Origin of the sequence: Paenibacillus sp. HGF5, assembly GCF_000204455.1 — a bacterium.
Taxonomy (GTDB): domain Bacteria; phylum Bacillota; class Bacilli; order Paenibacillales; family Paenibacillaceae; genus Paenibacillus_AQ; species Paenibacillus_AQ lautus_A.
This window is the reverse complement of sequence record NZ_AEXS01000119.1, coordinates 57,672-115,342: the sequence shown is the minus strand read 5'-3', so window position 1 is coordinate 115,342 and position 57,671 is coordinate 57,672. Positions and strand designations below refer to the sequence as shown.

Below are 57,671 nucleotides of genomic sequence, written 5' to 3'. Positions count from 1 at the left end.
TTTCCAAGATCCGAACGGCGATCTGGGCGTATCCGAGGAGGGCTGGAATGAAATTCAGCAATTGTATGACAACGGAGTCAGCGCAGTCGAGGGCGAAGACTTCTATGCCAATTTGGCCAGTAGTAAAACGCCGCTAGGAGCGCTCGTCTCCGGAACCCTGCAGCAGAAGGAAGAGCAATATAGCGTGAAAGCAGGCATTGTCAGCCCGGAAATCGGCGTACCAATGGTCGTGGAGCATGCGGCGATCGTAAACGGAACGAAGAAGCAGGCAACGGCGGAGCGGTTCGTGGAATGGCTCGGATCCAGCGAAGTCCAAGGGGAATTTGCGGCTGAGTTCAATGCCATGCCGGCAAATACGAAAGCGGTCGAGCAAGCCAATGAGTCTGTCAAGGAGCTGTTTACTTCGTTAAAACCTCAAGATTTCGATTGGGCCTTTATTGCCGAAAACATGGATCTGTGGGCGGAGAAAATCGAATTGGAGATTATGCAATAAATATGATTACATTCCAGAACGTTGACATTAAATTCGGAGAATTTCATGCGGTCAAAAACCTTAATTTGCATATTCGGGAAGGGGAATTCTTCACGTTCCTCGGTCCCTCCGGTTGTGGGAAGACGACGACCCTCCGCAGTCTGGTCGGGTTTATTATGCCTACGAGCGGACAGATCCTGCTGAAAGACGCCGACATTACCCGTTTGCCGATCGAAAAAAGAGAGATCGGGATGGTATTTCAAAGCTATGCATTGTTTCCAACGATGAATGTGTATGAGAATATCGCTTTCGGCTTGCGAGTCAAGAAGTTTTCCAAGGCGGAAGTGGACCAGAAGGTAAAGGACATTGCCCGGAAGGTTGATTTGAAAGATGATCAGCTGTTCAAGAAGGTATCGGAGCTATCCGGAGGACAGCAGCAACGCGTCGCGATTGCCAGGGCGCTGGTTTTGAAGCCGAGCATCTTGGTATTGGACGAACCTTTATCCAACTTGGACGCCAAGCTGCGGGTGCAGCTGCGCAACGAGCTGAAACAACTGCAGAAGAAATTCGGGATCACAACGATTTATGTCACGCACGACCAGGAAGAAGCATTAACGCTGTCCGACCGGATTGGAGTATTCAATCATGGGGTCCTGGAGCAAGTGGGAACGCCCTTGGAAGTTTACAATCAATCGCAAACGGAGTTTGTATGCAATTTCATAGGAGATATTAATCGGATCGATCCGCGGATGGTGGAGAACAGCCGGTTGAACGATGTTGTTCAGCCAGGGAATATCGCCTATATCCGCAATGAAAAGGTAAGCCTGCTGCCCCTGCAGGGGATCGATACGGTCGAACTGAAAGGCAAGATCGCGGACCGGGAGTTTTACGGTTTATACAGCAAGTACGTATTGGAGATTGCCGGCGGCGGACGGCTAAAGACCATCGAAATCGAAAGCCGGCTCGTCCATCATGAGGTCGGCGACGATGTGGACATCTACCTCCCGGTCCGCGATATTTTGCAATACCCGATGAAGGAGGGGGAAGCATGAATGCCCGGAACCTGAGCGCCCGGCTGGCTTCCGTAAACCCTGTTTCGATCCTTTTATACGGGTTGATTGCCTGGTTTGTCATTGCCTTCCTGATTTATCCGAACTTGAATATTTACGGCGAAATTTTCTTTAAGGACGGCAAATTTACGCTCGAAGCGGCAGAGAAGCTGTTTTCTTCCGAGCGCGCGATGAGAAGTTTATATAACAGCTTTATTCTCGCCTTTTCCCTTGTCGTTACGGTAAATGTGGTGGGTATAACGCTGGTTTTGATTTCGGAATATTTCGATATCAAAGGCGCGAGATTTTTGCGGCTGGGTTATTTTACGACCTTGATTTACAGCGGAGTCGTGCTGGTGTCCGGCTATAAATTCGTTTATGGCGAAGAAGGGTTTATGACCAAGCTCCTGGCTCAATGGTTCCCTTCTTTTAATACGACATGGTTTCATGGCTACTGGGCGGTTTTATTCGTCATGACGTTCGCATGCACGTCGAACCACTTCCTGTTCCTGAGCAATGCGATTCGCAAAATCGACTTCCAAACGGTGGAAGCCGCGAGAAATATGGGGGCGTCTACTTGGTATATCTTAAGGCGGGTCGTACTTCCGGTCCTGAAGCCTACGATCTATGCGTTGACGATCCTGACTTTTCTCACTGGCCTGGCTGCGACGTCCGCGCCGCTTATTCTCGGGGGGAAGGAATTCCAGACGATTACGCCGATGATTCTGACGTTCTCGAAAAGCATGACGTCAAGAGATTTGGCTGCACTGCTGGCGCTTATTCTCGGAGTAGCCACGCTGGTGTTGTTGACCGTGATGATCCGGTTCGAACGAAAAGGCAACTTCATGTCGGTCTCCAAAGTCAAATCGGAGCTGGTCAAACAAAAAATCCGCAGCAAATCCGGTAACATAGCCGCTCATATTCTGGCTTACAGCCTGTTTGTCCTCTACATCGTTCCGGTTGTGCTGATCATCATCTTTTCGTTCACCGATGCGGCAAGTATCTCTACCGCCACGTTGAATTTAAACAGCTTCACGTTGGATAATTACATTCAAGTGTTTTCATCCATGTCGGCATTCAAGCCTTATCTTGTGAGTATTCTATATGCCGCGGCAGCCTCGGTCATTGTCGTCGCATTGGCGCTGGCCGCGTCAAGGATATTGCATAAATATAAGAACAAGTGGGCGCTTGCCCTGGAATACGCATTGCTGATTCCGTGGATTCTGCCGTCGACGCTGATTGCGATCGGACTGATCGTGACCTTTAACACGCCGAAGCTGATGATCGGGAATACGGTGTTGGTTGGCACGATCTGGATGCTTCTGATTGCCTATGTCATCATCCATATTCCTTTCACCCTGCGAATGGTCAAGGCCTCCTTCTTCAGCTTGGACAGCAATCTGGAAGATGCTGCAAGGAATTTGGGTGCTAAACCGTTCTATACGTTCAGAAAAGTATTGCTGCCGATCATTCTACCGTCGACGCTAGCTGTGCTTGCCTTGAATTTCAACGGAATTTTGGCCGATTATGACGTTACCGTGTTCCTCTATCATCCTTTGTACCAGCCGTTAGGAATCGTCATCAAGAACAGCACGGATGCGCAGGCGCTCGCGGATACCAAAGCGTTGACCTTGGTTTATTCGGTGATACTGATGATCATGTCGTCCATTACGTTATATTTCGTTTATGGAAGAAACAGCAGATCTTGAAGGCACGAGGCTACGTGCCGCATAGGTTTTCATTCCCTGAACACGGGCTTTTGGTGAAGAATTCAAACACAAAGAAAAACTTAAGGCGGACCTGGATGACTTTTGTCCAATCCGCCTTTTTGATTTGACTCCAAGCGATGCCTAATTGCTTAATCCTGGCCAAGTTCGAAGTATACCCGTATCGTAACGGGTTATGAACCTGGCGGGAATGCATAACCGTGTCCAAAATCAACATAATAAGGAAAAACATCCAGTGAGGAAGGGAGCCTAACATGATGAAGGAACATTCTGCCAACCATGAGCAAGAGGAACAAATTACTCCGTGTCTAACCGAGTCCATAGGCAGAATCCAAGACATGTTCACGGATACTCCCGACCTGATCGTACGAAAACTAACCATTAAACAAACCGGGGAAAAAGCGGCAATCGTGTATATGGAGGAATTGACCGATAAGACATGCCTCAATCACGATATTCTTGCTCCGCTTCAGCTTGAGTCCGGGAACCCGTCCGATGACTTTATTACAAATGTAGGATATGTTAAGCCTGAATCCTTATGGACTAAACTGAGGCTGAGCCTTATGCTCGGTAACAGCGTGTTGTTCATCGAAGGTCGCGGCGTCGCGTATATACTGGACACCAAAGGACTGCCTACACGCGCGATCGAAGATCCGCAGCAGGAGCCCTCACTCAAAGGGGCGCATCAAGGATTCATTGAAATCGGCTCACAAAATATTGCCATGATCCGTCGTTATATCCCAGACAAGGAGTTGAAGTTAAGGCGCTACATCGTTGGAAGAAGGGGACAAACGGCGGTTACGTTAATTTATTTGGAAGATGTCGCTCAACCGGAAATTATTAAGGTATTCGAGGAACGCATTCAATCCATCGATGTCGATGCCATTATTAATACCGGTGAGCTAGCCGAATTCATTGAAGACCAGCCTCTTGCGCTGCTTCCGCAGATCCTGACGACCGAAAGGCCGGATACGGCCGCATCACATATTTTGCAAGGACGCTGCGTCGTTGTTGTGGACGGTTCGCCCAGTGTTTTGGTGGCGCCTGCAACTTTTATGTCTTTTTTTCAGACGGTGGATGATTACAGCTCTCGTTGGTCCATATCGTCGTTCCTTCGAATTTTGCGAATCTTTGCATTTTTTATCGCTATTTTTTTACCTGGTTTTTTCATTTCGGTCATCTCTTATCACTTTGAAATCATCCCCATGAAACTGCTGCTAACACTTGGCGAATCACGGGGGCAAGTTCCGTTTCCCCCATTCGTGGAAGCGATCATTATGGAAATCACGCTTGAGATGCTGAGGGAAGCGGGGGTTCGGCTTCCTGCGCCTATTGGGCAGACGGTGGGGATCGTCGGCGGTATCGTGATCGGACAGGCTGTGGTGCAAGCAGGACTGATCAGCAATGTCATGGTGATCGTAGTTGCTTTCACGGCTATCTCTTCTTTCATTATTCCTAATCAAGATATGTTGGCTGCCGTCCGTCTCATGCGATTCATGATCATGGTTCTTGCGACTTGGTTCGGCTTCATTGGCCTGATTGTGGGCATGATGACGATCATGGGGAGACTCATCACGCTTAACTCGCTTAATACCTCCTACAGTACGCCGATTGCTCCGTTTAAAGCTGCAGACTGGAAGGACACCCTTCTGCGCCTTCCGCTATGGCTGATGAGCAACCGTCCCACAAGTACAAGAGCAATACAAGCAAAACGGCAAGGAAGGACCCGAGGCTGGAAGGAGAAACAATAACAGATGAAGACCATTCGTCAGGTATCCATGCTTCAATTTACGCTGATGGTTTCGGCTTTTCAAATCAGCGTTGCATTTTTATCCCTTCCTAGAGAACTGGCCAGACAAGCGGGAACGGATGGTTGGATCGCGATTTTTTTTGGCTGGGGAATGGCAACATTGGCATCCGTAGCGCTCGTTAAGGTGATGAAAAATAGTCCAGACGGTTCGATACTAGAGTTGATACAGCGGTATATGGGAGTCTGGGCAGCTAAAATAGCTGCTTTCATATTTATGGCCTATTATTTGTTACTGGCTTATGACGGTTTTATGATTGCTTCACTTGTTATCAAGCTTTGGTTATTGCCCAGCACGTATATCTATGTTCTAGTGCTGCTGCTGCTCATTCCTACGTTTCAAATTGCGCAGCATGGGTTCCAAGCAATCGGCAGATATAGCGAAATCGTGGCGCTTATCTCCATATGGATTCCATTCGTTTATTTAACTACACTGCGCCATGCCCGCTGGCTTTATTTGCTGCCTGTCTTAAAAGAGGGCTGGTTTCCGGTGCTTTCAACCGTAAAAATCATGTTCTACCCGATGCTGGGTATCGGGCTCGCGTTCTTTATTTACCCTCATCTCGTTAAAAAAGAAAAAGCTTTGACGGCCATGGTGATTTCGAACACGCTCACCTGCCTGGTTTACCTGGGAATCACCCTTGTGTGTTATGTGTACTTCAGTCCTGATGAAATCGGCGAATTCAATGAACCGGTCATCAGCATCATGAAGTCGATCGAACTTCGGTTTATTGAGCGGATAGAAGTTCCCTTTATTGCATTCTATTTGTTTGTGTTCTCTTGCATATGGATCCCTTCCATGCATCTTGTCTCCATGAACTCGGCATGGCTATTGGGGAAAGACAAAGAAAGAGGTCACCTAGCCGTTTGGTGTTTCGCAGTTGCGGTTAGTTTTTTCATCTATAGGCCAAGCTTTATCGATGTCGCTCGAGTTAATAACTTCCTAAACCTCACGGGTTTTGTGATGGAATTTGCTTTGCCTGTATGCCTTCTTATGTATGTGGCCATGACCAAAAAGGTAAGAGGGGGGAGACGCTCATGAGATGGGTTAAACCATTCTCTGCTGCGGTTATGGGCTGCATGCTGCTGCTTGCCCTGATAGGCTGCAGTAATGACAAAACCAATCTTGAAGATGCAACCGTACCTTTAGCCCTCGGTCTGGATGTCAAAGACGGGAAGCTTCGTTATTATTTGTCCGCGCCGGTATTTAGCAGAGATATTAAGAAGAAAAGCCGTGAGGGGGAAGGAATAGCAGAAGGTTTAAGACAGGCAAGAAACCAGGAAGACGCCCAGTTTCCAGGAGCGGTTGCCGGCCGTAATTTTCAGGTGATCGTTGTGGGGAAGAAGCTGCTTCAATATAAGGATTGGTTTAAAGTGCTCGATGTTACGTTCCGCGACCCACGCAATACGACTACCAACCGCATCATTGCTTATGACGGTCCCGTTGCCGATGTCATTAATTTTCAAGCAATGGATCAGCCAACAACCTCCGTGTTTTTAAGAGCGCTGATCGATTCGGGAAGCAGGAGGTCAACAACGGTAAAGACGACGGCTCAAGAGATGCATAGACAATTTCATGACCGTGCAATAACCCCTGCTATCTCGGAGATCATGATCGAGAATGGAAAGATTTTGCTCAAGGGCACGACGCTGCTATCTCAAGAAGGACAGTACCGGGATTCCCTTAGCTATCAAGAAACTTCGCTTCTGCAAATTTTAAAAAAAGAAGCTAAACCAGGAGTCAGCCTCACTTTTCCTGTTGAGGGGGTGCGGGAACGATTGCCTTTTAACACCGATTTGGTGAGTTTTAGCATAGGGGACATCTCGGTGAAGGTTAAGTCTTCCCATGAAGATGGCAGGTTCCATTACTACATTAAGATAAACTCGTTTATCAGCATTACGGAAAAGTTTCTTGAATATGAGCTTCTGGAGAATTCCGAGGAAATGGCGAGTAATTTAAGCAAGGAAATGAAGAAAAGCATCGAGAAGCTCATCGATAAATTTCAGAAGCACAAAATTGACCCGGTAGGATTCGGCCTGTATGCAAGAGCATATCATTATCCGTTATACAAGGCCGCCCAGGATAACTGGGGCGAAGAGCTTGCCCGAGCTCAATTTCACGTAGAGGTTGACCTTCGGATCGGCGCGACGGGGGCTGTGGAGTAAACGATGGAGTTATGTAAGCAATAACAAGAAGGAGTAGGACGCAGTAGGAACATATGGTGTACCCTCACTCATATAAAAGAGACGAACTATAAAAGGCTGGTATGATCAGAATCGCTGATCATGCTAGTCTTTTTCCCTTTTCCTTTAGATTCGATCTGGCAGGCTCCTTAAATAAAAAGCCGCTCAACAATCGCACTCACGGAGGACAAGAATGAGCTCGTGCTGGCCGTAATACCCCGGGCTTGATAAAATACTACTAACTATTCGGTTTAAAGGATGTGGGTATCATTCGCAAAAAAAATATCTCGATTATTCTGGGTGCCAGTTTCCTCATTCTGTTGTTGGTAAGTACAGCTTACTTCATTGCTAGGATATTTCCTAGTGATGCAATTAATTCTGTCACCGAACAATCGGAAACTGATTCAATAGGGATCATGACTATGGGAGCAACGGGTGAAGCATCGGCAGGGGAATATTATGTCTCGCCGCAAGGTAAAGACGCTAATCCGGGGACGATGAATGCCCCGCTAGCCAGCATCCAGAAAGCAATCGAATTAGTCAAGCCGGGCGGTTCCGTCATCCTTCTTGAAGGAGTATATCACCAAACGGTGAGCATCGAAAAATCAGGATCGTCAGACCAGGGCTACATATCATTGCGCAGTGCAAAGGGACATATGGCAGTCATGGACGGCAAAGGCGTTCAACCCGTTGAAAATGGCGTCATCCATATTGACAATGCCAGCTATGTACGCGTGGAAGGGGTAGAAATACGCCATTACGATACAAGTTCCGCTGATGTCACTCCCATCGGCATTCATGTGAGCGGCAGCGGCAGAAATATTGAAATCATAGGGAACCGCGTTCACGATATGGGGACCCATGCGGGTCAGAAGGCAGGCGGCGGCAATGCCCATGGCATTGCTGTTTACGGCAACTCGGCAGCTCCGCTCAAGCAGATTGCTATAATCCAAAATGAGCTGTACAACCTGAAGCTGGGAGCCAGCGAGGCCATGGCGATTAATGGAAACGTAGACGGTTTTCGTGTTACGAAGAACCACGTCCACCATAACAACAATATCGGCGTCGACATCATAGGGTTTGAAGGTACCGGACCGAACCCCGTTTTAGATCAGGCGCGAAACGGTGTTATTCAGGGAAATCAGGTATACAGCAATTCCTCTCATGGCAATCCCGCATATGGAAACGACTATTCCGCCGCTGGTATCTATGTTGACGGTGGCAAAGATATCAAAATCATCGATAACGACATTCACGGCAATGATTTTGGAATTGAATTGGCAAGTGAGCATGCCGGAGGTTCAACTTCAAATGTAGAGGTGACACTTAACCGCATTTATAACAATAGCGCGGCAGGCATCACGCTTGGCGGCTATGACGAAGATCGCGGAAGGACGGAAAATTGTATCATTAAAGAGAATGAGTTCACTGAAAACAACACCAAGCATCTTGGTTACGGTGAAATCAATTTGGCCTTCGATACAAGGAACAATGAAATGCGCTATAACTCCATCAAAGCGAATGAGGATGGGCTAATGATCACCAACGAGTTCACCCAAAATGAAGGGAACATAGTGGACTTTAATCACTACAGCAGCAAAAATCAATCGCTTTGGATCTGGAAAGGCGAAGAATATGATGACTTCAGCGCTTATCGGACACAGACAGGGAATGATTTGCATTCGGATTTGAACTTAGAGAGGATTACTTCTTCGTTATAGGGTACATGCAGTATGTTAAGGCCTAGGCAAGTAAACGACGGTGTCGTATCCGTCAGCGCGCCGAATAGTACAAGCAGATAGGCAGCATTATGAAAAGGCAGTGGATTCCAGAGCACAATCCGGAATCCATTGTCTTTTTGGCGTTGCTCTAACCTTGGAACGGCTTGATCGTGTCGCGTATGATCAAGCTTGTAGGCAACATGACTTTCTTATTGCCGTAAGATGAGCCCTCGGTAATTTCGAACAGCAGTTTGGCACTTTCATAGCCGAGGACGTCGAAATATTGCTTCACGGTGCTCAAGGCCACCTTGGCGAACTTGGAGCTCTCGAAATCGTCAAAGCCCATGAGGGATAGTTGTTCGGGTATGCGTATGTCAAGTGTGGTGAGCTGTTCGATTATCTCCAGGGCCCGCTTGTCGTTCGCGCAGAACAGCGCGGTCAGCCCACCATTTTGGATAAGGCTCACAAGTGCAGCATAGTCTAGTTCCTTATCCAGGAACAAGAGCGAATCGGGTATCGGAATGGACGCATTCGACATGGCGTTGCAATAACCGTTATATCGGTCAACCTCCGGGCTTAGATGATAGTCGTAAGCGGCGAATCCGATTCGCCGATGTCCCTGCTGGATCAAGTATTCTACTGCTTCATAAGCACCGTCATGATTGTTACAGGTGACAACGTTCACCGGATAGCCCGAAGGGGAACGATCCAACATAACGAACGGAATCGATTTTTTTCGAATCTCTCCGAGATAGCCCTTTGCAGCTTCGGGATCGGAGGAATAGATGAGTAAGCCTCTTAGCTCCGTTTGAATGAGTCCCAGAATGAGCTCGCGTTCCTGTTCGAAGTCGTTCTCCACGAATTCGATGATGAGCTTGCAGCCATGCTGGCCTAGAAATGATTGAATGCCTCTCATGATCTGCATATACGAACTGTCGTACAGATCGACGCCGGAGATGACGAAGGCCACCAGATTGGAGGTGGAGGTCTTCTCCGAGGCGTCGGCTTGGCTGGCGACAAAGCTTCCTTTACCTCGGACGCGGTAGATCACGCCCTCGTTCACCAGCTCGGACAGCGCTTTACGCACCGTGATGGAGCTGACATCCAGCAGCTTGGAGAACTCCGACTCGCTAGGAATCCGATCGTCTTTCGTAAATTCCCGATTCTCGATCTGGGATAAGACATAGTCTTTTACCATCTGGTACTTTGGCAGAGCCAAGTCCTTCTTGTTCAAGTAAGTTCACCTCGTATAAACATTTCCTCAATTATAGCGCACATCTGTTTAAAAAGTATACGTGGTTGGAGTGTGAATCGGAAAAGATTTTGTCGAATAGGTGTGGAATTTTCAGGAATTAAGCAAAAAAGAAGCGAAATGATATAAAAAGTTTGAATTATGTGAAGCTCTGTATTACGATGGGGTCAAATAAAGTATGTGTTTTGATTAACTTATAATAATAACTATTGGAGGGACACCTTGCATAAAAATGAATGGATTTATACCAAGCCGCAACCAGATATAAAAATGAGCCGCCGGGGAATCCAGCAGCTCGATCATGGAATTACAACTATAAGAGGTTGTTCAAAAAGTCGTCTTTCCAGGACGAAGCAGATCAGGAAGCGGGTTCGACATCGAATCTTGAATTCAGCCGGGCCTTCCGTTGCTCACGTACCCGCTATGCACGCTCCGCTACTCAGTCCCTAGCTTTATCCAACCTTCTCGGTCCTGTAAACCCGATTTTTTGAACATGCATTATAAGGTTAAAATGGCGCCTTCCTTCTCGAACGGGTAGTCGATGACGATGCGAGCCGCTTCGGTATCGCCGATGCCGCTGTACAGATTGACCTTGCCGTCGGGACGCATTTCGATGCCGGCGGTGAACGCGCAGTCGGTCAGATGTGCCTTCTTGGCGGGGCCATCCGGATAACAAAGCCGGGTGCCGATGATTTTCAAATCCGAAAATTGATTCGTCCGCGGGTCCAGTACGAAAGCCATGTTCATGTAAGTCGACGTATCTCCCTGAGCGTAGCAGATATGGCCGATGACGCCGATCTTCCCGCTTTCGAGCAAGTAAGCCTGGTTGCAGCCGCCCCACTCATCCTTACTGAATAATCCTCGGATATAAGGGGCGTTCTCGATGACATCCGGTGACAGATCGTCAAGGCTGTCGATGATGGTGAATCCCACCAAGGACTCGCTGCCGAATTCCTTGCGGATCCCTTCGCCGCGCGGCCTGGAGAAGACGCCAATTCTCCCGTCCTGGAGCTCAACGAGCCGAATGTCCTTCATATAATCCGGACCTGTCGTGAAGTAGAGGAGATCGTGAAGATCGCTGCCTTTGTAGAAATAACCGTAGAACGTATCGAGCCGTCCCTGCTTGTAACGGACATGCGTGCCGCCCAATACGAGCTGTTTGTGGATCACGCTAATATAAGGGTCTTCAAGCTGATAAATCATCGTATCCGGCACGGCAGTCCACTCGTCCGGACCGCTCTGCTCGAACAAGCGAACCCATGACCTTGCCCACTCATGTCGTTTCTCCACGCGTCCGTAAATGTAACGCTTTCCGTTCCATGCGAACGGAATGGAAGGATTGTAGACATCGAAGCCTTCGACTCCTCGGAAGACAAGCTTGGCGCTTTCATAAATGCGTTTGTTTGCTTCGAATTGCTGACGTTGTTCCAATAAGTTCATTCGTGGCCAATCTCCTTTCAGTCTTCAATAACAACTCTATCCTAATCGATAGTGCTGCTTCCGATCTTGCTCTATTTTGGAATGCTTTATGGTGTTTTGACATCGGAAGAACAAGTCAGTATACAAACTAGGAGGGATATCGCCTATGTTAAAGCTTTATGCGGCGGACGGCATTGATCCTGAAATTCAGGCCCACTATCGGCTGATCGCTTCGGTGCGCGACACGATCGGCATGCATACGCACGACTTCTTTGAATTGTTTCTTATCCTGAAAGGAAGCGTTGTACATGTCATTAACGGCAAAAGACAGCTGCTGCAGGAAAATACACTCGTGTTCATACGGGATCGGGACGTTCATTATTATGAGCAAACGACGGACAGCGATTGCCAGTTCATCAATTTGTCGTTCCATCGCCAGGTCCTGGAAGACCTCATCGCTTTCTTGGGAGAAGGGTTTCCAAGCGAAAGACTGCTTGGACCGGCCATGCCGCCGTCGACCTTGCTGTCCAAAATGGAAAAGGAATATGTGCGGTACCGGCTGGACCAGCTCAGTCTGATCCCGCAGGAGAAGAAGCTGGCCGTCAAAGCGGAGGTAAGAGCCGTCATGACCGACCTGTTCTCTAGGTATATCAAGGCTGACGCGGATCCGATTGAACTTACTGGACAACCGGAATGGTTTAAGTCCCTATGCAGAGAGGCAAAAAAGAAAGAGCACTTCACGCGGGGAACGGCTGCGCTTGTCCAGTTGTCGGGCAAATCGCATGCCTACGTATGCAGAATGTTCAAGAAGCACCTCGGAATGTCCCCGACCCAGTACATTAACGAATTGAGAATGTCCTACGCCGAGAATTTGCTGATGAACACGGATATGGATATTGTGGACATCAGCCTTGAAATCGGACTTGATAATGTCAGCTACTTCTACGACTTATTTAAGCGGAGGCATAATGTAACGCCCCATCGGTATCGTCAGTTCGGCACGATTCGGAGATAGTATGCCAATTAACGAGGAATACACAAACATTTTTATCTGTTGACGACTTAAATAGTATGTGTTATTTTCTACTTAGCATAATAACCTGTGAGACAACATGATAATCATATCTATAGGGGACGGTAGACGAAAGCAAATGCGTTTTCGGCGAACGTTAGGATACAGTCTGGGGGTGAAAATGAATGCGCTTACATATAGAACGAACCAAATGGCCAGGCTCATACGACCAGGAGCATTAGCACCAGCTGTATCCGATCACAACATGTTAAGTTAATAGTGCGTGTTCAAAAAGCCAGACTTTCAGCACCGAAGCTTATGCTACCGATGTGCGTTTTTTCAAAACGCTTCAGTTGGATGAAGCAAGGGGCTGAGGAGCGGAGCGTACGTTTTGGGTACGTGAGCACCGGAAGGCCCGGCTGAATTCAAGATTCGATGTCGAATAAACTTTCAGTGCTGCTTCGTGATCAAAGCGGGACTTTTTGAACAACCTCTAACAGTCAGGAGGTGTTCCTTTGAAGACAACCAATAACAGGCTGGTGGCCAGGATCATCAAGCACCGCTATCTCTATCTTATGGTGCTTCCCGGCTTTCTGACGCTGTTAATCTTTCACTATTTTCCGATGTATGGAATATTAATCGCTTTCAAAGATTTCAATGCTTCCAAGGGGATTTGGGGAAGCGAGTGGGTAGGTATAAAATACTTCACTTCTTTTTTTAATGATCCGATGGCGTTCAGGGTATTAAAGAATACTTTGCTTCTTGGTTTGTATACTTTATTTTGGTCATTTCCGGCACCGATTATATTGGCTCTGTTGTTTAATGAATTGAAAAACAAGGGCTTTAAGAAGCTTGTACAGACGGTTTCTTATTTTCCGCATTTTATTTCGGTCGTCATTGTTGCGGGGATGCTTAAGGAATTTACGGCAAGAGACGGTTTGTTTAACCATATTGTCGGATTCTTCGGCGGAGACCCGATCATGTTTCTTCTCGAACCTGACTATTTCCGGACCATCTTCATTTCTTCCGGCATATGGCAGGGCGTCGGGTTCGGCACCATCATCTACCTTGCAGCATTAAGCGGAATTGATCCTACGCTGTATGACGTGGCCGATGTAGACGGCGCAGGCCGGTGGAAAAAAGTCTTGCACATCACATGGCCGTCGCTCAAGCCGACCACCATTATATTGCTGATTTTTGCCGTCGGAGGAATCCTCGGGAGCGATTTCCAGAAGATCATTCTGCTCTATTCGCCTGAGACTTACGAAGTAGCGGATGTCATCGGATCCTATGTTTATCGTCAAGGTATACTGGGCGCACAATACGAGTACACGACGGCCATCGGATTATTCATGTCGGTTATTTCCTTTACGATCCTTTACTTGACCAATTGGTTAAGCCGGAAAGTATCAGAGACGAGTTTGTTCTAGGTGGTGGGATGTTGAAAAAGGCTGGTTTGGGTTCCAGAGCTTTCGATGTATTCAATGTTGTTATCATGCTATTCATCCTGATTGTCGTGCTGTATCCGATTCTGAACATTATCGCGACATCGTTAAGCGGCACGCGTTACATCTCCTCGGGGAGCGTAACGATTTGGCCCAAGGGATTTAATCTGGAAGCGTACACGACGGTATTTCAGGATCCTTACATTTTCAAAGGATATCTGAACTCGATCATTTATGCGGCCGGCTCTACGGGCATCATGCTGCTGTTTACGGCACTGATGGCGTATCCGCTCACGATCCCGGGATTTGCGGGCAAGAAATTTCTGACCATTTTTCTCATGATTACGATGTTTTTCGGCGGCGGCTTAATTCCGACCTATCTGCTTATGCGCGGTTTGAACCTGTTGGATACGGTCTGGGTCATGATTCTCCCCGGTGCGATCAGTGCTTATAATGTGTTTCTGTTTCGGACCTTCTTCCTGAATATTCCTTCTGAACTGAAGGACTCCGCCTATATCGATGGGGCAAGTGACTTGGTGGTTCTCTTCAGGATCATACTGCCGTTGTCGAAAGCGCTGTTTGCAACCTTTGCTCTATTCGGTCTGGTCGGAAGCTGGAATAGTTGGTTCGAGGCTTTGATTTATCTGCGAGATCAGGACAAGTATCCCTTGCAGATGGTGCTCCGAAACTATCTGTTTACTTTGGATACGACTGCGATTCAAGGACGGGTAGGAGGCGGCGCGGTCGCCATCAATGCTCCGGGGGAAACGCTTGATCCCAAGGCGGTACGAATGAGCGTCATCATTATTACCATGTTTCCGATCATGTGTATTTACCCGATCTTCCAGAAGCATTTCACCAAAGGGATATTCGTCGGCTCCATCAAAGGCTAGAGAAGCGGATGCGGCGGTGCAAGCAAGCTAAGTGTGAAGTCATGCATGACCAGTAATAAATAGCAGATTTGAAGAAGAAGCGGTTCATTGTGCAAATTAGGGGGAAATGGAATGAACAAATTGGCAAAGATGCTTGTCCTCGGACTGGCTTTACTGATGGTTTTTTCCGGATGTTCGAATAATTCCAAAAAAACCGATACCCATGAAGAGAATCAAGAAGTCATGCGTTTTTCGGTCACCCTGCCTGCGAACGGTGTGGATAATCCGAACAGCCTGGTAGGCAAGGAATGGCATAAACGCATGGAAGCTTATATGGGCAAGAAGGTAGAAATTGAATATAACTATATTCCGTCTTCCGAATATGACGAGAAGGTCAAACTTATGATCGCAAGCGACGATCTGACGGATTTCTTCGTGACGCCTTTGTTCTATGATACGACCGAAATGGCCGAACAAGGCCAGCTTCTCGAGTTAGGCCAGTATCAAGATTTGATGCCGAACTATATGAACTACATTGGCAAGGTAAAAAACGGGATGAAGCGGGTAACGGATGCCGACGGCAACATGTACACCTTTAAAGAAACCTCTACGCCTAGATTCCCCGAGGATCGCGGGATGCTCATCCAGAATACGTCTGCCTACCGCTATGACGTGTTCGAAGCCAATAACATCAAAATTCCGGAAACGCTCGATGAATTTTATGGGGCTGCCAAAAAACTTAAAGAGCTCTACCCCGACAAATATCCCGTTGCGACCAAATGGAATAGCTTGAGATCGCTGTTCTCCGCGAACCATATCCGGGATGAAATTTTCTGGGACGGCGAGAAATACGTATACGGAGTTCTGGATGAAGGATATAAAGATGCGCTCCAATTTGCAAATAAGCTGTATGCGGAGAAGCTGTTAGATCCGGAGTATACGATTGATACAGACGATACGCTGAAAAGAAAAGCACTGAACGGCGACAACCTCATGTGGCTGACGCAGTGGTTTACGACGCCGGCCGAGTATACGAGAACAGCCGACGACGGGAAGATTTTCGCGGTTTCGTTGTATCCCGACAATCCGAAGTACGGGAAAGCCTGGCAGGAGGTTGTGAACGGCAATACCCCTGACTTGGGCTGGGGAGTCTACGGCGTAAGCTCAAAAGTTAAAAACCCTGAAGAATTGATTAAATTCATCGATTATCAATATTCGGATGAAATGATCCAGCTCATCACTTGGGGAATCGAGGGCACGACCTATACGATCGGAGAAGACGGCGTTCCGACCTTTGTCGACTCGCTGAAAACGGCCAAGGATCCCTGGTTGGAGGGGGATAAATACGGCATGCGCGCAAGCCGGAACCATAATCCCGGTCTGCAGATGGTAAGCGACGCAAGAGCGTTCGTGGATTTTGCCGCGACAGACTATACGGTATTCAACGGTAAATATGAAGAGGTGCCGATTGAGAAGGCGGAATTCCTGACGAGTCTGCCCATGCCCGAGAACGACTATGTTCCTTCTTGGTTGAGCGAGCCGTCGATTCAACTCACGAGCAGTGAAAGCCAGCGGATTTCGGAGATTATGAACCCGATCAAGACGTTCGTTACGGAAGAACAAGCCAAATTCGTAGCAGGCAAGAACAGCTTCGACAATTGGCAGGCATTCATCGATAAGGTCAAAAAAATGGGCAACATTGATGAAGCGCTGAAAATCTATAATGATGCTGCACAAAGAGCGCTAGGAAACGAATAGAGAGAGAGCGTCTCTCCGCTGGCTACCGCCGCGGAGGGGCGGTATATCGCAAGGCGATAGGATCCAACCAAAGATAACGAAACCATAGGATGTGAGAAACCTTGAGTGAAAAAAAAGAGATTTTATTCCATGTGGAAAAGCTGCTAAACAAAAGAGATTCATTTATGATAACGAAGCTTTCTTCTATAGAATTTTCCGGTTTTACGACAATGGAACAATTGTTCATTCATGAAATGGATGGACAACCGTTTGAGAGTTTCGCTCCGGGTCTGCGGTGGGGAGAAAATTGGGGCTACGGCTGGTTCCGCTCGAACATTATCGTTCCCGAAGAGGCCGAAGGCAAACGGCTTGTGGCCATGCTTGATTTCGGATCCGAAGCGACCGTATACATAAACGGTGTCGTGAGCGGCGCAAAGGACCTTAACCATCATTACGTAACTTTAACCCGTTCGGCAAAAGCCGGCGAGCCATTTGAAATCGTCGCGGAGGCGTACGCCGGCCATTCGGATTCCAGGCCGACGTTCGGAGAGTCGCAGCTCTGCGTTTTTGAAGAGGAAGTCTACCAGTTTTTCATCGATTTGGAATGCTTGTACGATCTTCGCAATCATCTGGATGCCAAATCCCTCCGCGTGGCGGAGATTGATCGTTGCCTGACTCAGGTGTTCGCGACGATCGACCTGACCCTCCGGCAGGAATCGCTCGGTGAGAACGCTAAGCAGTGTCGGAAGTTGATGGAGCCCTTATTGGCCTGCGTGAACGGTTCGACGGTGCCGACCCTGTACCTGATGGGACAGTCCCACCTGGATGTCGCCTGGCTGTGGCCGATCGCGGAGACAAAGCGGAAGATTGCGCGGACCATGTCCAATCAGCTGGCGCTCATGGACGAATATCCGGAATATACTTACACCCAGAGCCAGCCGTATTTGTTTCAGTTGGTCAAGACGCTGTATCCGGAGCTGTATGAGCGAATCAAACAGGCAGTGAAGGAAGGGAGAATCGTTCCCGAAGGCTCCATGTGGGTGGAGCCCGATACGAATCTGCCCAGCGGCGAGAGCCTGATCCGTCAGGCGCTGCACGGCAAGCGTTTCTTCAAGGACGAATTCGGCGTGGACAACGAGATGCTGTGGCTGCCTGACGTATTCGGCTATTCCGGGAACCTGCCTCAAATCATGAAAGGCTGCGGGATCCATTATTTTGCGTCTACAAAATTGTTCGGTACTTATGATAATGTAGCGGACCCGTTCCCGCATAATACGTTCATGTGGGAAGGGATCGACGGTTCGCGAATTTTGACGCATCTGATGAACTACGGCGATTACTATCCAATTCGGATCAACCCGTCGTTCTTAATCCATCAGTGGAGCGATCGCGTCCAGCTTGAGGGAATTTCCTCGCGGCTCACGCAGTTCGGACACGGCGACGGGGGCGGCGGCTCCAATCGGGATGATCTCGAATTTATGCGCAGGCTCGCCAATTTGGAAGGCGTCCCCAAGACGAAACATGGCTCGCCGATCGAATTTTTTGAGGATCAAATCGAAAAAGGCATTCCTGAAGCCAAATATGTAGGAGAGCTCTACTACCCCGCTCACCGCGGGACGTATACGACGCAAGCGATCATCAAAAAGCTGAACCGGAAGGCGGAAATCGGTTTCCGCGAGGCGGAGCTGTGGGGGGCTGCGGCGGAGCTGCTTAGTAACCGGGCTTACCCTTACGAGGACTTGGAACGGTTGTGGAAGACCCTGCTGCTGCACCAGTTCCACGATATTCTGCCGGGCTCCTCCATCCATCGCGTCCATGAAGAGGCACAGATTGAGCTGAAGAAATTGAAAGAGAACGTGTACGACTTGGCTTCGGATACAAGGGATGCGCTCACGGACGGCGATGCCTCCCGGGTTACCGTCTTTAATTCGCTGTCCTGGCCGAGAAAGGAACTGGTCGCGTTGCCTGTCGGCGTTCATGGCATTGCGGAGGAGAACGGAGCAATTCTGCCGGTGCAACTGCACGAAGGCGTTCGCTATGCCGAGGTAGAGGTGCCTTCCATGGGCTGGTCGACGTACAGGGCTGAAGAAGCGGAAGCGACGGGCGCTCCAGCAGCGTCGGCAGTCCTTGCGACGGAATCGCGTCTGGAGAACGAATGGATTGCGCTAGAAATAAACAAACGGGGCGAGTTAACGACTATTTTTGACAAGGAGACCGGCACGGAATGGGCGGCGGATCGCTGCAACGTCATGCGGATGTATCGGGATCAGAATTCGGATTTTGATGCTTGGGAGATCGATCGGCGCTACCGCTTGGCACCCGTTGAGCTGAATGCGAGCGCCAAAGTATCCGTTACGGCGAACGGCCCGCTCTTCGCGAATATTCGGGTTGAGCGCGAACTGAACCAATCGACCCTGATCCAGGATATCCGGCTTTGTGCCGGCAGCCGCCGGGTGGAATTCCATACGACGGTTCACTGGCGCGAGAAGAATAAGCTGCTAAAAGTCGATTTCCCTGTTTGCGTTCACACAAACGAGTCGTTGCAGGAAATTCAGTTCGGTTACGTCAAGCGGCCGAATCATGCTTCGCGTCCGCATGATGCGGATCGTTACGAAGTGGTTCAGCATAAATGGTCGGCGCTTGCGGAGACAAACCGCGGCTTTGCGCTGCTGAACGATTGCAAATACGGGATTTCTGTCAACGACAATACGATGAGTTTAACGCTGCTTCGGGCTCCGACGTGGCCGGATGAGACGTCCGATCAAGGGACGCACCATTTTACATATGGATTTACGTTCTGGAACGGCTCGTTCCTGGATAGTCCTGTCGTGCGGGAAGCTTACGAGCTGAACTATCCTGTCAGCCTCGTTTCCGGAGGAGGCCGGGAGGCGCAATCGTTGCTCTCTATCGATCAAGCCAATGTGATCGCGGAGACGGTCAAGCTTGCCGAAGACGGATCGGGCGATTGGATCGTGCGTCTGTATGAGAGCAAGGGAGCTTCCGTAGCGTGCGGGCTTCACTTCGGGCTGTCCGTTGCGGCGGTTTATGAGACCAATATGCTGGAGGAGAAGTTGGCGGCTTTGCCGCACGAGGGCGAAGAGGTATCGCTTCAGTTCCGTCCGTTCGAGGTGAAGACGATCAAGCTCCGGCCGAGTGGGAGGAATAGGGGATGAAGCTAAGAGAAGGGGGGGCGCCTGGTCATGATCGGCGGCTCGATCACGGTCTGTGAGCGTAAGTATCCATACGGGAGTCAATCGGGTTCGATTGGTCGCGCATGCGAATGGGCTCCTGACGTCTACTGTCCTTAGTTGGTGGAATTTCTACTATATATTGGGGGACAAAGGACAGGTGCTTCCTTCATCAGCATGGGGCAGGTTATCCTCAATATGCATCCCAAGATCTGTACAAAGTTCTTCGAAGCGGACCTGCCCTGTTCGCCTAAGCCGCTTCGCGCGATATTTATAAGCAGGTTTATGGGTCCAAAAGACGTTTCCTCACAGAGAACAGCCGCGCAGCTTGGGCGGCTGTTACACATAAAGAATTATGTATTCGCTTACATTATAGGCCTCGAGACGAGGCTTCTTCATACCGCAAGAAAACTTTCGGTGCTATGTGATCTGGCTTCATTGAATAAGCACGTCAATAGTCGCTTTTTTTGCTCGCTCCCCTACGTTCTTGTATTGCTCTCCTTACTGCGAAAGGAGGTGGTTAGTGAGGAGTTCAACAACGGAGAAGAGATGACACTCAGCGTCACTCGATCGCAAAGCAGCGATAGATCAAACGCATCCAGGTATTTCGTAACCATGGCTGTAGAGATAGGGCTTGAACAGACGGTATCGGGTCAGCGCAACGATTTTTTCTATTAAAACGACAAGACCGGGAGGTAAGAGAAATGAAAATGAAACAGTGGAAACGTGCGGGGATATGGACTTGCATCCTGCTGATGGCCATGACGGCCCCGGGCGCCGCGATGGCAGCGCAGGCTGCCGGAAGCAGCGCCGAGCAGAATGCGAGCAGCGAGAAGATAAAGGTCAAGGAGCCTTTCATGATCAAGGTCGTGGATGCCGAGACAGGCAGGGGCATTCCTCATGTCCAACTGAAGACGACGAACAGTGTGCTGTATTATACGGACAGTGCCGGTATTGTGGCATTCGACGAGCCAGGTCTGATGGATCAGACGGTCTTTTTCCATATGTCGAGCGACGGCTACGACATTCCTGCCGATATGTTTGGCAACCGGGGGCAGGCTGTAGAGGTTAAGCCAAAGGGCAGTGTAACGCTCGAGATGAATCGGATCAACATTGCAGAGCGGCTGTACCGGCTGACAGGCCAAGGCATTTATCGCGACAGCTTACTCGTTGGCCAGAAGCCTCCCATTAAGGAGCCGCTGATCAACGGTCTGGTCATGGGGCAGGATTCCGTGCAGACGATTGAGTACAACGATAAGCTGTACTGGTTCTGGGGCGATACCGATAGACCGGCCTATCCGTTGGGGAACTTCCGGGTGACGGGTGCGACTTCCAAGCTTCCGAGTAAGGGGGGGCTGGACCCGGATGTCGGCGTTAATCTGGACTATTTTACGAATCAGGACGGTTTCGTCAAAAGCTTGGTGCCGCCTCTGCCTGACGGTGCAGGCATAGCCTGGGTATTCGGTCTGATGACCGCCAAAGATAGCACTGGACAGGAGCGTCTGCTCGCCGGCTACAGCACGCACAATCCTGAACCCACCGCCTTCGGTATTCTCGTCTTTAACGACACCACGAAGGAGTTCGAGCAGGTCGTCCAGTTCCCTTCGAAAGACGATTGGCGCCATCCGGGCGGACAGGCGACCTACTACGAGGAGGGTGGGAAGGGATACTGGCTCTTTACCGAACACCGAATTCCGAATTTGCGCGTTGCTGCCAGCTATGACGCCATTATCGACTATACCCAATACGAATCGTTTACGTGCCTAACGCCGGGAACGACATACAACGGGGCTCAAACCTCGCTGGAACGCGACGCGGACGGCAAGCTCGTATGGGGCTGGAAAAAGGACACTCAGCCGCTCAACCAAGAACAAGAGAAAGAGCTGATCCAGTTAGGCCTGATCAAAACTGACGACCCGCATTATTATCAATTGAAGGATATCGATACTGGTGAAGACGTTCAAATCGCCCAAAGCTCCATAGAATGGAATGAATATCGGCAGCGTTACGTGATGATCGCGCAGCAGGTACTAGGCAAGACATCGGTACTTGGGGAAGTCTGGTACGCGGAAGCGCCATCGCCTCAAGGTCCTTGGACCAATGCCAAGCATATCGTTACGCATAACGACTATACTTTTTATAACGTAGCCCAGCATGAATACTTCAGCAAGGATGGCGGCCGGGTCATCTACTTCGAAGGAACCTATACGAATACTTTCACGAATCATGTTCCAACCCCGCGGTATAACTACAATCAGGTCATGTATAAACTCGACTTGGCGAATCCGAAGCTAGGGCTTGAGCCGGTTCAAGAAACGACCGGTAAATAGCGCCAGAGATTTTGGATAAACGAATAAGGACCTTTCCGTAAGCGCTGTGGAGCTTTACCGGAGAGGTCCTTTTCGACTTGAGCTTCTTCCTGCGGAACAAGCATATCTAGCTGCCGCTTCTCCATGATAAGCTGGGAGGAACGATATCTTTACCGGCGGAGTCCCCGTGGATTTCCCGATACTGCTTCGGAGTAAGATTCGTGAACTTCTTGAATGCGGAGAAAAAATGGCCTTTGGATATGAAGCCGCATTGATCTGCGATCTCCAGCACCGAGAACTGGCTGGATATCAGTTTCTCCTTCACTTTCTCGATTCGTTCCTGAAGGATGTACTCGGACAATGATACGTTCATGATCTCTTTAAAAAGCTGCCGGATATAGCTCACAGAAAAGGAAAAATTGTCGGCTACCTGCTCGATCGACAGTTGCGCATCCTGCAAGTGGTTGTCCACGTACTCTTTGATCTCCAGGACGATTTCTTCCTTGCGGCTTGAAGATTTCGGAACTTCGGTCTCGGACGCGAGCATCGTGACGATGCTCTCCAGCCATGCTTGAAACTCGGACAACGTGCTGTACCGCTCGAGTAATTGATGAATGCTGCTGATCTCATGCAGGACGCTGGACTTGTTGAAGTTCTTGAGCAAATCATAGGTAAAGTAGGTCAGGTTAAGCTTGCAGTCGCGATAAGGAAGCTCATGGACGTGCTTCATCTGCTGACGCAGCGTAGCGAGCGCGGTCTCCGGACGGCCGCGGCGGATCGACTTGATGATCTCCGCTGTCTCAAGCGCCTCAGACGCAGAAGGATACCCTGCCATAAACTCTTCATAATCGCTCTCCAGAAAAATTTGCTTCTCTCCGTTAAGAAATCGCAGTTTCGTCAATTCGTAGATATGATCATAAATGTTTCGGATATTGGCGCTAAAATCATAGGCATTGCTGACTGCGGCGGTTGTATCCACGTTCAGGATACGTGCCACCTGATTCTGCGTCTCCTCCAGAAGACGTTGTAGTTGAAGCCCGCCGGATGCATAGCCTCCAATGACCAGAATGATATGGTCTCCGCCCATATCCAAGCCTTCGGCCGCATAAGAACCTGCGCCAATCACTTCTTCGCTAATATTGCGTATGGCGTACTTGATCAATTTCCGGGAGGGGAAATCGTAACGTTCGCAAAAGACCGTATAGGCTTCGATCCGGAGGACGGCCAAAAACAGAGCTTCACAGGAGGCCAGTTTGGTCCTGGTCTGAATATATTCGTAGCTCTTGGTACCCGGTGTCCCGTGGAGCATCCACTGGGCGAGAAACTCCGTTCGAACGAGCTCGGATTGGTTTCTCATGGATGCATGAAGTTGTTCCACATTGTTCAGCAGCATATCGATGCCGTCATGGATCCATTGGATATCCGGCTTGGCATCGGACGTGGCGTTTGCGAATGCAACTTTTCCCTTCAGCTTTTCCGACAAGAAGGTGATGGAGCGCAAGGAACGGCGAGAACTCCAGTAGAACAACAAGGAGAGGAGTGCCAATAGCAGCAATGTATACGTTATCAATTTTTGCTGGAATAAGGAGATATGGCGTGTCAAAATATGATACTCATTCGAATAGTATACCGACCAATTTTCAGTAGTCAGCTTGGCTGTATTGACGAACCATCTCTGATGGGGGAGCCGAACTTGAAAATCGCTGTCCTGCCGCTCCCGGCTCGCTTGATAAAGCTGTCCGCTCAGCGCGGGATTAGGTACACCCAATAGAAGTTGCCCATGCTCGTCGAGAATCCGAATGTCTTGCTCCGAGGAGGCCGTTTGGCCGAACAGAAGCTTCGACAGCAGCGGTTTATCAACGAGCAGCACGAGATAATAGTCAGACGGCTTCTCGGGGGTTGCAGGCAGAATAAGGGCCAGGGAGTCCAAGCCATCCAGCGAATGATTAAAGAAACGCAAGTATTGGGGGTGGAATGACTCCACGCGCTCCAGCATGCGCTGGTCGGCAAAGGATTCATTGCGGACGATTCCGGCTTTGGAATCGACGATAAGATCGTGCTTCAGATTAATCAGATAGGATCGCTGGATGAGCGGTTCGGTGGACATGAAATTGGATTGGGCGACGAGTGCAGCATGGTTGATGAGCGGATCGTTGCTTGTATTGAAGAACCAGTTCTGAATATTCTGATCGGCGTACATGCTGAGCCCGTTAGCTTTCAAATTGCCGAGAATCATTTCGGCCTTCGACGCCAGGTTGTTGACTTCGTTCTGCGAATTGCTGCGAACCTCCAGCATGGTGTATTTTGCGAATTCCGCAGACAGTAAATAGACGAAAGGAATAATGGAACAGATCAGAACGGTGGTCATTAAAAGAAAGGTTCGAAAATAGGTCTTCTGTAAAATAGGTTTGATCTTCATATAATGCCAGCGCCCCTTGCTGATGGATTGACGGTTTAAGGGTGTAACGTCACTGTTCGATAGAAGAAACGAACCGGACCTCCTTACTCAATCATATCCTGATCCTTGTGTGAAGTCCTCATTTTGACAAAGTAGAAATTAAGATGATGCCGAAAGCCCGATTACCGCACAATCCTTAAGTTGAGTACCCTTTGTGACACAATGAGGACTATTCCGAATTTCTCCTTCCGTACATAATAAACACTGTCAGGATATGGCCACATCGGACAGACCAGATCGAATGGAGGGATACTATAAATTGAGAATGTTTAGGGATCTTGTAAAGAACCGGGGCTTGTATTCGATGGCGATACCGGGAGTCATCTTTCTCGTTGTCTTCTCTTATATTCCTCTGTCCGGGCATCTGCTAGCGTTCAAGGACTTTCAGATCAGCAAAGGCATATGGGGTAGTGATTGGGTGGGGTTGGATAATTTTCGCTTCTTTTTCTCCAATCGGGATTGGATTCAAGTTACGGTCAATACGGTTTATTTAAATGCGCTGTTCATTATTTTCGAGATGGTTTTTGCGCTTCTCATTGCGCTCTTCTTGAATGAGATTCGCTTGAAATGGTTTAAACGCACGATCCAATCCGTCGTCTTCCTGCCTTACTTCATTTCCTGGGTCGTCGTAGGGTATATGACATTCATTCTATTCAACAACACGGACGGTCTGATTAACCGCGTGCTGAGCATGAGCGGACTTCAAGCCGTCGATTGGTACCAGACCCCGTGGGTGTGGCCGATTATTCTAACCTTAACGCGAATCTGGAAAAGTGCCGGTTACTACTCGATTATTCTGCTCGCTGCCATTACCGGGTTCTCCACCGACTATTATGAGAGCGCCCGCCTGGACGGAGCCACGAGGCTGCAGCAGATGAAATACATTACGCTGCCTTTGCTGAAGCCGCAAATCATCATTCTCATCCTCTTGGGAGTCGGACGGATCTTCTACGGGGATTTCGGCATGATCTACGGAATTATCGGGGACAACGGGATTCTATTCCCGACGACCGATGTCATCGATACATACTCCTATCGGGCGTTAAGACAGCTTGGTAATTTCAGCATGTCATCGGCTATCGTATTCTATCAGTCTATTATGGGGCTAATCGCCGTCGTTTCGTTTAATGCGCTGGTTCGGAAAATCGATAAAGACTCCAGATTATTTTAAGAGGTTGTTCAAAATGTCATCCTTCCATGAACGGACTCTTTGAACACGTGCTTTAATTTTTCGAAATCCATAGGGAGGTGAACTTCATATGAATCGTCCGGTTGCTCTGATCCCGCCCCCACGAGTCCGACGGACAAACGGGTTCTCCGATAAAATGGCGGTGTTCTTGTTCGGACTGTTTTTGATTTTGTTTGCGCTGGTTTGCTTGTTTCCTTTTTGGCTGATGGTCATCAATTCATTCTCCAGTACCCGAAGCTTGGCGGTGAACGGATACTCCATATGGCCGGATGAATTTACGCTGGAGTCGTATCGCTTCCTCCTTCAGGGCAAGCAAATGTTTACCAGCTATGGCATCACCATTGCGGTTACAGCCATCGGAACCGTATTCGGCCTTGTTGTCACCGCGTTGTTTGCTTACGTGCTGGCCCATCCGAAGAACCGATACGGCGGCTTACTCTCGTTCATGACCTACGTGCCGATGGTCTTCGGCTCTGGGCTCGTCGGCTTCTATCTTCTGGTCGTCCAATGGCTGCATCTGAAAGATACGCTGTGGGCGCTTGTGCTCCCTTACGTCATGAATCCGTTCTTTGCATTCATCTTAGTCTCGTTCTATCGCTCGTTGCCTTATGAGCTGAACGAATCGGCTAACATGGACGGTGCCGGAGAGTGGACGATCTTCTTCAAAATTATCCGGCCGATCTCAACGCCGGTTATGGCGACGATCAGCTTGTTCTATGCGCTGCAATATTGGAACGATTGGTGGCTGTCGCTTCTGTTTATCGATAACAGCGATATGTACCCGCTCCAGCTGCTTCTTCGGCAGCTCATGTCACAGATGCAGCTCACGTCGCTCAATCACGGCAATGTGCTGACGCTGCCGCCGGCGGAAGGGGTTAAGTTGGCAACGGTATGCCTGACGATCGGCCCGATTATACTCGTCTATCCGATGGTCCAGAAGTATTTCGTCAAAGGTCTGACCCTCGGCTCGGTGAAAGGTTAAGTATAAGAGGTTCCTGAAAACCTTGCTTTTTGAACACGTATTATGAGATTTATTTGAAGGGAGTCATTTACATGGCCAAATCAAAACGCAAATTCTTGGTGACGGCGCTGCTCGGACTAGCCATCGCTTTGTCCGGGTGCTCCGGATCCGGCGGGGGCGTCTCCGCGCCGGGCGATTCCGGGGGAAACGGCGCCCAGTCCCTTGAACCGGTCACTTTGGAGGTTGTCATTCCGGGGGCCAAGGGGGCTAACTATGACGAGGTGCTGGCTGAAGTCAACAAGCGATTAAAAGCCGAGATCAACACGCAGGTTAAATTTACCTTTGTCGACTTTGCCGATCTAAATCAGAAGACCAATGTCATGCTGGCTTCGGGAGAGAATGTGGATTTGATGTTTGATGCCCCGTGGCTGCATTTGGACACGATGGCTTCCCAGGGCTATTACGAAGAGATAAGCGAACTGCTGGACCAATACGGCCCTAATGTGAAAAAGACGAGGCCGCAACAAATGTGGGACGCGAACAAAATTAACGGTAATATCTACGGCGTTCCCTTGGGAAGCGCCTATACCCAACAGAGATCGATCTTCATCCGAAAGGACCTGAGGGAGCAGTTAAACTTGCCGCCCGTAAAGACGTATGAGGATCTAAAAGCTTATCTTTACGCCGTTCGTGACAGTAACTCCGGCATCACTCCGCTCCTCGCGGGCGCAGACGACGTCACCTACAGCTGGGTCAACTGGCTGATCAGGGACGATACCAGCCTCAACATTCGTCCAACGAATTTTGCTGGAGCCAGCTTGATGCTGTATTACAAGGGTAACGATGGCAAGGTCTATAACTTCTTTGAAACCCAGGAACCAAGGATCTGGTCCGGCATCCAGGATGTCCGCCAGCTGTTCGTTGACAAAGTCATGTCGCAGGACGTCTTGACGAATAAAAGCAGTCCGGGAGACATGCAGCTCCAGAACAAAGTCGCGGCCACGCCCCAAATGGCTTTTGGCATTCCCAAAACGTACAACGACCAGTTGAAGCAGGTCGTACCCGATGGAGAGCTGGAAGCGGTTCGTCTATTCGATCTGACCCCTGGAAAGAACTTATCCAATTTCAAGATGGATAATTACATCTGTATTGTAAAGACGAGCAAACATAAAGACCGTGCGATGATGTTCCTCGATTGGGCCAACCGGCAGGAGAATTATGATTTGTTGGAGCACGGCATCGAAGGCGTGAACTGGAAATCGGTCGGCGAGCATCAATATGACACGCTGAACAACGATGGCGGCATTGTCTCGTTCCAGCTCATGTTGAATCCTGCGTTAGAACGGGAGTGGGCCGGTATCGACAAAGAGACCCGAGAGTATAGTCAATTCATTACGCAAGCCGACAACTTCACGAAGGATATCATGACCGGCTTCACTTTCGATCCGACGCCGGTGAAGAACGAAGTGGCCCAGTTCGCGACCATTCAAGCCAAATATTATAGCGGATTATTTAACGGCGCGCTTGATCCGGACGAATACTTCGCCAGATTCAAAACGGAAGGCGAAGCGGTGCTGAAGCAAATCCAGACTGAACTGCAGAATCAGGTAGATGCCTTCTTGGCAAAATAAAAGGGTTGCTGTCCATTGAGAACGGCGACTCGGAAAAAAAAGGGCCGCTTCCTATACGGAGCGGTCCTTTTCGTTATGTTTTAGCAGCTACCGGGGAAAGGGGGCAGGGAACAAACTTGACGGATCGTCGCGGCCAGGTGTTCGGCCATTAGCCTATGCTTCTTGACGGAGGGGTGTCCGCAGCCTCCCATGCCGTCTTCCGGCCGTTTAATGAGCGGGAATTCGACGAAATGAATATTGTCGTCGCCTTCTTCGTTGAGGCTTTTGACGAGAGCTTTCAAATGGGGAGCGGGACCGAGGGTCATCGGACCGATTGCGCAGAACAATGGGACGGACGGATATCTATCGCGAATAAAACCCGTCAATTTGCGATATTGTTCAAGGTAATCCGCAGGCTCGATAGGTGCGGACCAATCATTGGTCCCGAGATTAACGACAACCCATTCAGGATGAAACAGGTCCATGGCTTCTTGATCGAGATCAGGACAGATGGTTTCCATGAAATAATCCGACATGCGGCCTTCCTTGCCACCGCCGAAATTCTGATAGCATCCCGTACCGGACGCGCCCACAATCAAAGTTTCGGCATTCAAAAGCTGACCGGTCAGCGAGCTGTAAGCAAGCGCGATATTTTCGCGAGAAGCATCGCAGTCGCAGGGAATCTGCGCTTCGTTGCCGAAGCCGCACGTGATCGAATCGCCGATGATGAGCAGACGATGGGGAAGAGGGGGTGGCGGGCTCAGAAAAGCTCCGTTCTCCGTCGTCAAATCGGTAAATTTAATGCTGCCGAATGCCGCTTCCGTACGCTTCTGCAGCGTTAAGGTATGGGGCGCGTCCTCCAGGTCGTCCGCAAGCTGGTACAGCCGGTTATCCGGATCGATTCTCATCACCCTTACCGGAAGATCGTCGATATAGACGTTGAGCCAGCTTTTCCCTTCTCCGTTGACATCCTCGATCTCGGCCGTTATTTCCCGTCCATGAAAGCGCACGGTTATGGCACTGCCGGGAAGAAAACAGGAGATGCCATCCGGCTCTTGATGAAAGAGCCCGTGTCTCAGACTGGAAGTCGAAAAGTCGAATTTCATAACGCATTCCTTCCTTTCATTGATCTATTAGAGCTGACAACGTTAGGCGTAAGGATTCTCGCATGTAGACTCCCGGATCACCAACGAAACACCTGACAATATTTTCGTGTTGCGTCCATGAGTTTTGCCTTGAATAACTTGGTGGAGTAAATTCGCAGCGTTTCTGCCGATTTCCTCGAAATCTTGCCGGACGGTAGACAATCCGATCGATAGGTTGCCGGCATGGTCCCAATCGTCGAATCCCATAATGGAAACATCCTGCGGAATTCTAACGCCGCGGTCGGTGAGCTTCTCGATCATTTCTATGGCAAGTTTGTCATTGCAGCAAAACAAAGCGGTAACATTCCGCTTCAAAATACTGTCGGCCAGTGCGTCATAATCCACGCGGGTCAGCAAGTTATCGTCGGTTACCGGAAACCCTGCCTGACGCATGGCGCTGCAGTAGCCGGCGAACCGCTCCTGCTCGGAGTGAAGAAAGAAGTGATAGCTTGCAAACTTTATTTTGGTGTGTTTCAGACGCATCAGCTCCCGGGTGGCCAGGATCGCCCCGTCGTAGTTGTTGCTTCCGGAAAAATAGCTGGGATGGTCCACATTGTACCGGTCTACCAACAGATAGGGGATGTTGTTTTGTTCGATGATTAGGTAGTTATCCTGACTCTGGATCGGATCGAACGGATAAATCAAGAAGCCGTCGACTTTCCGGTCCAGCATTTTCTGAATGGATGATTGTTCAACGGCCAAATTTTCATTGCTCCATTCCACGATTAAGGAGTAATTGAATTCGGCTGCCGCTTGCTGCGCGCCTTTGATGATTTTCATATACGATACATCGTAATTGTCCTCTGCCGATAAAATGAACGCGATCAAGTGACTGGAATGGTCCGCGGCTTGAGCTCCGTTTACAAAAGAGCCTTTTCTTTTGATTCGGGTGATTGCGCCTTCGTTTGCCAGTTCCGTCATCGCTTTTCGAATCGTTATTCCGCTTACATGAAATTGTTTCATAAGATCTTCTTCATTCGGCAGTTTATCGCCGGGACGAAGCTCGCCGACTTGAATCTGATGCAGCAGCGCTTGTTTTACCGTCATGTACTTCGGCTCGTTCACAATCATTCTCCTCTTTTTGCAGACTGATGATAATTATGACACGTTAAATTATTATATAAAAGTATACTTTATTAATATAGTGGAATCAAGCCTATAATCTTGGATTACTTTATATAAACATACATTATTGTATAGGGATCGCTTTTTAATTGACTGAATACATATGGGTTGATAATATAATTATAGATTTATTGATTTAATAAAGTATACTTTATTATTCGCGAGTGCAATCTTGATGTTCGATGCAAAAGCTGAAGGGAGGAATTATGTTGGAGTTTAGCTTTGCCAGGCTGATGGGGAGATTTGATCTGACCGAGAGAGAGAGGCCGAAATGCGCCTGGGTCAACAGCGCGGTTTTTCTTGCCTTCCGAGGTACGGCCGTCTCGATGACGGCTGAGGATTCCGATGGCCAGGATTACGTTGAAATTGTGGTGGACGGTGTCGCTCGCAATTGGATCCATTTGAAGAAGGGGGTTCATCAATACATAATCGAACAGGGACTCCCAAAGGGTGAACACACTTTAGAGATCCACAAGCGAACGGGAATCCTGACCGGAAGTATAGCATTTCATCATTTTTCGCTGCCTGATGGCGGAAGCTTCCTTGCCCCGCCCGCGGCAAAACCACTCCGGCTTGAGTACTTCGGGGATTCCATCACGGATGGGGCAGGGATCGGCCATCCGCATGTGCTCGCTGAAGCTCCGCATCTTGACGACGGATACATGTCCTTTGTCGGAATCAGCGCCAGAATGTTGAATGCGGAATATCATACGATGGCCATTTGCGGGATCGGCGTTTGGCAGGATGCGCTAGGGAACAAGCAAGGATTGCCGGAACATTTTTCTGGGACGCTCGGCAAAGGGACCGCGTCATGGGACTTTTCCCGGTATACTCCTGATGGAGTCGTCATTAATTTGGGACAGAACGATTATTCGACGCCAATCGATGATGAGGCGTACATTGCCGCTTATATTGAATTCATTCAGGTTATTCTGGAACAATATAACGATCCCTATGTCTTTTGCTGTGTCGGAACCATGAATAACAACTATCTTGCCAGCGTGAATAAGGTTGTGTCCTATTTCAGTCAAAGCGGAAACGGGAAGGTATTCGTGGTTGATCTGGGGTTGATTCATCCCGAGGTGGAAGGATGGGGCGGCCGATATCATCCCGGCTATCAGACGCATTACCGAATGGGCTGGGAGCTTGCCTCTTTTATATCCGCCAAAACCGGATGGGAATTGCTTAAGCGTCCGTCGATCGCCACGGAATGCGTGTTCTGAAATCGCTCAAAAAACAGGATTGTCACGAGGATGCTGCCGAATTGTTGTCGATCAGATTTATGATCCCATGATAAGAAAACCCTTGATATTCAAGGGTTTTTAGCTTTTTTAGTGACTTTTTTATACTGTCCACTCTGGTTTTGGAGACAAACTATCGCTTAAAGGCTTATATCCTATATTGTTAACCAGGAATGAATCCTTTACTAGGATTGACCTTCCCCTCGAGGACTAGAAATCGGGCATGTCATATTTGATTATCATGGCAAAAAATGATTCCGTCCATAGTAACAGATCAAATCTTGGTAAATAATATCATTAATGGTGATTTACTTGTTGAGTAATTTAGGCGTAACATAAGAGGATACAAGAAGGGATGACTCAGGCCAGTGGTATATAAAGATGTATATTGTCTCTGATCAAGGGACGATTTCAATGATGAAGTAGTATTTTTGTTTTCAATAATGTAAGCGCTTAACAACTCTTATCCAATTAATCGGTTTATCAAAAAATCAAAAAAACTCTTACTGAAATGGAGGAGGTGATGTAAAAAAGTAATACGATTAAGGCAAGGCTATCATTTTTAAGTTTACAACGACAACGAATGTAAGCTGAGGCCATCTTATGGCTCAGCTTATTTCGTAATAAGCAACGTAGGCAGATGTGGCGATGGCAGGACTTTTTCTTTTATCGCATATTAAAAAAACATACATATGGAAGACATTTAGAGAATCAACAAAGCGTAATCAAACTGATTCTAATTCAAACCAAATAAAGGGATGGAGGGTTCCAATGAAGCGAATACCGATGATGATGCAATTGGCATTGATCCTGTTCTGCATCATGGCCATTCCGATGGCGATATTAACCTGGTATAGCAGCTCTCAAATTCTACGGAATTCAGAGCATGCCTTCGCGGAAACTTCGCTTGCAGAATTAAATGCCAATCGCGAGCTTAACGAGAATGCCTTGAACAATTTGTCCCAGAATACGGTACGGCTTGGCGGCACCGACATCTTCGATCGAATTCGACCGTTCAAGTCCCTTGCCGAACTCAAAACGAATTACATGAATGTGAGCAAAGCGATGGCGGTTCTCAAAGAATTGTTGAATCTGAATCAAAGCGTCGATGGGGCGTATTCGTCTTTCTTTTATCTCGACGATGCGAATTACGTGATTTCGACGGATAAAGGCATTACGAGTTTGGACAAATACGAGTCCATCGACTGGCTGAACGAGGCGCTTATCGAGCAAAAAGGGATACGTGGCGTATGGTATCCGCGCAGGCTTGATTCGGGAGTGAACGTTCTATCGTTCGCGCTGCCTTTAAACCGGCTTTCAACCGCTACTCGCGGAACGATCGTTATCAATTTGAAGGAGGAGCAAATCGAGCAGTATTTGCAATCAACCAAGTCGGGTAAGCAAAGCTATCTGCTCATGAAGCCAAGCGGGGCCATCATCTCACATCATGACAAGAGTTTGTTGCTCAAGAGCGCTTATGGTGAGCCGTTTATTCGCGAAATTATCGAGGAAGAATTGCCAGAAGGGTACACGTTCCGCGAACTTGACGGAGAGCGGTTGCTGTACGCGTGGTCACGCTCGAAAGAATTCGATTGGACTAACGTGAGTATATACTCGGTCGACGAACTAATGAATAAACCGCATTCTATGCAGAGAGGGATCATTTTCCTTACGATTGTCATTATTTTTGCGGGATCCATACTGACCGTTTTTATGGCAACGTGGTTGTCCAAGCCAGCCAGGGAATTGGTCCGAACGATTCGCGGACGCGTCAATCCGGGGGTGCAGGATAAAAATGAGCTTGTATTCCTGGAGGCGGCATTCAGACGAATGCAAGAAGAGGAGGAAGGGCTTTATAAGCTGCTGAGCATCCGCGAGCAGGATGCCCAGAGCCACGCGATTCATGGTTTGTTGCGGGGGGAAGTGACGCCTCAGGCCGAAGAAATCTTCCCGGCCTCGCACTTTCTGGCTGCCGTCGTTTCTATCGATGGCTATCGAAATTATATCAGCCGGAACAATCCGGAAACTCGCAGCTACCATCGCTACCTGCTTCTCTCGAAATGTGATCATTTGTTCCCGAAAGAGGTTTATGCGCGCTGCGTCTATCATGGTGACGGTCACTTTGTAATTCTGATCAACTACAGACAGGAGGAAGATGGCAACCATAGAAAAGGCATTCATAACGCTTTGGATATGATCAGGGACACTGCGGCTGAATTGCTGGGGCACTCCGTAACCATCGGGGTAAGTAGTCCGGCAGATTCGATAGGTATGGTCTCGGGATTGCTTGCAGAGGCATTGGAGGCGATCAAACAGCGGATGATCGCCGGCAGCGGCGGTATAACGTACTGGAAGGAGGAGGAACCGCGGGAGAAAAAATATCTCTATCCCGCTAAAAGCGAAAGACGAATACTCAACTTCCTTGGCAATGCCGATCTGGACAGCATCATCGAAGAACTGAGAATCATTCGCGACGAAATTCGCTCTGCCGAATACGTGTCCTACGATAACATCTTGTTCATCTATCATCAATTGGTCGGCGTGACCATTAAACATCTGAGAGAGAATAATGTCAGCACAGCGCGGATATTCTCGAGACGGGGCAACATTTACGCTGCCTTGGCTTCTTTTGATACGCTTGATGAGCTTGAAGAATATGTTATTGGATTTTACAGCGAGATCGTTCACTACCTTACGTGTTCGCCAGTCGCGTCCAACAAATACGCCGAGCGAATCATTCATTATTTGAACGAGCGCTATCGTGAAGAAATCGTTTTTGAAGAGATGGCTAAGGATATCGGAATCAGTTACTCCTATATGCGAAAGATTGTCTACGAACAAACGGGGAAAAGTATATCGGATTATCTTAATTCGCTGCGAATTGAGAAGGCAAAAGAATTGCTTCTGAACAGTCACCTGTCAATCGGGCAGATTGCTTCCGAGGTAGGCTGCATGAATGTTCGAAGCTTCAATCGCTTGTTTCGAAAATTTGAAGGGATGCCGCCGAGCAGCTATAAGATGCAGAGGTCCAGAACATCGTGAAGGCTCAACCAATCCGATTTCACAGGTATAAGTGAAGCGTTATATATCGCAACATTTGATGCGATTAGTCAATACTGATTCTTGCACTCTTTTGAATATCGAATCGGCTAAATATGGAATCAATCATGACGAAAATGTATCAATATTCGGCGTTTACCTGCGGACGATCGGGGCGATATGATAAGTCCAACCTCGAGGTCGCCGAACTAGGAAACCGAGTCGGGGAGATCGTGAACGGAGGAGGTGAGATTTTGAAAGGTCTAGTCATTGCATCCAAAAATGAAACCGCTTCAACCTCCTTAACAGATAAGAAACTGGGGATTCTTTATTATCTTCGTCGGGATTGGCAGCTCTACTTCCTGCTCCTCATTCCTCTCTCGTTTGTGTTGGTTTTTAAGTATGCGCCCATGAGCGGTCTCGTGCTTGCATTTAAGGATTTTAAGATTGCCAAGGGATTCTGGGGCAGCGAATGGGTCGGATTCGAAGTGTTTCAAGACATATTCGCTAAATCCGAATTCAGCCGCGCAATTCGCAACACGCTTCTGCTGAATGTGTCGGACCTCTTATTTAGCTTTACAATGCCGATTGTGCTCTCATTGTTACTTAATGAGGTCAAGAATGTTCTATTCAAGCGCGTAAATCAGACCCTGCTCTATTTGCCGCACTTTCTGTCCTGGGTCATTATCGGCGCAATTGCTTATCAATTATTGGGTGAAGGAACCGGCATGATCAATAATTTGATCGCGCATCTGGGGGGGACACGCATCCCGTTCCTTCAAGAAGACGTCAATTGGCTGATCAGTTATGTCTTCATTGGGGTATGGCAGAGCATGGGGTGGGGGACGATCATCTATCTGGCCGCAATAAGCGGCATTAACCCAGAGTTGTATGAAGCGGCGGTCGTGGATGGTGCAGGCCGGTGGCGGAAAATGTGGAACATAACCCTGCCCTCGATCCGAGTCACGATCGTGACATTGCTGATTTTGAATTTGGGCCACGTGATGGCAGGTTCCTTTGAGCGTGTTTTTGCCTTAGCGAATAAGGCAACTACGGAGTATACCACAACGATTCCCGTTTTGGTATATCGCTGGGGCATCGAAGGCGGGAACTTCAGCCGAGCAACCGCTCTCGGGTTGTTCCAGGCTGTCGTGGGGCTCGTCCTTATATTAATTGCAGATCGGGTTGCCAAGAAACTGGGCGAAGACGGTGTCATTTAGAAAGGAGGGAAGCGATGAAAACATCCGTTAGCAGCTATGCCGTTCGCCGCAGCAGGAAACTGGACATATGGGATATCCTGATCCGTCTCTTTCTTATTGCTGCCTCACTTGCTTGTTTGCTTCCATTCGTTCATGTCGTTGCAAAATCTTTAAGCGAAGACGCGTACGTCATTGCTAACAAGGTGTTTCTCTGGCCAGCGGGTTTCACTCTGGAGGCCTATGGCAAAGTTTTCGCTGATCAGAGTATCCTGAAGTCTCTTTATGTAAGCGTTGTTATTACGGTGCTGTTCACCATGATCGGTATGATCGTCACTATTTGTGCAGCATACCCGCTATCGCGAAAGCAGCTTAAGGGCCGTTCATTTTTTACCTTCATCTTTATGTTTACGATGTTTTTTGGCGGCGGCATTATTCCCGAGTATATGCTGATCAACAGCCTGGGGATGCTCGATACGATATGGTCCCTCATCTTGCCGTTGTCCTTTAGCGCGTTCAACCTGCTGATATTGAGGACTTCAATCTCCAGCAATATTCCGGTCAGCCTGGAAGAGTCGGCTCGGATGGATGGGGCGGGGCATTTCCGGATCCTGTTCAGCATCGTACTGCCGCTCTCAAAGCCGATTCTGGCGACATTGTCCCTTTTTTACGCGGTCGGTCGATGGAACGCTTATCAGGATGCCCTATTCTACATTAAGCATAATGTCGATCTGCGGCCATTGCAGTTGAAATTGTATTACTTGGTTGTTCAGGCAAGCGAGAGCTTTCAACTTGAGATGACGCAAGTTTCGCTGAGCAATCCGGAAGTGCTCAAAGCAGCATGCGTTGTATTTGCGACGTTGCCGATCATTTGCGTCTATCCGTTCATTCAGAAGTATTTTGTCCAAGGAGTCATGCTTGGGGCTATCAAGGAATAGTGCTTGAGGTTCATTTGCAGCGATAGGATGAGATTTAAAAAGGGGGATATACGATGGGCAAACGGAAAATCATGTCTATGTTTATGACTTTACTATTCATTGCCGCTCTTATAGCAGGCTGTACGGGGAACAGCACCAATAGCTCGAAGGAGTCTTCTCCATCCGATGAGGGTACCAGCCCAAACCAAAACGCCGCAGGCAGTTATCCCGATTACTCGCAAGGGTTTTCGGAAAAAGTCACAATGGAAATTCCCGTATATGAACGGGCGTTCGAAGGCTGGAACGTAACCGACAACTACTACACGCGCTGGATTCAAAAGGAATTCGGAGACAAATACAACATCGAAGTGAAGTTCACCCCGATCGCCCGCACCAACGAAGTTACGACTTATCAGCAGCTGCTCGCAGCTGGCAAGGCGCCGGATATCATTTTTCACTATGACATGCCGCAGGCGCTTGCTTACTACGGAGAAGGTGTTATGCAGGAGCTGGACTGGAAAGAGATTGAGCACTATGCACCAACCTATTGGAGCAATATGAGCGAGACGATTCAGCAATATGGCGTCGTCGATGGAAAAAACACATTTTTCTTCGGTAAGCGTCCGGACTTAAATAACTATGGCAACTTTGTCAATATCATTCGTAAAGACTGGGTGGAGAAAGTGGGGATGAAGGTTGAGGACTTGACCTCGCTCGAGAAGTACAATGAAATGCTCATGAAATGGAAGGAAGCAGGAATCGGCGTTGCCGGGGCCGGTCTGACACGAAATGTGTTCAACTACAGCTATGGCTTCCGGGATTGGCCGACCGACCCGAAGGTCCACGCACTTTATGCAGATCTATCTGTTGCGGACTTTACGACCACGGCAACCGAAGGATGGTTGCGTAACTTAAGTTATCAATATCATAATGGACTTATTGACAAAGAGTTCTATCTTCGCGACGATGATAATAAGCTTAAGGCCGAGTTTGTTGCAGGCAATACAGGCACGTACGGACTGTACATTACGAATAACACCGACGTGTTTGAAGCAACACTGAAGAACAATCCGGGAGCTGAATTTGCCGTAATTCCACCAGGGACTGGCGTGCCGGAGGGCAATGTGCCGCAAGGCCGCGCCGACTGGACGTTCGGCTTGATCATGGGCATCAACCATGAATCAACGGCGGAGGAGCGCGCAGCCGTATGGATGTACCTCGAGTGGATGAGCCAACCGGAGAACCTGATGTTCCTGCAGAACGGAGTAGAAGGGGAAAACTATACGCTTGATTCCGATGGCCTGCCGGTAAAAGACCCGGATTTCAAGGGCGAATCCGTACTCTCCCAGAACAATAACAAGGACTATTGGGCACTTATAACGGAAGCGCCTACATTTGAAACACCCGAGCTCACGCTTAAGGCAAACAAAAACAACTGGACGCCTGCCGGTTACGAGCAAATTGTCGAAGACATGATAAAATATCGGCAAGAAATAAAACCGTATCAGATCCAGGATCCGCTGTTCACCGTAGTTCTTGAGAAAGTAAACGAGTATAAGGCGGATTTAAACAACCTCTTCCAGGAGCTGTATCTGGACATTGTCCTTGCGCCGGAAGACCAGTTTGATGCGAAGTACGAAGCAGCCAAGCAGAAATTCCTCGATGCAGGCTATCAAGAGATCTTGGACGAGAAGCAAAAAGCGATCGACGCAGGCCAATTCCGGTAATCGGGTTAATGCAATGGAGAACTTCGGAGCTCCTGCCGCAAGCGGGAGCTCTTGCTGAGAAGGAGGGCAATATGAAACTGAAATTGGAACTCACTTCGGAAGATCTAAAGCAAACCGCGGAGCGCGTTGCAGACTATACGTTCGGCATGGATTTGACATGGGACTGGCCGGGCGGCGTTGCATTCTATGGCGTCAGCCGGCTGCTCGATGTGACGGGTGAGCATGCTTACCTGAAACGGATGATCGATTGGGTGGAGGAATACCTGGAAGCGGGCCTTCCAGAGGGATGGACCGTGAACACCTGTGCAATGGGGCATATGCTGCTCACCCTGTACGAACAGACGAAGGATCAAAAATATCTGGACATTATTTCAAGCAAGATCGATTATTTGGAACATCACGCTCTGCGGTTCGGAGACCGGGTCCTTCAGCATACGGTGTCGGCTAACAATGACTTTCCCGAGCAGTGCTGGGCGGATACCCTGTTCATGGCGGCATACTTGGAGCTTCGGGTCGGCGTGCTGCTTGAGAAGAAGGCACTCATTGACGACGCGCTCCATCAATTCGAAAGGCATATTCATTACCTGCAGGATGAGGATTCCGGTCTGTGGTACCACGGCTACAACCATGTCACAAAAGACCATATGTCCGGCATCCATTGGGCGCGCGCCAACGCATGGGCGGCCTATACGATGTCGCGTGCGGCGCGAGGGCTGCCTGAAGGCTATCTCTATCCTCCCATGATGCATATATGGAGCTCATTGCGCGACCAACTGGCGGCGATCAAACGGCTGCAGCATGACGACGGCTTGTGGGGGACCGTACTCGATTACCCGGAGGCCTACGGCGAAGTATCCGCGACAGCGGGGATCGCCGCGGCGATGGTCATGCAGGGCAATCCGCTGCATGCGAAATATGTGCGAAAAGCCTTGGATGGCGTTCTTGCCAATATTGCGGATAACGGGAGGGTTCTGAACGTATCCGGGGGTACGGCTGTCATGAACGATATCGAAGGATATCTCGGCATCGACCGAAAGTGGGCGCAAGGATGGGGGCAAGGACTGGCACTTGCGTTCCTGGCAGCCGTCATTGAAGTTGTCGAATCTCAAGCATAGCGGCAGCGATTAGATCGTATAAACTGGCCGGGGGCAGCAAAAACGTCACTTTTGGGATGATTCCTGTAGTAAACAGGAGTCATCCTTTTTATTTCCAGAGGTATCTATACTGGCTTTAAGTCAGCGAACGCCTGCATCACCTATAAAGACGAATCCAAGTTTAACCTTTATACTATAATCATTCCTGAGCTATGATAACGGAAATATTCTTTTTTTGCGAAACCGCTTACTTCTATAGGGGAGGCCTGACGATGAATATCAAGCCAAGGTACCGAGGCCTTAGGCAATTAACGTGGCAGTCGATCCGGGTCAGGATGATTGGAGGACTACTGCTGGTCGTCATGCCATTGATCGGATTTCTGTTGTATTCCAACATATACGCTATCGATGTAGTCCGTAATCAGGTAGCAAGTTCCAACAAGGATTTGCTGGTGCTCTACAGGGATCAAATTGATGCAACACTGAAAGAGACAGATGATTATCTCATTGAATTAATGATTGGAACGGATCTGAATGAATTGGATTATGCCGTGAATCCGGAAGAACGATTTTTCGCGTCCCAGCGCATTGCTGCCAATCTCTCCAGCTCGATTTCACGATATAGCGTCCTGGACGGTCTGTACGTGTACGAGCCTTCCAGCGACAACTATTATTATTCGTTCCAGAGCCGTTCGACGTACGAGGACCGGCAGTATATTAGGTCGCATGTATACGAGACTTTCAAGGCCGGTGCATCCCCTTTGGAATTAAATCGTAAGAAATGGTACGTCCAGAATTACAACGGCCAAACCTACCTTATCCGTCTATTGAAGATGAAAAACGGTACGACAGTAGGTGCTTGGTTGAATGCTCGCTCCTTTCAAACCCCGCTTGAGCTGCTAAGCGTTGGGAATAAAGGAGCCGCCCTCCTAATCGATGACCGAGGAAAAGCGATGGTCAACCAAACCTTTATCGACGATAGCGGTGTGGAGGTGCAGCTCAATCCGCAGTCCTATTATTTAACGGGAACCTCCAGCCGTTATTTGACGGTCGGGGAACACTCGCGGTTGGGCGAGTTCAGCTTGTATGCTTTTATTCCGGAAGAGACGATATTGCAGCACCTGCCCATCTTAAAAACCATTTCTACCCTATTGCCTTTCGGGTCCGTGGTTATTCTGATCATCGGATTGATTTTGCTTCGAAAGTGGCTGCTGGTTCCCATAAACCGACTGCTCAGAGCGATGAATCGGATCGAGCAAGGCCATGTCGACACGCAAATCCGGGAGTATCCAACCTCCATCGAGTTTCGAGCCATGAACGATACGTTCAATAGCATGGTCGGACAAATCAAAAGCCTCCGGATCAACATTTATGAAGAGCAACTGAACAAGCAAAAAGCGGAGCTTCAGCATTTGCAATTGCAGATCAAACCGCATTTTTACATCAATGCCTTGAATATGATACATACGTTGGCCCGCAGAAACGATGTGAGGCGGATTGAGGACATGTCGCTTTATATGGTCCGTTATTTTCGCTACATGTTTCAAAGCAATTTGACGTTCGTTTCGTTAAAGGATGAAATCCAGCATATTCGCAATTATCTGAACATTCAGGAGCTGAGGTTTCCGGGTCAAATTATCCATGAAATTGAGGTGCCGGATTTTCTTCTGCGGACTCCTGTTCCCCCACTGGTTATGCAGACGCTCGTGGAGAATGCGATGAAGCACGCCATATCGCTCGATGAGCCGGTTCGGGTCCAAGTCCGGGTGGAAATGGATGAGTCTCCGGAACGAGGACTCATCATTCAAATTCAAGATACAGGTCCCGGTTTTAAAGAGGGAATGATTGAAAAAATCGCTGCCGATGAACGGATCATCGACGAGGAGGGAGAGCATATCGGCTTCTGGAACTTGAGGCAAAGGCTGCGCCTTCTCTACGGGAATCGGGCAAAGGTGGAGCTGCGAAACGTTCAACCGCACGGAGCCATGGTTGAACTGAAGCTTCCCTTCTCACCGGATGGGGGCACCACAGTATAGAAAGGAGCATTCCAAGATGCTGAACATGATGATCGTTGATGATGAGAAGCTGTTAACCGACTCGCTAAAGTCGGATGTGGATTGGCAGAGCTTAGGGATCGAAGCCGTTTTTACCGCTTATAACGCCCGCCAAGCCAAGGAAGTGTTTGAACAGGAACGGGTTGATCTTATTTTATGCGATATCGAGATGCCTCAAGAAAGCGGGCTGGAGCTGCTTGCATGGGTCAGGAATAACTACCCGCAAACGGAGACCGTGTTTATGACATGCCATGCCGAATTCAAACTGGCGCAGCGAGCGCTCAAGCTGGGCAGCTTCGATTATTTGCTCAAACCGATTCCAGGAGATGAGCTCCAGCAAGTGATCGGCAAAGTCGTGGAAAAAATCATGAGAGATCAAGAGGTGCAGCAATATAGCCGGATCGGCCAGTTCTGGGCGCGTCATCAACCGCTGCTAGCGGAACGGCTATGGCTTGACGTCATCAACCATACGATCCCTTCGCATCCGGAACACATTCAAAGGGCGGCGGAAGAGCGAAATATTCCCTTCGACCGGCGTATGAGACTTCTTCCGATCCTGATCTCCGTGCAGCGCTATCACAAAACGTTTTCTCCACGCGACGAGAAGATCATCGAATACGCGTTGTTGAACAGCGGCGAAGAAATACTTCATGTCCACGGAAACGGGCTGCTGTTCGGATTAACTGAAGGCACTCTTCTCGCGCTAATTCCTTTTGACCGGGAAGCGGAATCATATAAAGAGACGCTGCGGAATCGCAGCGAGGAATTCATAGCATCGTGCACGGCATGGTTTTATTGCGACGTGTCGATCTATATTGGGAATGCGGTGTACGGCCATGAAGTGAGCGAAATGGTCGGCCAGTTGGTGCGATGGGACAAAGGCAATGTGACGTTTACGAATAAGGTCTTCGTTTGGGGAAGCAAACAGCGTATCCATGACACCATTAAGATCCCGGACATGAATGCGTGGTCGATCATGCTGAAAGAGGGACAAGGTGTTCAGGTCGTCATCGAGGCCGAGGTTGTTTTGAAAAGCTGGATCGGGACCGAAGGGCCCGGGGCAGAAACGCTTCACCGCTTCCATCACAACTTTCTCCAGATGGTATTTTACGTATTGAAGCTTAAGGGAATCGAGGCTCATCTCCTCTTCGAAAACGAAGCCTCCGAACGATTATACCAACGGGCCGTCCGTTCGGTGTCGGACATGATCCTCTGGGTGAGGCATACCGTCAACACAGCGATGGAATCGATGGGGACGCTGCAGCGAACGGACTCCATCATCGATAAAGTGGAGCAGTTTATTCAGGAACGGATCGAAACGGAAGAGCTTTCACGAGAAACGGTGGCGAACCATGTCTATCTCAATCCCGATTATCTGGATCGTTTGTTCAAGAAAGAGGCCGGGGCATCCGTCACCGAATACATCATGAGGAGGCGTCTGGATCTGGCAAAAGATTTGCTCCTGAAAACCAATTTGCCGATCGGCGCCATCGCTTCGCAAACCGGCTATTCGAATTTCGCCCACTTCTCTAGGAGATTCAAAAAGCAGTTCGGCATGAGCCCTGCCGATTACCGAAAACAAGCTCCCAACGGCTCGATCAAGGAAAAGTCGATTTGATGCAAATTCCATGTCGAAATCGGAGTAGTTGTTGGACATGGTGGCCCGTACAATGAAAACAGGCTCGGAATGATCCGAATCCATAAAAAACAGTACGGGGGATGGATATGAAGAAAAAGTGGGGATGGTTTAGTCTGTTGCTGGCTTTGATGGTCATGGTATCGGCCTGCGGGGGGAATGATTCGAAAGGAAATTCCGCAGCAGGCTCAAAAGATGACGGCGCGGCTTCCTCTGGTGCATCCGATGCTCCTTATGAAGTGGTTTATGCATACCCGACCTTTGACAGCGTACCGGCCGACATCCAGCTCGTTCAGGATGAAATCAACAAGATTGCCAAAGAAAAAATCAATGTGACAGTAAAGCTGCTGCCCATCAGCAACAGCGCATTCGCCAATCAAGTGAATTTGATGATGTCGAGCGGAGAAAAGCTGGATATGATTGCGATGCTCGGAAACTACAGTACTCAAGTGGCCAAGGGCGTACTTTATCCGATCGGAAATATCATGGAGAAAAATGCTCAGGGAATTATCGACGTCCTTGGCACCGACTATTACAATGCAACCAAAGTGGGGGGCGTAAGTTACGGTGTGCCAAGCATAAGGGACTTAGCGCAGGATTATGGTTTTGTCATGCGAAAGGATTTGGTGGATAAACATAACATCGATCTGGGTCAAGTTCAGACTTTCGATGATTTCGAGAACATTTTCAAGATCATTAAAGAGAACGAACCGGGCATGGCCGGAGCGGCCAACTTGTCGAATGGTTCGATTATGAGCACCTATGCCATACATGACCCGCTCGGCAATAATCTGGGGGTCTTGCTGAACAACGGTCTTGACGATTTGAAAGTCGTTAACTTGTTCGCTTCAGAAGAATATGAGCACATTCTGAAGAAGCTTCGGGAGTGGTATCTCGCGGGATATTTAATGAAAGATGCCGCGACCAGCCCTGAGTCTACAAACGTGCTGGTCAGTAATGGAAAGGCTGCTGGATGGATGTCCGCGATGAAGCCGGGATTTGAAGTCCAGGAAAGCCGGAACGTCGGTATGGAAATGACCGCCGTTCGTACCTTGCAGCCTGTCGCCAAGACGGATACGGTCACGAACGTTGCCGTCGGTGTCACCTCCAATTCGGAAAACCCTGAGAAAGCACTGCAGTTCATGAATCTGCTATATACCGATAAAGAGATTGTCAATTTAATGGTTTGGGGCATCGAGGGCAAGCATTATGTCAAAGTCGAAGGACAAGACAATATGATCCGATATCCTGACGGCGTCACAAGCGATAACGTTGGATACAAAAATTATGGCTGGATGCACGGGAATCAGTTTCTTACCTATGTGTTCGAGGGAGACGACCCTGGCATTTATGAGCAGATGGACGAGTTTAATAAGTCGGCGGCCAAATCGAAAGCACTCGGATTTTCATTCGATTCCGAACCCGTAAAGAATGAAGTAGCCGCCTGCAATAGCGTGCTTGAGCAATACCGGAGAGCATTGGAGAGCGGAATCCTGGATGTGGAGAAGGCACTGCCTGAATTCCTCAATAAGCTTGAAAATGCCGGTATTCAAAAAATTATCGAGGAAAAACAAAAACAGCTTGACGAGTGGGCTAGCGGAAACGGAGTACAATAAGCGACGGTGCGATCCGATCGGCAGTCGATGCCGATCGGATTGTCACTTTCATGCGGTAATTTATTAAAGAAGGGTTGTGCACCTATGACCAGACGGAGCGGGCTGAAACGGTTCAGGAAATACACGCCTCTATATCTCCTAATGCTCCCGGGAATCGCTTATCTCATCATCAACAATTATGCTCCTATGTTCGGCATGTTTATTGCTTTTAAAAATATAAATTTCTCGGCTGGAATTTTTGAAAGCGACTGGATCGGCTTTAAAAACTTCGAATATTTATTCAAAACGACAGACGCCTTTATCATCACGCGGAATACGATTTTATATAATGCCGCCTTCATTGTGATTGGCACCGTGCTTTCCATTGCCGTCGCCATCTTGCTGAACGAGATCAGAGTCAAGGTGCTGTCGCGTTTCTACCAGAGCGTCATTGTGCTGCCGCATCTTATTTCTTTTGTTGTGGTCGGCTACTTGGTATATGCGGCTCTTAGTTTAGAAACGGGTTTCATGAATAAGACCATACTTCCCCTATTTGGAATCGAGAGCATTTCGTGGTATACCGAGCCGAAATATTGGCCGGTGATCTTGACGGTGGTCCAGCTTTGGAAGAGCGTCGGTTTCTCCTGTATTATCTTCCTGGCTTCCATTATCAGCATCGATCCCGAGTATTATGAGGCGGCAAGATTGGACGGGGCCTCGAAATGGAGGCAAATTCAGTCGATTACGATTCCGTTGATTACGCCGGTGATTGTTATGCTTACGCTTCTGAGCATCGGCCGGATGTTCTATTCCGATTTTGGATTATTTTATCAGGTGCCGATGAATTCAGGCATGCTCAACGATACAACGAACGTGATCGATACGTACGTGTACCGAAGTTTGATGATCATGGGGGATATCGGCATGGCTTCGGCAGCGGGCGTCTACCAATCCATTGTCGGGTTCGTACTTGTTCTGAGTGCCAACTATATCGTGCGTAAATTCAATAGGGAGAACGCGTTGTTCTAGACCGAGAATAGAGGTGCAATACAATATGGCTTATGAAAGCAAATTGTTACAGTGGTCCGCCCATGTGATCCTAGGATTGTTTGCGGCGGCATGTTTGATCCCATTTGCTTTGCTGATCGTATCTTCGCTGAGCAGCGAAGCAAGCATTATCCAGAACGGCTACTCCTTTTTTCCAACGGAGTTAAGTTTGGATGCCTACCATTATTTGTGGACGCATGTCGGGGAGCTTGGAAGGGCCTATGGAATCACGGTTCTCATCACCGTCGTCGGTACGGCAGTCAGTTTGGCGATCAGTTCCATGCTGGCTTATCCGTTGTCCCGCCACGACATGCCTTTAAAGAACTTTTGGACTTTTTTCGTATTCTTTACGATGTTGTTCAACGGCGGGCTGGTTCCAACTTATATGGTCTATACGCAGCTCTTCGACATCAAGAACACGCTGTTTGGGCTGCTCATACCGGGGCTGCTCATGAACGGTTTTAACGTTCTTCTGGTACGGACCTTCTTCATGACTTCCATTCCTTCAGCCTTGCTCGAAGCGGCCAGCATCGACGGGGCAAGTGAAATTAAAACATTTTACCGGATCGTTCTTCCGCTGTCGCTTCCTATCATGGCAACCATCGGGCTGTTTCAAGCCATCGCATATTGGAACGACTGGTTCAATGGATTGATCTATTTAACGGACACGAGATTGTTTGGCATCCAAACGATTCTGAATAAAATGATGACGGATATCCAGTTTCTTACGAGCAACAGCAACCTTGCCAGCACGGGCGCAGGGCAAGCCATCATGGAATTGCCAAGCACGACCGTACGTATGGCAATTGCTGCTATAGGGGTATTGCCGATTCTGATCGCATATCCGTTCTTTCAGAAGTACTTCGTTAAAGGGATTACGATCGGAGCAGTGAAGTAAACCATGGAGAAAGTTCAATGAAACAAATAAGGAGAATCCATTGTGGAAATGACATACCAAAATCCTGTGATTAGCGGCTTTCATCCCGATCCCAGTGTCTGCAGGGTCGGCGGCGATTATTATCTTGTAACGAGTTCCTTTGGATATTATCCGGGAGTTCCTCTTTTTCACAGCAATGATCTTGTGCATTGGACACAGATCGGCCATTGCTTGACTCGGAAGGAGCAATTGGATCTTCGAAATGCAGGCACCTCGACAGGGATATATGCTCCAACCATCCGTTTTTATCAAGGCATGTTCTACATGACCACAACCAATGTTTCGGGAGGAGGGAATTTTTATGTAACCTCTGAGGATCCTAGCGGGGCTTGGTCCGATCCGGTATTCGTTGACCATCCCGGGATTGACCCCGATTTGTTTTTTGACGAGGATGGAACGGTTTATTATACAACATCGTGGAACCAGGGGATCTATCAAAGCCGGATTGATATTGAAACTGGACAGAAGCTCTCCGAGGTCCGTTTATTATGGAACGGAACGGGCGGGCAATATCCGGAGGCCCCACACCTGTATCGGGTTGGAGCGTGGTATTACCTGCTTATTTCCGAAGGAGGAACCGAATACGGACACATGGTGACCGTGGCCAGAAGCAAGCGGCCGGAAGGTCCGTTTGAGAGCTGTCCGCACAATCCAATCCTGACTCATCGGAGTCTGTTAAAGCCGATTCAAGCTACAGGCCATGCGGATCTGGTTCAAGCCCCCGACGGTAGCTGGTGGGCGGTCTTCCTCGGCATTCGGCCCGTCGGTTATCCTCAGCGTCATCATCTCGGCAGAGAAACGTTTCTCGCCCCTGTATCCTGGACAGGGGACGGATGGCCTGTTATTGGAGAGAACGGCGTCGTTCATGAGACGATGCCATCAGGGAACCTTCGATTACAACGCGTGACGAGCCCCCCTGTAAGAGATGATTTTGTAGACTCGGAGCTCGCGCCATATTGGAATTTCCTTCGATCACCGCATCCGGACCATGGGTCCCTGACCGAGAAGGAGAGCTGCCTGACATTGAACGGTTCAGCGGCAACGTTGAATGACGGTGCTGCTGCCTTCCTCGGAAGAAGGCAGCAGCATTTTAACATGAAGGCTTCAGTGCATTTGACTTTCGCGCCGCAGCAGGACGGCGAAGAAGCTGGATTAACCGTGTTTATGAACGAGCGGTTCCACTACGAGTTGGCTGTGATCCGAATCGATGGTTGCCGAAAGATGATCTTCCGCAGAAGGATCGGAAGCTTGTGGAAAGTCGAAAGCGAGGCCCCTTGGTCTTCGGATTCGGTTGTGCTCACCATTCAAGCCGACAAAGAGAAGTATGCGTTCGGATTTGCCGGCGGTGGTCAGGAGCCTTGTTGGTTCGGTGAAGGCGAATGTGCCATGTTGGCTACGGAGGTAGCCGGCGGGTTTACGGGCGTGCTCATCGCCATGTATGCCACAGGCAACGGCGTTCGATCCGTCTCGCCGGCACACTTTGATTGGTTTGATTACCAAGCTCTCGAGGATGTGGTGTTATAAGATGCCATATTTAAGGGAGTACAGAGATCATATTTCTGAACAGACCTAATGGCATCATAGGAGATCTCGGCATCGACCGAAAGTGGGCACAAGTATGGGGGAGAGGGACACGTTCTCGCGTTTCTCGCAGCCGTTACGGAAGTACAGGAATCGCAAGCTTAGGCTTGCTAAACGGGGGGGTGCTGTATAAGCGCTGCCCGTTTTCACTTTTCGGGTGATGACCATTCGTAATTATCATGGCTTAGAGCTAAACGTTTTCTAAAACCACGGCAATTGTTCAGATAATGAATCAGAAATCGTTGTAACGATCAATTTTTGCGGTTTACGGATCGATTGCATGACTGATATAAAGGAAGTTAAATGGCATACTCGCCGGGAGCGTTAATCGGGAGCATTGCCAATATGAATCAGACGGAGGATTATTTTCATGAACCATCGAGAGCTTACGAATTCATTATACGGTTATTTGTTCGTTCATTTTATCGGTGATCATGAGGACGGCGAGCAAATCTATTTCGCCCTGAGCAAGGACGGCATGCATTGGCAGGATCTGAATCAGAAACAGCCGGTCTTGCGATCAACCGTCGGAGAGCGCGGGGCACGCGATCCCTATTTGCTTCGAAGCGCGGACGGCAGCTGCTTTTATTTGCTTGCCACCGACCTTAGCATTTACCATCGCGGCGGCTGGGAGCATGCTCAGGCGACGGTTACCGGCAGCCGGTCACTCGTCATTTGGGAATCGCCTGATTTGGTGAACTGGTCGGAGCCGCGCTTGGTTGAAGCCGCTCCGGAGGAAGCGGGCTGCGCGTGGGCGCCTGAAGCGATCTTTGACGAGGAAAATGGCGATTATCTGGTATTCTGGGCTTCCAGCCGGGACGCTCATGACGGCGATGGACGCGGACACCATATTTACTGCAGCAGAACGCAGGATTTCCGCACGTTTACGCCGGCCGAGCCTTATATTACCCGCGGGGAAAACCGTGCGATTATCGACACGACGATCATTAAGGCCAGCGGCAAGTATTATCGGGCTTCCGGCGACGGGCAGATTACCATCGAGTCGAGCGACCGCCTGATGGGAGAATGGAAAGTCATTTCGACGTTGGAGTCGCTTGGACTTGCGCTTACGGGAAAGGACGTCGAGGGTCCAGAGTTTTTCAAATTTAACGGCGAAGAAAAGTGGGGGCTGTTGGTTGACCAGTACGCAACCGGCAGTGGATATATGCCCATCCTGACAACCGACATCGGCGATCCGACGGGAGCATGCTGGAGGAAACCTGAACCGAGAGAATACGACTTCGGCAGCCTTAAAAAACGTCACGGCTCCATCCTGCCTATTACCCAAACCGAATATGAAGCGCTCAAAGGGTTCTATCGCAACGAATCGATGTGAATTTCTTTTTGGTTCGTTCATGTTCCGTTCATATGGATGTCACTGGCAGTTCATCTTCCTTGATTAAACTTAGGTACCGGCAGAGGCCGTGCGAAATATGCGGCCTATAATAGCTTAGGCTAGAATGCAAAATAGACGCACAATTGCCGCGCCATTTGAACCATTTCCCATAATCCTTGTATTTATAATAGTATATAGTTATTACACAATAGGGGATGGAAATGAAGGAAAGAGGGAACCGATGCCTACTATACTGGTTGCTGACGACGATGCGAACATTCGCGAGCTCGTCTGTTTATTTCTACGCAATGACGGATTCACCACGGTCGAGGCAGCTGACGGCAAGGAAGCGCTCAGCGTCTATGGCTCGACGCCCGTCGATCTTGTCGTCCTTGATATTATGATGCCGATGATGGATGGCTGGACGTTATGCAAGGAGCTTCGAAGAGCCAATCCGGATTTGCCGCTGCTTATGCTGACGGCGAGAGGCGAAACGTGGGAAAAAGTAAAGGGTTTCGAGCTGGGGACGGACGATTATTTAACGAAACCATTCGATCCGTTGGAGTTGACGGTCCGCGTTAAGGCATTGCTGAAACGATATCGGATCGGCTCCACGCAGACGATCCAGTTCGGCAACGTCATTCTCGACAGGCAGACCTATAAGGTGAGCAGCGGGCCGGAGACGCTCACGCTGCCGCTCAAAGAGTTCGAATTGCTGTACAAGCTGGCTGGAACACCTGGACAAGTCTATACACGCGAGCAGCTGATCGATCAGATTTGGGGAATCGATTACGCGGGAGATGACCGAACGGTGGATGTACATATTAAACGTCTTCGCGAAAGGTTCGCAACGACGCCGGATTTCCGGATCGAAACGGTGCGCGGGCTGGGGTACCGGCTTGAGGTCTATGAATGATCAGATCCTTATATATTCGAGTAGTCCTGACGTTTCTAGTGTCCGTTATCGGGGGCACGGTCCTTTCGTTTTTTATGTCTACTTGGATGTTCAAGGAACAATTGAACGAGAACGCGCAAATCAACTTACGCAACTTCGGTCAAGATGTCGTCCGGATTTACAAGACACTTCCGTTACTTGAAGCCGACTTGTTCGTTCGTGAAATGAAGCAGCTCGATTCCTATTATATCCGCATCTACGAAGCGACGGGCCAGTACAAGGCTTACGGCAAGCTTAACGGACACAAACCTGCTGAAGTAACGATGGATAAACTAAAGGAGGTAATCGAGGGAGGCGTTGTTCAAGACACGCAGAAAGGCATTGCTACGGTTCTTTTAGGGCTGCCGTTGAAAACGGAAACGGGAACGAAGGCGATGTTCCTGGAAATGCTCGCCCCTCCTTCTACCTCTTTTGTCGTCAAATGGGGATCGATCTTTGCTACCAGTTCGTTGATTACAGGGAGCTTATTGATCCTGATTGCCTCCATCTACTTGGTAAGGCCGATCAAAAAGCTGACAAAAGCGACCCGCCGCATTGCAGTCGGAGATTTTAGCGTCAAGCTGAATATTAAGCAAACAAGCGAGCTGGGTACGCTGGCTCGCAGCTTTGAAGACATGATGCACGAGCTGCAGCAGCTGGAGCAGATGCGCAGGGAATTCGTAACGAACGTGTCGCACGAGGTGCAATCGCCGCTCACCTCGATATCCGGGTACGCTCAGGCGCTGAAGCAGGTAGATCTCTCGGATGACGAGCGAAGACGTTATCTGGACATTATCATCGCTGAAGCGAAGCGGATGTCCAAAATGAGCGACAGCCTGCTCAAGCTGAGTTTGCTTGAATCCCAGTCACAGCAGCTGGGGCTCAGCACGCTCAGCTTGGATGAACAGATCCGACGGGTCATCGTGGCGCTCCAGCCGCAATGGGCCGCCCGCAGCATTCAGTTTGAGCTTGATTTGCAGGCCGTTAAAGTTACGGCCGATCATGATCAATTAAACCAGGTATGGACGAACATCATTGGCAACAGCATCAAATTCTCAAAGGATGCCGGCGTGATTCACGTCAGCGTCAAACAAGACATGAACCACGTGACCGTTCGAATATCCGACGCGGGCATAGGTATTTCGCTTGAGGATCAGAAGCGTATATTCGAGCGTTTCTTCAAAACCGACCGTTCCCGCAGTCGTAAATTTGAGGGCAGCGGCATGGGACTTGCCATAGTCAAACTGATCGTATCGCTTCATCAAGGCGATATCCGGGTGGAAAGCGAGCCTGGTCAAGGAGCGACCTTCATCGTCACCTTGCCAATTATGACGCCGGCGGATCAGACAGATTCTTAGGGATCGATCCGCAAAACACCACACGATGACCGGTTCGTGATAACTAATCGTGCCGAATGAAAGGATGCGTTTTTTTGCCATGGCACGGTGAACAGGGCAGTTGCGAAGTTGAACCATATCTTACACAGGCCATGGGGCCTGTTTTTTTTTTTGCCCCTTTCACTAGAGTACATTTTTGCACAAATCGGGCTCCATGAATTGAACTGTCCTTCAACAATGGCCTATAGGTATAATCAAATTGCAAAAAGCACGAAACTAACGGCAAAGGAGTTGATGCCGTATTCTGGATGAACGCAGTACCAAGATATTGACGCTGCTCCATGAGGCAGCCGATTATGTATCGCTGGAAGAACTGATGCAGAAGCTCGGCATCTCCAGACGAACCGTTTACTATGATATGGAAAAAATAAACGATTGGTTGAAAGCGGTTCATCTTCCATCGGTCCAATATGTCAGGACAGCAGGCTACTATTTGCCTGAAGAAAGCCGGGCGGGGCTTCCGAAGTTGAGTGAAAAGCCCCATGCACAGCAGTACTATTTGTCTCCGCGCGAAAGGCTGGCCTGGATGTCGCTTTACCTATTGTCGGCGGAGAGTCCGCTCTTCGTTCACCATCTTACCGAACTTCTGCAGGTTAGCCGCGGAACCGTGCTCAAGGATTTGAACATGGTCCGTTCGGAGATGAAGTCCATAAAACTCAAGGTAACCTACGACCGTAAGCGGGGCTACGGCGTGCACGGGGAGGAGCGTGACAAGCGGAAGACGCTGAGCCATTACTTCGGGCAGATTTTCGGTCATGCGGGCTGGGAACAGGCATTCAACTTGAACCCGGAATCGGGAATTCCCGATCTTGCCCCACTCCTGTTTCCGCCTATGGAAGAAGGAGGTTTGGAGCAGGTCTATCGCCTGATCTCGGATAGCGAGATCACGCTGGGCGTAGATTTGACGGATGAGATGCTATTTCATCTGACCGCCCGCTTCCTGTTGTATGTAAGACGGATTCAAACCGCGCAATGGGTCTCGATCGACGATGATGAACGAAGCGTTCTGCGAAGGACGCCAGAGTATGAAGCTGCCGCGCGCATTGCGGAAGGTCTCGGGCAAATGTTCGGCGTTTCCGTTCCGGATGATGAAGTCTGCTACTTCGCGATGCATCTGCTGGGGGCGAGAGTCAATCGGATGGAACAGATGACGGGGTCCGAAGAAGTGCTGAAGCAGCTTCGGAACGTGACGACGGAGATGACCGACCATTTTCAACGTTATGCCTGCGTATTTCTGCCGAACCGGGAAGCCATGGAGGAGAATCTGCTGGTCCACTTGAAACCGGCTTATTACCGGATCTTGTATGGTCTCAGCCTGGAAAATCCGCTGCTCGAAAATATCCGTTCCAAGTACGGGGAAGTATTCGAGCTTACCCGCCGTTCCGCCGCACCGTTCGAGCAGTTGGTTGGACGTAAACTTGACGATCACGAGATCGGATACCTCGCGATGCATTTCGGCGGTTGGCTGCGCAGAGAGAATACGAAGCCGGCCGTAAGGAGGCAGGCCGCCATCGTCTGCGTGAACGGCATTTCCGCATCGCGGATGCTGAAATCGCAGCTGGAGAACCTGTTCTCGGCAGTGGACATCACAGCCGTATTGTCGCTCCGCGATTATGAGTCGTTTCGCGAAGAAGATGTTGATTTTATATTCTCGACGGTACCGCTCCCGGACAGCAAAGTGCCCGTTCTCCTGGTGAATCCGATTCTGAGCGATAAGGATAAAGAGCATTTGCTGAACCAGATCAACATGGTTTCCGGACGCAAATCAAGAACCCAGGCCAACACGGTTCAAGCGCTGCTGGACATCGTCCATAAATACGCGGCGGTAAGGGATGAAGCCGGACTTACGGAGGAGCTTAACCGCTACATGTCCTTAGGGAAAACTTGGCTTAGCGAGGCCCGCAAGCCATCTCTGACGGATCTGCTCACCGGGCAAATGATTCGGATGAAAAGAGAAGCGGCAGATTGGCGGAGCGCCATACGCGAAGCCTCCGAACCGCTGTTGAAGGATGGACGCATCGAAGAAGCTTACATTGATGCGATGATCTCCAAAGTGGAAGCGCTCGGCCCTTACATTGTCGTAGCACCTGGCATCGCCATCGCGCACGGCAAGCCGCAGGATGGAGTCCGGCGGCTTGGGATCAGTCTGCTCCGGCTGGAGCAGCCCGTCGCCTTCTCGGAGGAAGCGCGCCATCAGGTGCAGATCATTCTGGTCCTGGCGGCGATTGACGGCGAATCCCACCTGAAAGCACTGTCGGAGCTGACGCTCCTGCTGAGAGATAAGGAAAACCTGATCCGACTGAAAGAGGCCAGGACAAAAGAACAGATACTTCAACAATTACAAACCGGTCCTTAGCACCGAACAGAATACCGGATTTGGGAGAGATGAGAATGAAATTTTTGGAACCGTCACTAATTGCCTTGGATGTTGAGGCCGAGACGGCGGAAGAAGCGATCCGTTTGGCAGGGGCGCTGCTGGCGAATGCCGGAGCGGCGGAAGAACGTTATGCCGATGCCATGGTGGAATCGTATCGTGACAAAGGGCCGTACTTTGTTCTTGCGCCGCACATCGCCCTACCGCATGCCCGTGCGGAGGACGGGGTGAGGGAAGCCTCCGTCTCGCTGCTTCGATTGAAGACACCCGTCGTTTTTGGCCATGCCGCTAATGATCCGGTCCAGCTTGTATTCGCGCTTGGCGGCTCCTCAAGCTCGGAGCACATCGCCATGCTGCGCAAGCTGACGACATTGCTCAGCAATCCGGACAACGTGGAACGATTCAAGCAGGCATCGGATGTAGAGTCAATCCAACAACTAATTAGGGGGAACGAACAATGAAAATTTTATGCGTATGCGGTTTAGGACAAGGAACCAGCTTGATTCTGAGAATGAATGTGGAGAATGTGCTGAACGGCATGGGAGTAAACGCCGATGTGGAGCACACGGACGTTTCGACGGCATCGGGAACCGCAGCCGATTATATCATTACAAGCAACGAGCTGGCACAAAGCCTGCAAGGGCATGAAGCCAAGGTCGTTATCGTCAACAACTATTTTGACAACGACGAGATCAAACAGAAGCTGGAAGAAGTGCTGTAAACCATTAGAAAGGAAGAGGGCTTATGGACGTACTTTTTTGGATCGCTACCAACATTTTTGGAACGCCGGCCATTCTGCTCGGGTTTATCGTTCTGATCGGCCTGCTGCTGCAGAAGAAATCAACGAGTCAGCTCGTAAGCGGCACCTTTAAAGCGATCATCGGCTTCCTCATCATCGGCGCAGGCTCTGACGTTATCGTAAAAGCCTTGAACGTATTCGAGCCGATGTGGAAAGAAGTCTTCGGATTGGAAAGCGGATCCCTCGGTGCCTTTATGGGGCAGGAGGCATTCAATTCCAAATTCGGCAGCGCCGTTACGCTTGCCATGCTCATCGGCTTTCTGATCAACGTTCTGCTGGCACGCTTCACCCGGTTTAAATTTATTTATCTGACCGGGCACATGATGTTCTGGACGTCGACCGTTTTTGCGGGCGTCATCGTCCATGCGTCCAGCGGAATTCCGATCTGGAAGCTGGTACTGATGATCGCCGTGGTTCTCGGGGTGTACTGGACGTTCCAGCCGGCGCTGGTTCAGCCGTTCCTGCGTAAAATCACGGGCAACGATAACATTGCGCTTGGACACACGTCGGCTTCGGTTGCGCTATTGGCTGCCTTGTTCGGCAAATTGCTCGGCAACAAAAACAACGATTCCGAGAAAATCAAAGTACCGAAGGGCTTCGAATTTCTTCGCGATTCCAACGTCATCACGGCGCTCAGCATGGGCGTGTTATTCCTGATCGGGGCCATTATTCTCTCGACGAAGGGCACGCCGGCTGCGGCAGAACTGATGAAACAATCGGGTGACCAGAACTTTATCATCTATTCCATTATCCAATCGTTTACGTTCGCAGGCGGAATCGCCATCGTTCTGATGGGGGTCCGGATGTTTGTCGGCGAGCTGGTGCCGGCCTTCAACGGGATTGCTACCAAACTCGTACCAGGCGCCAAACCGGCACTGGATGCGCCAGTCGTATACCCTTACGCACCGAATGCGGTGGTGCTTGGCTTCCTGGGAGCTTTCGGTGGCGCGATTATCTGGCTGCTCGTACTGGGCAACACCGTTTCTTACATCTTCGTGCCGACGATGATCGTTCTATTCTTCCACGGCGCTACGGCAGGGGTGTTCGGGAACTCGACAGGCGGTGTCCGCGGTGCCGTTATCGGCGGCTTCATCACGTCAACCGTAGTCGCTTGGGGTCAGTTCCTGATGGTCCGCTTCTTCATCGCCTCGACGGTGCCGGATACGGCCATGTGGGCAGCCGATTCCGACATGTTCATCATCGGACCGATTCTGCACTTCCTGGCGAAACTGTTCTTTTAGAGGTTAAACAAAAAAGTCGGCTTTGGATCACGAGATAGATCAGAAAGCGGTCTAAGGCGTTGAGAAAAGCCGGCTTTTTTGAACATGCACTTTTGTGAATCGGTCAGGTTCTTATTTTATAGAGAGTGGAGGAGAAACGATATGGGCTTTATCCGTACCTTGCATGGAGATATCAGCAAAGAGGAATTGGGCTTTACGTATTCCCATGAACATATCGTATGCCGTCCGGCCTACTGGCAGGAACGGGGAGTGGACGATTTGCTGCTGGATGATAAAGAGAAGTCCAAGCGCGACGTTCTGGATTTCAAACAACACGGCGGATGCTCCATCGTGGATGCTACAGCCGTCGATTATGGACGGGATGTTCAAGCGGTGCAGGAAATCGCGCTTGAAACCGGCATTCGCATTGTAGGAACGGCGGGCTTCAATAAAAGCTTCCTGTGGGATGCCAAAATCAAAGAGGAGCTGAAGCCGCTGATCGGCGATTATGAGAGTTATGCGCAGTGGATCGAGGCCAAAAGCATCAACGAGCTGGCGGATTTCGTCATCCGGGAGGTGGAAGAAGGGCTGGAGGGCACGCCATTCAAAGCAGGCCAGGTTAAATTCGGGACAGGCTATAACCGCATCACGCCGCTGGAGGAGAAGACGCTGCGCGCTGTAGCCCGCGCTCATCACGAAACAAAAGCCCCCATCCACTCCCATACGGAAGTCGGCACCATGGCGCTGGAGCAAATCGAACTCCTAAAGAGCGAAGGCGTGGATCTATCCTACTTGAGTTTAGGGCATATGGACCGGAACCCCGACCCGTATTACCATGAGCAAATCGCCGCAACCGGAGCCTACA

General features: G+C 49.4%; 41 protein-coding genes (2 of these 41 cut by a window edge). 36 read left to right on the top strand and 5 right to left on the bottom strand.

The window, feature by feature from the left end; translation table 11 throughout:
* The 7 genes from HMPREF9412_RS18845 to HMPREF9412_RS18810 form a co-directional block, all read left to right on the top strand.
* Positions 1–493 carry the end of an extracellular solute-binding protein gene (locus HMPREF9412_RS18845; RefSeq protein WP_036672716.1) on the top strand. It extends 611 nt beyond the left edge of the window, so the window shows 493 of its 1,104 coding nt (coding positions 612–1,104); the start codon falls outside the window, past its left edge; its stop codon occupies positions 491–493.
* A 2-nt stretch (positions 494–495) separates the two neighbouring features.
* Complete coding sequence (locus HMPREF9412_RS18840) at positions 496–1,524, top strand: ABC transporter ATP-binding protein (protein ID WP_009593289.1); 1,029 nt, start codon at positions 496–498, stop codon at positions 1,522–1,524.
* A complete protein-coding gene (locus HMPREF9412_RS18835) occupies positions 1,521–3,230 on the top strand; it encodes an ABC transporter permease (RefSeq protein ID WP_009593290.1) in 1,710 nt (569 codons plus the stop codon). Before HMPREF9412_RS18840 ends, HMPREF9412_RS18835 begins: the two co-directional genes overlap by 4 nt.
* A gap of 272 nt (positions 3,231–3,502) precedes the next feature.
* On the top strand, positions 3,503–4,999 hold the full coding sequence (locus HMPREF9412_RS18825; RefSeq protein WP_009593295.1) for a spore germination protein: 1,497 nt from the start codon (positions 3,503–3,505) through the stop codon (positions 4,997–4,999).
* A gap of 3 nt (positions 5,000–5,002) precedes the next feature.
* Positions 5,003–6,097 carry a GerAB/ArcD/ProY family transporter gene (locus HMPREF9412_RS18820; protein WP_009593271.1) on the top strand — a complete coding sequence of 365 codons (1,095 nt, stop codon included), beginning with the start codon at positions 5,003–5,005 and terminating at the stop codon, positions 6,095–6,097.
* On the top strand, positions 6,094–7,221 hold the full coding sequence (locus tag HMPREF9412_RS18815; RefSeq protein WP_009593245.1) for a Ger(x)C family spore germination protein: 1,128 nt from the start codon (positions 6,094–6,096) through the stop codon (positions 7,219–7,221). The genes HMPREF9412_RS18820 and HMPREF9412_RS18815 overlap by 4 nt, the downstream gene beginning before the upstream one ends.
* A 278-nt stretch (positions 7,222–7,499) precedes the next feature.
* Complete coding sequence (locus tag HMPREF9412_RS18810) at positions 7,500–8,960, top strand: DUF1565 domain-containing protein (protein WP_036672712.1); 1,461 nt, start codon at positions 7,500–7,502, stop codon at positions 8,958–8,960.
* 148 nt (positions 8,961–9,108) lie between these two features.
* On the opposite strand, the gene HMPREF9412_RS18805 is transcribed toward HMPREF9412_RS18810, so the two are convergent.
* Both HMPREF9412_RS18805 and HMPREF9412_RS18800 read right to left on the bottom strand, forming a co-directional pair.
* Positions 9,109–10,194, bottom strand: a complete 1,086-nt coding sequence (locus HMPREF9412_RS18805) for a substrate-binding domain-containing protein (RefSeq protein ID WP_009593237.1) — start codon at positions 10,192–10,194, stop codon at positions 9,109–9,111.
* Positions 10,195–10,710: 516 nt separating this feature from the next.
* On the bottom strand, positions 10,711–11,652 hold the full coding sequence (locus tag HMPREF9412_RS18800; protein ID WP_009593279.1) for an MTP-1 family protein: 942 nt from the start codon (positions 11,650–11,652) through the stop codon (positions 10,711–10,713).
* 145 nt (positions 11,653–11,797) lie between these two features.
* On the opposite strand from HMPREF9412_RS18800, the gene HMPREF9412_RS18795 reads away from it, so the two are divergent.
* From HMPREF9412_RS18795 to HMPREF9412_RS18765, 6 genes are all read left to right on the top strand, one after another.
* On the top strand, positions 11,798–12,646 hold the full coding sequence (locus HMPREF9412_RS18795) for an AraC family transcriptional regulator (RefSeq protein WP_009593264.1): 849 nt from the start codon (positions 11,798–11,800) through the stop codon (positions 12,644–12,646).
* Positions 12,647–13,158: 512 nt separating this feature from the next.
* A complete protein-coding gene (locus HMPREF9412_RS18790) occupies positions 13,159–14,073 on the top strand; it encodes an ABC transporter permease (RefSeq protein WP_009593214.1) in 915 nt (304 codons plus the stop codon).
* 11 nt (positions 14,074–14,084) lie between these two features.
* Positions 14,085–14,981, top strand: a complete 897-nt coding sequence (locus HMPREF9412_RS18785; protein ID WP_036672725.1) for a carbohydrate ABC transporter permease — start codon at positions 14,085–14,087, stop codon at positions 14,979–14,981.
* 111 nt (positions 14,982–15,092) lie between these two features.
* Positions 15,093–16,718, top strand: coding sequence for an ABC transporter substrate-binding protein (locus HMPREF9412_RS18780; protein ID WP_009593238.1), 1,626 nt, complete (start codon positions 15,093–15,095; stop codon positions 16,716–16,718).
* Positions 16,719–16,819: 101 nt separating this feature from the next.
* Positions 16,820–19,870 (top strand): alpha-mannosidase, encoded by a 3,051-nt coding sequence (locus tag HMPREF9412_RS18775; protein ID WP_009593256.1) that lies wholly within the window; start codon positions 16,820–16,822, stop codon positions 19,868–19,870.
* Between the two features lie 719 nt (positions 19,871–20,589).
* A complete protein-coding gene (locus HMPREF9412_RS18765; RefSeq protein ID WP_009593228.1) occupies positions 20,590–22,215 on the top strand; it encodes a hypothetical protein in 1,626 nt (541 codons plus the stop codon).
* Between the two features lie 106 nt (positions 22,216–22,321).
* Here HMPREF9412_RS18765 and HMPREF9412_RS18760 read toward each other — a convergent pair whose 3' ends face one another.
* Positions 22,322–24,613 (bottom strand): AraC family transcriptional regulator, encoded by a 2,292-nt coding sequence (locus HMPREF9412_RS18760; RefSeq protein ID WP_009593253.1) that lies wholly within the window; start codon positions 24,611–24,613, stop codon positions 22,322–22,324.
* Between the two features lie 298 nt (positions 24,614–24,911).
* On the opposite strand from HMPREF9412_RS18760, the gene HMPREF9412_RS18755 reads away from it, so the two are divergent.
* The 3 genes from HMPREF9412_RS18755 to HMPREF9412_RS18745 all read left to right on the top strand — a co-directional run bounded on the left by HMPREF9412_RS18755 (position 24,912) and on the right by HMPREF9412_RS18745 (position 28,433).
* A complete protein-coding gene (locus HMPREF9412_RS18755; RefSeq protein ID WP_009593285.1) occupies positions 24,912–25,823 on the top strand; it encodes an ABC transporter permease in 912 nt (303 codons plus the stop codon).
* 88 nt (positions 25,824–25,911) lie between these two features.
* Entirely contained in the window at positions 25,912–26,823 is a 912-nt protein-coding gene (locus HMPREF9412_RS18750) for a carbohydrate ABC transporter permease (protein WP_009593241.1), read from the top strand.
* A 71-nt stretch (positions 26,824–26,894) separates the two neighbouring features.
* Positions 26,895–28,433 carry an extracellular solute-binding protein gene (locus HMPREF9412_RS18745; RefSeq protein ID WP_009593287.1) on the top strand — a complete coding sequence of 513 codons (1,539 nt, stop codon included), beginning with the start codon at positions 26,895–26,897 and terminating at the stop codon, positions 28,431–28,433.
* An 80-nt stretch (positions 28,434–28,513) separates the two neighbouring features.
* Here the strand turns inward: HMPREF9412_RS18745 and HMPREF9412_RS18740 are convergent, their stop codons facing one another.
* Both HMPREF9412_RS18740 and HMPREF9412_RS18735 read right to left on the bottom strand, forming a co-directional pair.
* Complete coding sequence (locus HMPREF9412_RS18740) at positions 28,514–29,518, bottom strand: SGNH/GDSL hydrolase family protein (protein WP_009593236.1); 1,005 nt, start codon at positions 29,516–29,518, stop codon at positions 28,514–28,516.
* Between the two features lie 42 nt (positions 29,519–29,560).
* Positions 29,561–30,628, bottom strand: coding sequence for a GntR family transcriptional regulator (locus HMPREF9412_RS18735; RefSeq protein WP_254664071.1), 1,068 nt, complete (start codon positions 30,626–30,628; stop codon positions 29,561–29,563).
* Positions 30,629–30,888: 260 nt separating this feature from the next.
* Here HMPREF9412_RS18735 and HMPREF9412_RS18730 point away from each other — a divergent pair, with 260 nt between their 5' ends.
* From HMPREF9412_RS18730 to HMPREF9412_RS18635, 20 genes are all read left to right on the top strand, one after another.
* Positions 30,889–31,905: an SGNH/GDSL hydrolase family protein gene (locus tag HMPREF9412_RS18730; RefSeq protein WP_009593223.1), complete on the top strand. Its 1,017-nt coding sequence runs from the start codon at positions 30,889–30,891 to the stop codon at positions 31,903–31,905.
* A 789-nt stretch (positions 31,906–32,694) separates the two neighbouring features.
* Complete coding sequence (locus tag HMPREF9412_RS18725) at positions 32,695–34,965, top strand: AraC family transcriptional regulator (protein WP_009593259.1); 2,271 nt, start codon at positions 32,695–32,697, stop codon at positions 34,963–34,965.
* Between the two features lie 125 nt (positions 34,966–35,090).
* Positions 35,091–36,182 carry an ABC transporter permease gene (locus HMPREF9412_RS18720; protein ID WP_009593293.1) on the top strand — a complete coding sequence of 364 codons (1,092 nt, stop codon included), beginning with the start codon at positions 35,091–35,093 and terminating at the stop codon, positions 36,180–36,182.
* Between the two features lie 14 nt (positions 36,183–36,196).
* The gene (locus tag HMPREF9412_RS18715) at positions 36,197–37,096 is read left to right on the top strand and encodes a carbohydrate ABC transporter permease (RefSeq protein ID WP_009593275.1); all 900 of its coding nucleotides are present in this window, start codon (positions 36,197–36,199) and stop codon (positions 37,094–37,096) included.
* Between the two features lie 53 nt (positions 37,097–37,149).
* Complete coding sequence (locus tag HMPREF9412_RS18710) at positions 37,150–38,802, top strand: extracellular solute-binding protein (protein WP_009593234.1); 1,653 nt, start codon at positions 37,150–37,152, stop codon at positions 38,800–38,802.
* Positions 38,803–38,873: 71 nt separating this feature from the next.
* The gene (locus HMPREF9412_RS18705) at positions 38,874–39,917 is read left to right on the top strand and encodes a glycoside hydrolase family 88/105 protein (RefSeq protein ID WP_009593219.1); all 1,044 of its coding nucleotides are present in this window, start codon (positions 38,874–38,876) and stop codon (positions 39,915–39,917) included.
* A gap of 251 nt (positions 39,918–40,168) precedes the next feature.
* A complete protein-coding gene (locus tag HMPREF9412_RS18700; protein WP_009593282.1) occupies positions 40,169–41,932 on the top strand; it encodes a sensor histidine kinase in 1,764 nt (587 codons plus the stop codon).
* A 16-nt stretch (positions 41,933–41,948) separates the two neighbouring features.
* Positions 41,949–43,568 carry a helix-turn-helix domain-containing protein gene (locus tag HMPREF9412_RS18695; protein WP_009593283.1) on the top strand — a complete coding sequence of 540 codons (1,620 nt, stop codon included), beginning with the start codon at positions 41,949–41,951 and terminating at the stop codon, positions 43,566–43,568.
* A gap of 107 nt (positions 43,569–43,675) precedes the next feature.
* Positions 43,676–45,202, top strand: a complete 1,527-nt coding sequence (locus HMPREF9412_RS18690; protein WP_009593266.1) for an ABC transporter substrate-binding protein — start codon at positions 43,676–43,678, stop codon at positions 45,200–45,202.
* An 84-nt stretch (positions 45,203–45,286) separates the two neighbouring features.
* Positions 45,287–46,210, top strand: a complete 924-nt coding sequence (locus HMPREF9412_RS18685; protein ID WP_009593292.1) for an ABC transporter permease — start codon at positions 45,287–45,289, stop codon at positions 46,208–46,210.
* A gap of 25 nt (positions 46,211–46,235) precedes the next feature.
* Complete coding sequence (locus HMPREF9412_RS18680; RefSeq protein ID WP_009593243.1) at positions 46,236–47,126, top strand: carbohydrate ABC transporter permease; 891 nt, start codon at positions 46,236–46,238, stop codon at positions 47,124–47,126.
* A 48-nt stretch (positions 47,127–47,174) separates the two neighbouring features.
* Complete coding sequence (locus HMPREF9412_RS18675) at positions 47,175–48,689, top strand: glycoside hydrolase family 43 protein (protein ID WP_036672723.1); 1,515 nt, start codon at positions 47,175–47,177, stop codon at positions 48,687–48,689.
* A 427-nt stretch (positions 48,690–49,116) separates the two neighbouring features.
* Positions 49,117–50,082, top strand: coding sequence for a glycoside hydrolase family 43 protein (locus HMPREF9412_RS18670; RefSeq protein ID WP_009593272.1), 966 nt, complete (start codon positions 49,117–49,119; stop codon positions 50,080–50,082).
* 241 nt (positions 50,083–50,323) lie between these two features.
* The gene (locus tag HMPREF9412_RS18665) at positions 50,324–50,998 is read left to right on the top strand and encodes a response regulator transcription factor (protein ID WP_009593251.1); all 675 of its coding nucleotides are present in this window, start codon (positions 50,324–50,326) and stop codon (positions 50,996–50,998) included.
* A complete protein-coding gene (locus HMPREF9412_RS18660; protein ID WP_009593263.1) occupies positions 50,995–52,374 on the top strand; it encodes a sensor histidine kinase in 1,380 nt (459 codons plus the stop codon). The genes HMPREF9412_RS18665 and HMPREF9412_RS18660 overlap by 4 nt, the downstream gene beginning before the upstream one ends.
* Positions 52,375–52,654: 280 nt before the next feature.
* Positions 52,655–54,769 carry a transcription antiterminator gene (locus tag HMPREF9412_RS18655; RefSeq protein WP_368072385.1) on the top strand — a complete coding sequence of 705 codons (2,115 nt, stop codon included), beginning with the start codon at positions 52,655–52,657 and terminating at the stop codon, positions 54,767–54,769.
* 35 nt (positions 54,770–54,804) lie between these two features.
* Positions 54,805–55,248, top strand: coding sequence for a PTS sugar transporter subunit IIA (locus tag HMPREF9412_RS18650; RefSeq protein ID WP_009593208.1), 444 nt, complete (start codon positions 54,805–54,807; stop codon positions 55,246–55,248).
* Positions 55,245–55,508 (top strand): PTS sugar transporter subunit IIB, encoded by a 264-nt coding sequence (locus HMPREF9412_RS18645; RefSeq protein WP_009593269.1) that lies wholly within the window; start codon positions 55,245–55,247, stop codon positions 55,506–55,508. The genes HMPREF9412_RS18650 and HMPREF9412_RS18645 overlap by 4 nt, the downstream gene beginning before the upstream one ends.
* Positions 55,509–55,531: 23 nt before the next feature.
* Positions 55,532–56,827, top strand: a complete 1,296-nt coding sequence (locus HMPREF9412_RS18640) for a PTS ascorbate transporter subunit IIC (protein ID WP_009593268.1) — start codon at positions 55,532–55,534, stop codon at positions 56,825–56,827.
* Positions 56,828–56,968: 141 nt separating this feature from the next.
* Positions 56,969–57,671 carry the 5' portion of a phosphotriesterase family protein gene (locus HMPREF9412_RS18635; RefSeq protein ID WP_009593218.1) on the top strand. Its footprint extends 290 nt past the window's final position, so the window shows 703 of its 993 coding nt (coding positions 1–703); the start codon lies at positions 56,969–56,971; its stop codon lies off the right edge, out of view.

Excerpts from the sequence above, each read along its gene's own strand:
- HMPREF9412_RS18840 (WP_009593289.1), top strand. The coding sequence starts at position 496 with ATGATTACATTCCAGAACGTTGACATTAAATTCGGAGAATTTCATGCG.
- HMPREF9412_RS18835 (WP_009593290.1), top strand. The coding sequence starts at position 1,521 with ATGAATGCCCGGAACCTGAGCGCCCGGCTGGCTTCCGTAAACCCTGTT.
- HMPREF9412_RS18825 (WP_009593295.1), top strand. The coding sequence starts at position 3,503 with ATGATGAAGGAACATTCTGCCAACCATGAGCAAGAGGAACAAATTACT.
- HMPREF9412_RS18820 (WP_009593271.1), top strand. The coding sequence starts at position 5,003 with ATGAAGACCATTCGTCAGGTATCCATGCTTCAATTTACGCTGATGGTT.
- HMPREF9412_RS18815 (WP_009593245.1), top strand. The coding sequence starts at position 6,094 with ATGAGATGGGTTAAACCATTCTCTGCTGCGGTTATGGGCTGCATGCTG.
- HMPREF9412_RS18800 (WP_009593279.1), bottom strand. The coding sequence starts at position 11,652 with ATGAACTTATTGGAACAACGTCAGCAATTCGAAGCAAACAAACGCATT.
- HMPREF9412_RS18795 (WP_009593264.1), top strand. The coding sequence starts at position 11,798 with ATGTTAAAGCTTTATGCGGCGGACGGCATTGATCCTGAAATTCAGGCC.
- HMPREF9412_RS18780 (WP_009593238.1), top strand. The coding sequence starts at position 15,093 with ATGAACAAATTGGCAAAGATGCTTGTCCTCGGACTGGCTTTACTGATG.
- HMPREF9412_RS18765 (WP_009593228.1), top strand. The coding sequence starts at position 20,590 with ATGAAAATGAAACAGTGGAAACGTGCGGGGATATGGACTTGCATCCTG.
- HMPREF9412_RS18760 (WP_009593253.1), bottom strand. The coding sequence starts at position 24,613 with ATGAAGATCAAACCTATTTTACAGAAGACCTATTTTCGAACCTTTCTT.
- HMPREF9412_RS18750 (WP_009593241.1), top strand. The coding sequence starts at position 25,912 with ATGAATCGTCCGGTTGCTCTGATCCCGCCCCCACGAGTCCGACGGACA.
- HMPREF9412_RS18745 (WP_009593287.1), top strand. The coding sequence starts at position 26,895 with ATGGCCAAATCAAAACGCAAATTCTTGGTGACGGCGCTGCTCGGACTA.
- HMPREF9412_RS18740 (WP_009593236.1), bottom strand. The coding sequence starts at position 29,518 with ATGAAATTCGACTTTTCGACTTCCAGTCTGAGACACGGGCTCTTTCAT.
- HMPREF9412_RS18735 (WP_254664071.1), bottom strand. The coding sequence starts at position 30,628 with ATGATTGTGAACGAGCCGAAGTACATGACGGTAAAACAAGCGCTGCTG.
- HMPREF9412_RS18730 (WP_009593223.1), top strand. The coding sequence starts at position 30,889 with ATGTTGGAGTTTAGCTTTGCCAGGCTGATGGGGAGATTTGATCTGACC.
- HMPREF9412_RS18725 (WP_009593259.1), top strand. The coding sequence starts at position 32,695 with ATGAAGCGAATACCGATGATGATGCAATTGGCATTGATCCTGTTCTGC.
- HMPREF9412_RS18720 (WP_009593293.1), top strand. The coding sequence starts at position 35,091 with ATGACGAAAATGTATCAATATTCGGCGTTTACCTGCGGACGATCGGGG.
- HMPREF9412_RS18715 (WP_009593275.1), top strand. The coding sequence starts at position 36,197 with ATGAAAACATCCGTTAGCAGCTATGCCGTTCGCCGCAGCAGGAAACTG.
- HMPREF9412_RS18710 (WP_009593234.1), top strand. The coding sequence starts at position 37,150 with ATGGGCAAACGGAAAATCATGTCTATGTTTATGACTTTACTATTCATT.
- HMPREF9412_RS18705 (WP_009593219.1), top strand. The coding sequence starts at position 38,874 with ATGAAACTGAAATTGGAACTCACTTCGGAAGATCTAAAGCAAACCGCG.
- HMPREF9412_RS18700 (WP_009593282.1), top strand. The coding sequence starts at position 40,169 with ATGAATATCAAGCCAAGGTACCGAGGCCTTAGGCAATTAACGTGGCAG.
- HMPREF9412_RS18695 (WP_009593283.1), top strand. The coding sequence starts at position 41,949 with ATGCTGAACATGATGATCGTTGATGATGAGAAGCTGTTAACCGACTCG.
- HMPREF9412_RS18690 (WP_009593266.1), top strand. The coding sequence starts at position 43,676 with ATGAAGAAAAAGTGGGGATGGTTTAGTCTGTTGCTGGCTTTGATGGTC.
- HMPREF9412_RS18685 (WP_009593292.1), top strand. The coding sequence starts at position 45,287 with ATGACCAGACGGAGCGGGCTGAAACGGTTCAGGAAATACACGCCTCTA.
- HMPREF9412_RS18680 (WP_009593243.1), top strand. The coding sequence starts at position 46,236 with ATGGCTTATGAAAGCAAATTGTTACAGTGGTCCGCCCATGTGATCCTA.
- HMPREF9412_RS18675 (WP_036672723.1), top strand. The coding sequence starts at position 47,175 with ATGACATACCAAAATCCTGTGATTAGCGGCTTTCATCCCGATCCCAGT.
- HMPREF9412_RS18670 (WP_009593272.1), top strand. The coding sequence starts at position 49,117 with ATGAACCATCGAGAGCTTACGAATTCATTATACGGTTATTTGTTCGTT.
- HMPREF9412_RS18665 (WP_009593251.1), top strand. The coding sequence starts at position 50,324 with ATGCCTACTATACTGGTTGCTGACGACGATGCGAACATTCGCGAGCTC.
- HMPREF9412_RS18660 (WP_009593263.1), top strand. The coding sequence starts at position 50,995 with ATGATCAGATCCTTATATATTCGAGTAGTCCTGACGTTTCTAGTGTCC.
- HMPREF9412_RS18650 (WP_009593208.1), top strand. The coding sequence starts at position 54,805 with ATGAAATTTTTGGAACCGTCACTAATTGCCTTGGATGTTGAGGCCGAG.
- HMPREF9412_RS18645 (WP_009593269.1), top strand. The coding sequence starts at position 55,245 with ATGAAAATTTTATGCGTATGCGGTTTAGGACAAGGAACCAGCTTGATT.
- HMPREF9412_RS18640 (WP_009593268.1), top strand. The coding sequence starts at position 55,532 with ATGGACGTACTTTTTTGGATCGCTACCAACATTTTTGGAACGCCGGCC.